The sequence below is a fragment of the Mesorhizobium sp. WSM4832 genome (assembly GCF_055811115.1).
Genome location: NZ_JBVVQH010000017.1, coordinates 1 through 57,671, shown reverse-complemented (window position 1 = coordinate 57,671; position 57,671 = coordinate 1). Strand labels below are relative to the sequence as shown.

Sequence of the window (57,671 nt, the reverse complement as noted above, 5' to 3'; positions counted from 1 at the left end):
TCGCCTAAGAGGGCGCGCTTTGTATCGTCGGTGCAACCGCCATGAACCTTTTGTGTGATCCAGCCGACACACCGGCGATACAGAATCTGCTTAGAAGCGCGAAATCGTCGAAACATTGAGACGCATTTTACCGTTTCAACGCATTGGTAACCGCCTCGTGCCCAGATGCAGAAAGCTTAACCAGAGATGACGTCCGTGAAAGCAGCTCTCCTGTCTTTTGTCATGCTGTCTGCCATCGTGCTCTGTGGCCTGGGCATTTATGCCGCCGACGCAGCGACCAACCACCGGGCCGTCGACGGCTATGGCGTCACCGCCTCGCTGAACTGAACTAAGCCTCGACCAAAATCGGAAACACGCCCTGTGCTGGGACAGCGTCTAGATCGCTTGTCCCTGGACGGTCAGGATGCGTTTGTCGCCGCCATTGACGGCAAGCGCGCTCAGCATTCCCGATTTCCAGGCAAGCGTGTCGACATTGACCCGGTTGGCCATCACCTCGGCTTCCGGGACGGGTGTATGCCCATGCACGATCACTTTTGAAAAAAGCCCTGGATGGTCGTGGAAGGCGTCACGGATCCAGATCAGGTCCTGCTGGCTTTGTTTGTCGAGCGGCACACCAGGGCGGATGCCTGCGTGGCAGAAGAAGAAATCGCCGAAGGTCACCGAAAAGACGAGCGAGCGCAGGAAGTCGACATGGCCGCGCGGCACGGCTTTCACCAGGGCCGCGTGTCCCCGCCGCACGGTTTCCGCCTTGCCGAACCAATGGGCATCGCGCGCAAGATCCACGCCATAGGACTGCGCCGTCTGTACGCCGCCGTAGTTCATGAACAGGCCGTCCGGCTCGGCATCGGCAAGAAATTCGAGCATGCCGATATCGTGGTTGCCGGCGAGCATGATGTTGCGAGCGTCGCGTTTTTGCGCCTCGATCAGGAAATCGATGACGCCTCTGGAGTCCGGCCCGCGGTCGACATAGTCGCCGAGATGGATGATGCGCCAGTCGGACGCGGGCGCATATTCCAACTCGCTCTCGATGTGCTGGTGCATGGCGGCGAGCAGGTCATGACGCCCATGCACATCGCCGATGGCGTAGAGTCGCATGCCGTCAGGCCCGCTTGCGTCGAGATAATGGATGCCGGTTTCGGTCACGGTGGGCGTCTTTTCGGTAAGGGTGCTGCCGCGAGGCTAATGCCGACCGATGAAGAACATCCTAGCGTCGCAATTGCTCCTTGCCCATGTCGGTGACGAGGCGCTTGCCGCACAGCGCCAGCGTGATGTCCATTTCCTTGCGGATGATTTCGAGCGCCTTGGTGACGCCGTCCTTACCCATCGCGCCGAGGCCGTAGAGAAAGGGCCTGCCGATATAGGTGCCCTTGGCGCCGAGGCAGAGCGCCTTGAGCACGTCCTGGCCGGAGCGGATGCCGCCGTCCATATGGACTTCGATCCTGTCACCGACCGCATCGGCGATTTCTTCCAGCACCGAGATCGAGGAGGCTGCGCCGTCGAGCTGACGCCCGCCATGGTTGGAGACCACGATCGCGTCGGCGCCGGTCTCGGCGGCCATCAGCGCGTCCTCCTTGTCGAGGATGCCTTTCAGGATGAGCTTGCCGCCCCAGCGCTCCTTGATCCAGGCGACGTCCTTCCACGACAGATGCGGATCGAATTGCTCTGTCGTCCAGGACGACAGCGAGGAGACGTCGCCGACCCCCTTGGCGTGGCCGACGATGTTGCGGAAGGTGCGGCGCTTTGTGCCGGCGATCCCCAGGCACCAGCGCGGCTTGAGGGCCAGATCGACGATGTTGGCAAGCGTCATCTTGGGCGGCGCCGAAAGTCCGTTGCGCACATCCTTGTGGCGCTGGCCGAGGATCTGCAGGTCGAGCGTCAGCACCAGCGCCGAGCATTTCGCAGCCTTGGCGCGATCGATGAGGTCGAGCACGAAATCCTTGTCGCGCAGCACATAGAGCTGGAACCAGAACGGTTTACTGGTAACCGAGGCGACATCCTCGATCGAGCAGATGCTCATGGTGGACAGCGTGAACGGCACCCCGAACTCTTCCGCCGCCTGAGCCGCCAGCATCTCGCCGTCGGCGTGCTGCATGCCGGTAAGCCCGGTCGGCGCGAGCGCCACCGGCATCGCCACCTTCTGGCCGATCATGGTCGATTCCAGCGAGCGGTTGCTCATGTCGACCAGCACGCGCTGGCGGAATTTTATCTTGCCGAAATCCTCTTCGTTGGCCCGGTAGGTGCTCTCCGTCCAGGCGCCGGAATCGGCATAGTCGAAGAACATCTTCGGCACCCTGCGGCGTGCCAGGTCCTTGAGGTCGGCGATGGTGAGGATTTCGCTCATGACAGGTTCCCCGCTGATGGCTAGGAGCGTTTGCGTGTGGGTTCGATATCGCCGGCATCGGAGCGCTGCCTGAGGCGCAACCTGGATACACGCTGCCAGTCGCCGCTACGCTCGGCTTCCGCCATCGAGCGCTCGACATAGGTGATGTGCTCCATCGCCGCTTTGCGCGCCGCGACGGGATCGCCGGCTTTGATCGCGGTGTGGATGGCGCTGTGCTGGTCAAGCAGCGCTTCGCGCGCGCCGGGAACGTTGAAGACCAGAAGCCTGTTTTGGAACACACCTTCCGACAGCAGCCGGTAGCAGGAACGCAGCGTGTGCAAGAGGATGATGTTGTGCGCGCATTCGCACACCGCATGATGGAACTCGACGTCGATTTCCGCCTCGTCATCGAAGTCGCCGGTCCGGTGCGCCTCGTCCATGCGCGCCATGATGCGGTCCAGCAAGGCCAGATCCTCCGGCGTTGCCCGGCGCGCCGCATATTCGGCCGCCACCGCTTCGATCTCGCGCCGGTACTCCAGATAGTCGGTCACCGCCTTGCGGTGCGTTGAAATGAGGTCCGTCACCGGCTTGGTGAAGAGCTGGCCGATGACGTCGGCGACATGCGTGCCGCCGCCTGGTCGCGTCGTCAGCAGGCCGCGGGATTCCAGCGCCTTCAGCGCATCGCGCAGGATCGGCCGCGACACGTCGAACTGGCGCGCCAGCTCGCGCTCGCCGGGCAGCCGGTCGCCGGTGCGCAGCACGCCTTCGAGGATCAGGCTCTCGATCTGCTGCACCACCTCGTCGGCGGTGCGCGAATGCTCGATCCTGGAGAAAATGTCGCTCAACGGAAGGCGCCTGGGAACGGGATGGATGTCGCGCAGGTTAAAGCCTCTGTCGCCAACTGGTCAAATTATTTATCCAATTCGTCCAACCCGGTCGAATCGCTCGCCGCGCGCCGGCGTCTCCGGCTGCTAATATTTGTTGTTTACGCGTCTTGCCGATTGCCGCAAGACGACCGGGTTGCACGAAGGGTCGAAAACAGGGGGACCAGCCGTGTCCGACGAGATGTCCAGTCTCGAATTCCAGCCGCGCGCCCAGGGCAGCGTGATGGGTTTTCCGGCGCATGAAGGGCGACCGGGCGCATTGGGCGAGGTCCATGCTCGTCCGCACCCGCTGATCGAAAAACCGCGCGTGCTCATCCAGCTTTCCTTCATGACCGAGGGCGGCACCGCGGTCGACCATGCCGTGCTTTCGGAACTGTCGCGGCGGCTGGGCATCGCCGCGCCCGAGCGCTACGCGCGCCATCACGCCATGAAGTGGGGCAAGGGGACGCTGCGCTGGGAGCGGCATACGGAATTCTCGACCTATCTCTGGGAAGGGCCGCTGGCCGAGAACGGCCGGGGCCAGGAGGATTCGCCCTTCGGCAACGGCTTCTCGCCCCCGGGCGCGGTGATTTCCGGCATCCGCCTCGAGATCCGCAAATGGACGCAGGCGAGCGAAAAGCTGATCGCCGGCTTCGACCCGACCAGCCTGTGTTATTCCCTGGTCGAGCGGGGCGCGGCCGCCATCATCACCGATTTCCGCCAGGACGGTGACGGCCTGACCCGGATGCTGGTGCTCGATCGCGGCCTGACGCCGGCCAGTACCGGTGCCTTGTCGCAGCGGCTGATCGACATCGAGAACTACCGGACGCTTGCCATGCTCGGCCTGCCGCTGGCGTTGACGCTGTCCGGCCGTGCCCGCCGCATCGAGGATCGCCTGGCGCAGACGACGCTGGAAATGAAAGGCGTCGAAACACGCGACAGCCAGACCTTGCTCGCCGGCCTGACCGAACTCGCCGCCGAGCTGGAGGCCGACGCCGCGTCCAGCCTCTACCGTTTCGGCGCCAGCCGCGCCTATGACGGCATCGTCACCGAAAGGCTTGAGGCGCTGGATGAAGAGCCGGTGCAGGGCTACGATACCTGGGCGGGTTTCCTACTGCGGCGCATGGCGCCGGCCATGCGCACCTGCCGTTCGGTCGAAGAGCGCCAGGCCAACCTGTCGCGAAAACTCACCCGCGCCACCACGCTGCTGCGCACCTGGGTCGACGTCGAGGTCGAAAAGCAGAACCGCGACCTGCTGGCTTCTATGAACAATCGCGCCCGGCTGCAACTGCGCCTGCAGCAGACCGTCGAAGGCCTCTCCGTCGCCGCCGTGTCCTATTATGTCGTCGGCCTCATCGGCTATGTCGCCAAGGGGGCCTCGATCTTCGGCCACGCTTTCGCGCCCGAAATCGTCACCGCGGCGTCTGTGCCGGTCGCCATCCTGCTCGTCTGGTGGGGCGTGCGCCGCGTGCGCAGGATGCACTCCGAACCGGCCAGACATCCGGGGGAGTAGCCTCCCCCTGGCAGGCCCTCAAGGGGGGAGAAAGCCAGCGGCAGATTGCCGCTGCGGAAGCTCACGGCTACGCTTGCCATCGGATGCAACCAAAGCAGCGTTTGCAACGAAACTGTCAGGCTGGTAAAAGATTTTGACCAGTCAAGCGAGATGAGGCCCGCCCGATGTCCGGCCTAGCCATGCCCAAGCCAGACGCCGAGACGATGCGCCGGCGCGCCGAGATCGTCGCCGACATGCGCATCATCGTGCCGGGCGAGGGGGTCGTCGACACGGCCAATGAAATGCGCGCCTTCGAGAGCGACGGCCTCACCGCCTACCGGCAGCTGCCGCTGGTCGTGGTGCTGCCGGAAACGGTGGCGCAGGTGTCGCGCGTGCTGAAATACTGTAACGACCGCAACATCCGCGTTGTGCCGCGCGGCTCCGGCACCTCGCTTTCCGGCGGTGCGCTGCCGTTGGAGGACGCGGTGCTGCTGGTGATGAGCCGCTTCAACCGCATCCTGGAGATCGACTATCCCAACCGCATCGTCGTCGCCCAGCCGGGCGTCACCAATCTCGGCATCACCACCGCCGTCGAGCAGGAGGGCTTTTATTATGCCCCCGATCCATCCTCCCAGATCGCCTGCTCGATCGGCGGCAATGTCGCCGAAAACTCCGGCGGCGTGCATTGCCTGAAATACGGGCTCACCGCCAACAATGTGCTGGGCATCGAGATGGTGCTGATGAACGGCGAGGTGGTGCGCCTTGGCGGCAGCCATCTCGACCAGGAAGGCTATGACCTGCTCGGCGTCATGACCGGTTCCGAAGGCCTGCTCGGCGTCGTTACCGAGGTGACGGTGCGCATCCTGAAGAAGCCGGAGACGGCGCGCGCGCTGCTGATCGGCTTTCCGACCAGCGAAGAGGGCGGCCAGTGCGTCGCCGACATCATCGGCGCCGGCATCATCCCCGGCGGCATGGAGATGATGGACCGCCCGGCGATCCACGCGGCGGAAGATTTCGTCCATGCCGGCTACCCGCTCGACGTCGAGGCGCTGCTGATCGTCGAGCTCGACGGTCCGAGTGTCGAGGTCGACCATTTGATCGGCCTCGTGGAGGCTATCGCCTACAAGAACGGCTCGACCACCTGCCGCATCTCGCAGTCCGAGCAGGAGCGGCTGAGCTTCTGGGCCGGACGCAAGGCGGCGTTCCCGGCGGTCGGCCGCATCTCGCCCGACTATTACTGCATGGACGGCACCATTCCGCGCAAGGAACTGCCGCGCGTGCTCGCCGGCATGCGCGACCTGTCGGAGAAATATGGCCTCGGCGTCGCCAACGTCTTCCACGCCGGCGACGGCAATCTGCATCCGCTGATCCTCTACGACGCCAATGTGCCGGGCGAGCTCGACAAGGCGGAAAGCTTCGGCGCCGACATATTGCGGCTTTGCGTCGAGGTCGGCGGCGTGCTGACCGGCGAGCACGGCGTCGGCGTCGAGAAGCGCGACCTGATGCCTGAAATGTTCAACCAGATCGACCTCGACCAGCAGATGCGCGTCAAATGCGCTTTCGATCCCAACCATCTGCTTAACCCCGGCAAGGTCTTCCCGCAGCTTCGCCGCTGCGCCGAGCTGGGCCGCATGCATGTGCATCGCGGGCAAGTGGCGTTTCCGGATATTCCGAGGTTTTGAGTGGATACGTCGGCGCTTGAACACCCCCCTCTGTCCTGCCGGACATCTCCCCCTCGAGGGGGGAGATTGGCAGCTTCGGCGCATCGCCTTCTCACCAACGTTGGCGATTGGCGAAACCTTTCGCGCCAGCCAATCTCCCCCCTTGAGGGGGAGATGTCCGGCAGGACAGAGCGGGGCGCGAAGGAACGCGACCTATCACCTCGCCCCCGCTTTGCGGGGGCGAGGAACTAGGTGCTTCCATGACCACCTTCACCCCTGCCACCTCCGCCGAAATCCTCTCCACCGTCCAATGGGCGGCGGCCGAGGAAACGCCGCTGGAAATCCTCGGTCATGGCTCCAGGCGTGGCATCGGTCGTCCGCAGCAGAGCGAACACACGCTCGATCTCTCGAAACTCACCGGCGTCACACTCTATGAGCCGGCCGAACTGGTGTTGTCGGCCAAGGCCGGCACGCCGCTCGCCGAAATCGAGCAATTGCTGACCGAGAACGGCCAGCAATTCGCCTTCGAGCCGATGGATTACGGCCCGTTGCTCGGCGGTGAGCCGGGCCAAGGGGGCAAGAACGGCTCGATCGGCGGCGTGCTGGCGTCGAACCTCTCCGGACCGCGCCGGCTGAAGGCGGGCGCAGCGCGCGACCACATCCTCGGCATCGCCGCCGTCTCGGGCCGTGGCGAGGCCTTCAAGTCGGGTGGCCGGGTCGTTAAGAACGTCACCGGCTACGATCTCTCCAAGCTGATGGCGAATAGCTGGGGCACGCTCGCGGTGCTGACCGGCGTCACCTTCAAGGTCCTGCCGGCCGCCGAAACCGAAGTGACCTTGGCCATCCGCGGCCTGCTCGACGATGCGGCGGTTGCCGCCATGGCGCTGGCGCTGGGCTCCAGCGCCGAAGTATCGAGCGCCGCGCATCTGCCGGAGCGCATCGCCGCGAAGGTTGCTGGTGGCAAGCTCGGAAGCGACGCAGCGACGCTGCTGCGCGTCGAGGGCTTTGGTCCGTCGGTCGTCTATCGCATAGAAGCGCTCAAGCAACTGCTCGGCAAGGCCGGTCCGCTGCAAGAGATTGGGGGCGAGGCATCGAAAGCCGTCTGGCGCGATATCCGCGATTGCATTCCCTTCGCTGATGGCGGCGCCAAGCCGGTCTGGCGAGTGTCGATGGCGCCGTCGCAGGCGCACCACATGGTGATGGCGCTGCGCATGCAGGCGGCGGTCGATGCCTTCTATGACTGGCAAGGCGGGCTGGTGTGGCTCTCGATGCGCGAGGACGACCCCGAGGCCGATCTGTTGCGCGGGCTGATCAGAAAATTCGGCGGCGGCCATGCGACGCTGGTGCGCGCGTCGGCCCCGCATCGCGCGGCCCTGCCGGTGTTCGAGCCGCAGCCGTCGCATCTGGCGGCGCTGTCGGCACGGCTCAAGGCCGAGTTCGATCCCAAGCAGATTCTCAACCCCGGCCGCATGGCCTAGAGCAATTTCAGGAAAAGTGTGAAACGGTTTTTCGTTCGGAATTGCGTCTAAACAGAGCATCGCAATGCAGACCAATTTCTCAGCCGCCCAGCTTGCCGATCCGCATGTCGCGGAATCGGAAAAGATCTTGCGCAAATGCGTGCATTGCGGCTTCTGCACCGCCACCTGCCCGACCTATGTGACCCTCGGCAACGAACTCGATTCACCGCGCGGCCGCATCTATCTCATCAAGGATATGCTGGAGAACGGCCGGCCGGCGGACAAGGAGATCGTCACCCATATCGACCGCTGCCTATCCTGCCTTGCCTGCATGACGACATGCCCCTCGGGCGTGAACTACATGCACCTGGTCGATCATGCCCGCGCCCATATCCAGGAGACCTACAAGCGCCCTCTGCTCGACCGGCTGACGCGCGCCATGCTGGGCTTCGTGCTGCCTTATCCAGGCCGCTTCCGCGCCGCGCTGAGACTGGCCGGGCTTGGCCGGCCGTTCATCGGCCTGTTCGAAAAACTGCCGGCGTTGAGGCCGCTCGCGGCCATGTTGAAGCTCGCGCCCTCGTCGATACCTCCGGCGTCGCCGTTTGCCTCGCCCGGCACGCATGCCGGGCAGGGCGCAAAGCGTGGCCGCGTCGCCATCCTCACCGGCTGCGCGCAGTCGGTGCTCGACCCGGCCATCAACGAAACCACCATCTCCCTGCTGACAAGGCTGGGCGTCGAGGTCGTCGTCCCGGAAGGCGAGGGCTGCTGCGGCGCGCTCGTCCATCACATGGGCCGCGAGGATCAGGCGCTTGCCTCGGCAAGGCGCAATGTCGACGCCTGGACCGGCGCCATCGAGAAGGGCGGGCTCGACGCCATCATCGTCACGGCATCCGGCTGCGGCACGACGATCAAGGATTACGGCTTTATGTTGCGCCTCGATCCAGCCTATGTCGAAAAGGCGGCGCGGGTTTCGGCGCTGGCCAAGGACGTCACCGAATATCTCGCTGCTCTCGACCTGCCTGAGCCGGCGCGCAAGCCGGGCACGATCGTCGCCTACCATTCCGCTTGCTCGATGCAGCACGGCCAGAAGATCACCCGCCAGCCGAAGGAGCTTTTGACCAAAGCAGGCTTCGTCGTGCGCGAGCCGCGCGAGGGGCATCTCTGCTGCGGCTCGGCCGGCACCTACAACATCCTGCAGCCGGAGATCTCGGCCAGGCTGCGCGACCGCAAGGTCCGCAATATCGAGGCAACGGGCGCCGAGATCGTCGCGACAGGCAATATCGGCTGCATCACGCAGATCGCATCCGCCGCGAAGCTGCCGGTGGTGCACACGATAAAATTGCTCGACTGGGCTTATGGCGGCCCGAAGCCGGAAGGCGTTTCTGACACCAAGCTTGTCGCCGCCGAATAGTGAGCTATTCCGCCGCGAGTTGGTCCGGTACGCCGTAGGTGGCGCGGTAAAGCGCCCGCTGGCGGTTGAGCGCTACCATGGTGTTGCGCAGCAGGATCGCCACGGTGAGCGGGCCGACGCCGCCGGGCACCGGCGTGATCCAGGACGCGACTTCCTTTACGCTGTCGGTGTCGACGTCGCCGACGATGCGGCTTTCGCCGTCAGGGCCGATCTCCGAATTGATGCCGATGTCGATGACACAAGCGCCCGGCTTCACCATGTCGGCCTTGATCAGCCGCGGCTTGCCGACGGCGACGAACAGCGCGTCTGCGCGGCGCGCGTGCGCTGCCACAGAGCGAGTCATGTGGTGGCAGACCGTCACCGTCGCGCCTTCGCTCATCAAAAGGAAGGCGATCGGCTTGCCGACGATCTCGGAATGGCCGACGACGACGACTTCGAGTCCCTTGAGATCGAGCCCGGTTTCCTTGAGCAATTCGACCGAGGCCGCCGCCGTGCAGGGCGCCAGATCGAGCTGGTTGTAGACGATGTTGCCGATCGAGGCCGGATGCATGCCTTCGACGTCCTTCAGCGGATGCACCGCCGCCTGCAGCGTCTTGATCGGGATATGCACCGGCACCGGCCGCTGGATGATGATGCCGGTGACGCGCGGATCGGCGTTGAGGCCATGGATCGCGGCTTCCAATTCACCGGCGGTGATGTCGGCGGCGAAGCGCCGCTCCTCGAAGGAGATGCCGGCGAGTGCCGCCTTGGCGCGCTGGTTGCGCACATAGACGTCGACCGCGGCGGTATCGCCGACGGTGATCGAAACCAGCTTCGGCGGAAAGCCTTCGGCTGTGGCGATCGCCGCGTCTTCGCGCACCGAAGCGATGATGCGCTGGGCGACCGGACCGCCTTTCAGGTAACGGCTGTCGTCGGTCCTGATCATGGCTGACACCTCTGCCTCTGGAGCAATTCGAGGAAAAGCGCCGAAGCGGCTTCCCGTCCGGAATTGCGCAACAATTGAGATTTGTGCACTGCAATAGCAGAGGATTGCCGGGAAATCAGCCCCGGAAACGAAACGCCCTGCTTTCGGGGCGACCTGTCGCACTATGCCTATCGCCCAAAAGTGCGAGCGGTTTTGGGAGAACGACAGGCATCAGACAAGAACTCAAAATCGAAAAGGCAGCGCGGTTGCCCGCGCTGCCTTTTCGTGACCGGCCGTATCCCCACACGACCCGTCCCCCGTTAACTCGTTGCCAGTCTAAGCATCTCTTCCAGAAGAGCGCTATGGCTTAAGGGCAACACCAGGCACCAAAAACGACCATTTGCCCCTGACCGGCTGATTCGTGATGACTATATCACCTCGACCGTGGTTCCGACATTGACGCGCTCGTAGAGGTCGACAACATCTTCGTTGCGCATGCGGATGCAGCCGGAAGACACCGCGCCGCCGATCGTCCAGGGTTGGTTGGTGCCATGGATGCGGTATTCGGTGGTGCCGATATAGAGGGCGCGCGCGCCCAGCGGGTTCTCGATGCCGCCGGCAAGGTAGGTCGGCAGGTAACGGCCCTTGGCCGCCTCGCGCTTGATCATCACCGCCGGCGGGCGCCAGTCGGGCCACACCTTCTTGTCGGTGATCTTGTGCGTGCCCGACCATTCGAAGCCGGGCTTGCCGGTGCCGACGCCATAGCGGCGCGCCTTGCCGTTCTTCTCGACTAGATAGAGGAAATTCTGGTGCGTATCGATGACGATGGTGCCCGGCTTCGCCGGCCCGTCATAGGCGACTTCCTGCGGCAGGTAGATCGGATTGATCTGCGGCCGCGTCACCATGCGCTTGGCCGGCTGCTGCACGGCCGCCGTGCGCTGCTGGTCGGGCTGCGCCTGGAACAGTCGGCGCAGCGGCTGCTGCGTTGCTTGCCGGGTCGGGCGCACGATGCCCGGCGCATGGCCAAGCTGCAGCACCCAGGGCGCCGAAAGGTCAGGGCTCACCGTCACCGGCGGCATGTCGGCATAGCGGTCATTGGCAAGGGAGGTTGTGGCGCCGGCGGCAAGAAACGCCGCGGCACCGAGCAGGGAACAAAACGCTGTCTTCATCGGAACGCACCTTGATCGTCGAACTGATCCGGGGCGGGGAGGCACCCTCGGTTTCGCGATCCTTGGCGCGGAGCGGCAAGCAAAACATGAATCGGGATGCGTAAAATGCCGCTTTGTCAGTAAACCTTTTGGTGTGGTTACCGGCCGGTTCAGGAATCTGGTAAAGCCGCGGTAAACTCGGCGCTGAAGCGCATTAACGAATGGACTTGCTAGCGATGGCAACTCAACATGCCGGCATTCTCGATGGCCCAGACGGCAAGGCGCGCTGCTTTTGGCACGGCAACCTGCCGGATTATCTCCACTACCATGACCATGAATGGGGCCGGCCGGTAACGGATGACCGCCGGCTCTTCGAAAAGATTTGCCTGGAAGGCTTCCAGTCGGGCCTGTCGTGGCTGACCATCCTGCGAAAGCGCGAGAACTTCCGCGAGGCCTTCGCCGGCTTCGACTTCGACAAGGTGGCGGCGTTCACCGATGAGGATATCGAGCGCCTGCTCGGAAATGCCGGCATCATCCGCCATCGCGGCAAGATCGTCTCGACCATCAACAACGCCAGGCGCGCCCGCGAGATGGTGGACGAATTCGGCTCTTTGGCCGCCTGGTTCTGGAAATTCGAACCTAGTGCGGAAGAACGGCCGTCAGTCGTCGACCTCACGCATCTGCGCGCCAATCCGACGACGGCCGTGTCAGTCAGGATCTCGAAGGAATTGAAAAAACGCGGCTGGAGCTTCGTCGGCCCGACGACCGTCTATGCCTTCATGCAGGCGATGGGCCTGGTCAACGACCATCTCGAAGGCTGCTACTGCAGGGCAGAGGTGGAGAACGAGCGCAGGAAGCTGAAGCGCCCGAAGTAGCGTCACCCTCCACCTCCCCCTTGTGCGGAGGTCGCGCCGAAGGCGCGGGTGGGGGTAGAAAGAGTCTGCCAGACCCCCACCCCGACGCTGCGCGTCGACCCTCCCCACAAGGGGGAGGGAAAGCGCTCACTTCTCGTACCGTCCCTTATGGCCGCTGCCGTTGATGTTCCAGACCAGGCTGGAGCCGGACACCGTCAGCACCAGCCCGCTGAAGCCGCTATCGTCGGGCGTGTGATGCGTGGAGGCGGAACTGCGGCCGGCCGGGATGACCTCGACGATCGAGCCCCTTCTCACCCAGCAGCCCCTGCCGTACTGGTCGTTGGCGCCGTAGGCGAGCGCGAATTCGAAGCCGCCGTCTTTCTTCAGCAACAGCTCCGAGCCGACCTCCATGACGCCGTTCAGGTAATAATGGCCGGCAAGACGGGCGTCGCCCAGCTGGCAGGCGTTGGCCGCGCCGGTTGCGCCAACGGCCAGCGCGCCGGCAAGCGCGCACGCAAATTGCAACTGCATTATGATCCCCCGATCGCTGAGTGAAGTCAGAGGCTGCCAGCGCCGGTCAGAAAAAGCCCAGCGATGATCGCCGCCATGGCGGCGAATGCCGGGTAGATCACCAGCAGGCCGGTCACCAGCGCATCGCCCACCGCAGGCTTACGCGCCTGCGCCGACACTTCGAACGGCCCGGCCGGCTGCTGCACCGGCGTGAGGGCGACGCTGCCGGCAGGCCGCAGCCTGACCGATTTGCCGCTCTCGATGATGTCTTTAGCCGTCGTCATGACCCCGAACCCCTTGTTTCGGTGTGCTTTATGGTCGTCGATTGTGTCGGCAGCATGCCGCGCCGATGGCGGAATTGTTTCGTTTTTGGTGTGGTTTTGTTTCGAAGGCACAGCCTTTATCTCCCGCACATGGGTCCACCCTTGCCGCACCAACCGGCATCGGGTAGGACACGCGCGCCTCGGAAATAGGAAATTTCCTATCCATGGCGCACCATGAAACGCCGAGTACATGCACATGGCCGACAAATCGGAAAAGACGAAAGCGCGGCTGCCGCGCGGTTTTGCCGACCGCAGCGCCGAAGACATCCGCGCCGTCGAAAAGATGATGGCGACCATCCGCTCGGTCTATGAGCTCTACGGCTTCGAGCCGGTCGACCAGCCGATGATCGAATACACCGATGCTTTGGGCAAATTCCTGCCCGACCAGGATCGGCCGAACGAAGGCGTGTTCTCATTCCAGGACGATGACGACCAGTGGCTGTCGCTGCGCTACGACCTGACCGCGCCGACCGCGCGCTTCGTCGCCGAGAATTTTGAAAGGCTGCCGAAACCCTACCGCAGCTATCGCTCGGGCTGGGTGTTCCGCAACGAGAAACCAGGCCCCGGCCGCTTCCGCCAGTTCATGCAGTTCGACGCCGACACGATCGGCACGCCGGGCGTCGCCGCCGACGCCGAGATGGCGATGATGATGGCCGATGTCATGGAAGCGCTCGGCATCAAGCGCGGCGACTACGTCATCCGCGTCAACAACCGCAAGGTGCTGGATGGCGTGCTGGAGGCGATCGGGCTGGGTGGTGAAGAGAATACGGGACGCCGGCTGACGGTACTGCGCGCCATCGACAAGCTGGACAAACTCGGCCCGGAAGGCGTGAAGCTCCTGCTTGGCCCTGGACGATGGGATGGCGGCAAGGAAGGCGAAGGCGATTTCGCCAAGGGCGCCGGGTTGAATGACGCACAGGCCGAAGCGGTTCTTTTAGCAACGGCCAGGAACGGACAGGTCGGCCAGGATTCCGGCGTCAGCGCCAACGCCATGTATCAGGAAGGCGTGGGCGAACTGGCAACGATCGAAGCTCTGGTCAGGGCGGCAGGATATGGCGAAAGCCGTATCGCCATGGACCGCTCCGTCGTGCGTGGCCTCGAATACTACACCGGCCCGGTCTTCGAGGCCGAGTTGTTGGCCGAGATCCCCAATGAGGACGGCCAGATCGTGCGCTTCGGTTCGGTCGGCGGTGGCGGTCGCTATGACGGGCTGGTCTCGCGCTTCCGCGGCGAGCCGGTGCCAGCGACCGGCTTCTCGATCGGCGTCTCGCGATTGATGACGGCGCTGAAGAACCTCGGCAAGCTCGATACCTCGGACGTCATTGCCCCGGCCGTCGTGCTGGTCATGGACAAGGACACGGAAAGCCTCGGCCGCTACCAGAAGATGGTCGCCGACCTGCGCGCCGCCGGTATCCGCTCCGAAATGTATCTCGGCGGCGCCGGCATGAAGGCGCAGCTGAAATACGCCGACCGCCGCGGCAGCCCGGTCGCCATCATCCAGGGCGGCGACGAGCGCGCCAAGGGCGAGCTGCAGATCAAGGATTTGATCGAAGGCGCTCGCATGTCGGCCGAAATCACCGACAACGCCGAATGGCGCGCGGCAAGGCCGGCGCAGGTGACTGTGGCGGAAGGCGAGTTGGTTGGCGAGGTGAAGAAGATTTTGGCGGCGCAGGCCGAGGAGCGGACACGTGGCGGATAAAGGTCGCGTTCCTTCGCGCCTCCCTCTGTCCTGCCGGACATCTCCCCCTCTAGGGGGGAGATTGGCAGCTTGGGCGTCGCGCCTCTTTCTGCAGCATTCAAAATTGGCGAAAGCCGGCGCGACATCTAATCTCCCCCCTAGAGGGGGAGATGTCCGGCAGGACAGAGGGGGGCGCCGTAGAGCGCCGACCTCGGCATTCCTTCCGGCACCCCTCATCCGTCTCGGCGCTGCGCGCCGATCCACCTTCTCCCACAAGGGGAGAAGGGAAGGGCGTGTCGCATGACCACCCGCCCCGCCATCGCCGCCGACATCACGAAGCTCTTCGCCGAGCGCGACACCCACGCCGTCGAAGTCGCCGTGCTACAACCCGCCGATCCGTTCCTCGACATGGCGGGCGAAGACCTGCGCCGGCGCATCTTCCTGACCGAGAGCGAGACCGGCAAGACGCTGTGTCTGCGGCCCGAATTCACCATTCCGGTCTGTCTCGACCACATCGCCAGCCAGGCCGGAACCCCGCGCCGCTATTCCTATCTCGGCGAGGTGTTCCGCCAGCGCCGCGAGGGCGGCAACGAGTTCTTCCAGGCCGGCATCGAGGATCTCGGCGACCGCGACACGGCCGCGGCCGATGCCCGTTCGCTGGCCGACGCGCATGCGCTGCTGTCGCTGGTGTTGCCTGGACGGCCGCTCGCCATCACGCTCGGCGACCAGACCCTGTTCGAGGCGGTACTGGCGGCCCTCGGCCTGCCGCGCGGCTGGCGCATGCGGCTTGCGCGCGCCTTCGGCTCGGCGCCGATGCTGGAAGCGGCCCTTGCCGACCTCGCCAACCCGCCGCGCAACAGCCAGCTCTCCGGCCCGGTCGCCCTGCTGGTGCTCGACGGCGATGCGGAAGGTCTCTCAGCGCATATCTCCGCCGGCATGGAGGAGGCCGGGCTGTCGGCGTCGTCCGGCCGTGCCCCGGCCGACATCGCGCGCAGGCTGATCGAGAAAGCGCAACTGCGCAGCGTGCGGCTGTCCGACGAGGCCTTCTCGGCGCTGAAGGGTTTTCTCGAGATCGACGTCGCGCTCGACGGCGCGACCGCGGCGCTCGAAAAATTCGCCGCCGATGCCGGCCTGTCGCTGGGACCGGCGCTGGAGAATTTCGCGGCTCGCGCCAAGGCGATAGAGGCGCATGGCCTATCCTCGGCGCAAATCCGCTACGACGCCGCCTTCGGCCGCCCGCTCGACTATTATACCGGTCTCGTTTTCGAGATTGCCGCGGGTGACGGCGATCGCCCGCTGGTCGGCGGCGGCCGCTATGACCGGCTGCTGACCCTGCTCGGCGCGAAGAAGCCGATCCCCGGTGTCGGCTTCTCGGTCTGGCTCGACCGCATCGAAGCCTTGCGGGAGGGCGCACGATGATCACGCTGGCGATCCCGTCAAAGGGCCGTCTCAAGGAACAGTCTCTTGAAGTGCTGGCCAGGGCCGGCTTGACTGTCGCCCTGCCCAAGGACGACCGCAAATACCGCGCCCGCATCGACGGCCTCGACGATGTCGAGGTGGCCTTCCTTTCCGCTTCCGAAATCGCCGGAGAGATCGGCCAGGGCGCGGTCGATCTCGGCATCACCGGCGAGGATCTTTTGCGCGAGAACCTAGCCGACTGGGAAGCGCATGCCGAGATCGTCGCTCGGCTCGGCTTCGGCCATGCCGATGTCGTGGTCGCGGTGCCCGACATCTGGCTCGATGTCGACAATATGGCCGATCTCGACGATGTCGCCGCCGATTTCCGCCAGCGCCACGGCAGGCGCTTGCGCATCGCCACCAAATACTGGCGGCTGACGCAGCAGTTCTTTTCGCTCAAGCATGGCATCCAGGTCTACCGCATCGTCGAAAGCCTCGGCGCCACCGAAGGCGCCCCGGCCGCGGGCCTGGCCGACGTCATCGTCGACATCACCACCACCGGGTCGACACTGCGCGCCAACCACCTCAGAGTGCTGGGCGATGGAGTGATACTGAGGTCGCAGGCCTGTCTCGTCGCTTCTAAGAAGAGCCGCGATGCAGCGGACGAGGCGCGGTTGCGGGAAATCGCCGCGAAAATGTCGATTGTAGGCAATTAATCGTCCGGCGGCGCCCCCTCATCCGGCCGCTTCGCGGCCACCTTCTCCCCGTGGGGGAGAAGAGATGGCGCCAACGCTGGCAATCTCCTCTCCCCTCGGGGAGAGGTCAGCCGAGCGGAGCGGAGGCTGGGTGAGGGGGAGCGCCCTATGCGATAGCCCTCCCCTCAAGGAGGAGGGGGACCTTTGGCGGATTTCCACCGCCGCCATCGGCTGATAGGCTCGATTATCCCGGGAGGAGACGGCGATGGCGATCAAACTCGACGAGCTCATGAACGCCACCAATCTGCGCGGGCGTCGCGCCAGTGGCGCCTTCGTCGCTCCGGTGGGCGGCAAGGCGCATGTCTCGGGCGACCGCTCGGTGCCCCTGCTCGACAAGACCATCCCGGAACTGTTTTCCGATACAGTCAGCAAATACGCCACGCTCGACGCTGCCGTCTTCGTCGGCCAGGACAAGCGCTTCACCTGGAGCGAGCTGTCGGACACGGTCGACGCGCTGGCGGCCGGCTTCCTGGCGCTCGGCCTGGAAAAGGGCGACCGCGTCGGCATCTGGTCGCCGAACCGCTGGGAATGGCTGGTGACGCAGTTCGCCACGGTCCGCATCGGCCTCATCCTGGTCAACATCAACCCGGCTTATCGACTGACCGAACTCGAATATGCGCTCAACAAGGTGGGCTGCACGGCGCTGGTCACGGCAGCCCAGTTCAAGACTTCCGATTATCTCGGCATGGTCGAGACGCTGGCGCCGGAGATCGCCACGGCGGAGCCCGGCAGGCTCAAGGCAAAGAAGCTGCCGGGGCTGAAGATCGTCATCCGCATGGGCGAAGACAACTCGCCCGGCATGTTCAATTTCGGCGATGTGCTCGCCATGGCCGGCCGCGACGAGCATGACAGCCTCGACCGCATCTCGGAGAGCCTGAAGCCGGGCGAGGCCATCAACATCCAGTTCACCAGCGGGACGACGGGTGCGCCGAAGGGTGCGACGCTGACGCATTCCAACATCGTCAACAACGGCAATCTCGTCACCTCGGCGATCAGGCTCACCGTCGATGACCGTCTCTGCATCCCGGTGCCGCTCTATCACTGCTTCGGCATGTCGATGGGCACGATGGGCTGCGTCACCAAGGGCGCCACCATGGTGTTCCCCGGCGAAGGCTTCGATGCCGGCGCGACGCTGAAAGCGGTGGCGCAGGAGCGCTGCACCGGCCTCTATGGCGTGCCGACCATGTTCGTCGCCATGCTCGACCATGCGGATTTTGCGAGCTTCGATCTCTCCAGCCTGCGCACCGGCATCATGGCTGGCTCGCCGTGCCCGATCGAGGTGATGAAGAAGGTGGTGTCGCTGATGCATATGAGCCAGGTGACCATCGCCTACGGCATGACCGAAACCAGCCCGGTCTCCTTCCAGAGCAGCGTCGACGACCCGCTGGAAAAGCGCGTCTCCACCGTCGGCCGGATCCACCCGCACGTCGAGGTGAAGGCGATCGGCGCCGACGGCGCCACCGTCATGGTCGGCGAGCCTGGCGAACTCTGCACGCGCGGCTACTCGGTGATGAAGGGCTATTGGGACGACGTCGAGAAGACCCGCGAGGCGATCGACGCCGACGGTTGGATGCACACCGGCGACCTCGCCACCATCGATGCCGAGGGCTATTGCAACATCGTCGGCCGGGTGAAGGACATGGTCATCCGCGGCGGTGAGAACGTCTATCCGCGCGAGGTCGAGGAATTCCTCTATCGCCATCCGAAAATCAAGGAAGTGCAGGTCTTCGGCATTCCTGACGACAAATATGGCGAGGAACTCTGCGCCTGGATCGTCTTGAAGCCCGGCCAGATAGCGACCGCTGAGGAGATCAAGGCCTTCTGCGCCGGCCAGATCGCGCACTACAAGGTGCCGCGCTACATCCGCTTCCGCACCGAACTGCCGATGACGGTGACCGGCAAGCCGCAGAAATTCCTGATGCGCGAGGCGATGGTGGAAGAACTGGGGCTGGTGGCGCAGAAGACGGCGTGAAACGGCATTTATGGACAACGAGTTTCCAAATTTCGCGGCGCTGAGAGCCGCCAAAATCGAAAACATAGATTATCGCATCGTCGTCCGGCATGGCGCGCGGACCGGCAGTGCGGTCGTCATGGCCCCGCATGGCGGCAAGATCGAGCCCCGCACCTCCCTGATCACCGAGACGATCGCAGGGGGCGATCTCGATATGTATTGCTTTGAAGGGCTCATGCCCGAAAGCAACCGGGAGCTGCACATAACGTCCAGGAATTTTGACGAGGAGTCCGCGCTGGAACTGTTGCGGACGAAGTCCACTGTCGTCGCTATACACGGTCGTCAGGATCGGGACGATCCCTCGACGGTCTACCTGGGCGGCAAGGACGCCGCACTGGTTTCAGAGATAGCCTGGCGTCTGCAGGAGGCCGGCTTCCAGACGAGAAAGGATGACCATCCGTTTCCAGGTATCCAGGATTCAAACATCGTCAACCGCGGACTGACGGGGAAAGGAGCACAGTTGGAAGTGCCCCTCTCGCTGCGCCGCCGACTGGGGAGCGAGCCGGAACTCCTGGAAAAATTCTGTGGGGCGGTTCGCAAGGCCATCGAGATATTCGACACCAAAAATGGTGCCCGGCCCTCAATCGTGTTTTGAATGATGCGCTTGGCGGGCAAAGATGCCCGTGAGAGGTGCTCCCCACGCGCTTTTCCGCTAAGTTCGCGCAAACGCACGGCGTTCGGGGGACTTGGATGACTGGTTTCGGACGGTCGGTGACTTCCTACACGATGCCGTTGGCCGCGTTGGCGATGGCTGCCGCGGTCAGGGCCAGCGGCCTTTCGGTTGACCAAGGGTCGCCGAATGTCAGGATACTCGTTGGAGCGCTGTCGAGCGCCATCATGTTCACCACCATTTTCGTGGTGCTCGACCATGCCGAGGCGGTCGCCCGGCGCGTGGGGGAGCCCTACGGAACATTGGTGCTGACTTTTGCGGTGACGGCAATTGAAGTGTCGATCATCGTCTCCATGATGCTGCATGGAGAAAACAACCCGACGCTGGCGCGCGAGTCCGTTTTCTCGACGGTGATGATCACCTCCACCGGCGTTGTCGGCCTATGTCTCACGCTTGGCGGCTGGCGCCATCGCAAGCAGGCGATCGTTCGGCAAGGGACAAGCGCTTACCTGTCGGTTCTGATCGCGCTGACCGTGATGACGCTTATTCTCCCGACCTACACCCAAGCTACGGGCCCCGGCACGTTTTCGGCAGCTCAACTTGGTTTTGTAAGCGTCCTTTCGGTGCTGCTTTATGCGAGCTTCGTGTTCGCCCAGACCGTCCGTCACCGGGAGGACTTCGTCCAGGGAGAGGCACACGACGTTCCGATGCGAACTGTCTCCCATGAAAGCATTGCCATCAGCGCCCTGCTGCTGTTGTGCGGTCTGATCGGAATTGTCATGCTCGCCGAGCAGGTCGCAGCAAGCGTCGAGGATGCGCTAGCCGCCTACCAGGTGACCCAGGCCGACAGCATTGTGGGGGCATTGATCGCGGGACTGGTTCTGATGCCGGAGGCCATCTCGGCGATCCGCGCCTCATTCAAGAATGAGCTGCAGCGCAGCTTGAACATCGCGATGGGCTCGGCCTGCGCCACGATCGGTTTGACGATACCGGCGGTCGCGGCGGCCAGCCTGCTGACGGGCAGGGGGCTGACCTTGGGGCTTCCGGCGTCCGATGCCGTGCTTTTGGTGCTGGCGCTTTTCATATGCAGCGTAAGCTTCAGCACCGAGAGAACGACGTTCCTGACCGGTATGATCCATGTCGTGGTGTTTTTTACCTATGTGTTTTTGATCTTTGTGCCGTGAAACTTGTCGTGGGCCGAGTATCGGGCGCAGGAGATGGGCATGGACGGGCGCTTCACGCCGCCAGCACCGCCTGATCCAACGCCCGTATGATCCTCGCCAGTTCCACGCATTCGTCCTGTCGCGCCCTGTTGCGGCGCCAGGCCATGCAGATCAGGCGCTGCGGCATCGGTTCCTGGAACGGCACGATCCGCAGGTCCGGCATGACGCCGGCGGCACGTGCCGCCATTTCCGGCACCAGCGTGACGCCCAGTCCATGCGCCACCATCTGCAAAAGCGTCGTCAGGCTGGTCGCGCCATAGCTTGCCATCGCCACCGGCCGCACATTGCCGCAGACAGCCAGGGCCTGCTCGCGCAGGCAGTGGCCTTCCTCCAGAAGCATCAGCCGCTCCAGCGCCGGGCTTTCGGGCGGCACGGGCGGCGAGGCGAAGGCCGGATCGCCGGCGGGAACCGCAAGGAAGAAGCGATCGGGAAAGAGCTCTTCGGTGACGAGGCCCGCATGATCAAGCGGCAGCGCGGCGATAAAAGCGTCGAGCCGGCCGGTGGCCGTGTCCTCGACCAATGATGCGGTCACGGACTCGCGCAGTTCGATCTGCAGGGCAGGGTATTGCTTCTTCAGCTCCGGCAGCACATGCGGCAGCAGATACGGCGCCACCGTCGGGATGATACCCAGCCGGAAGCGGCCCTCCATGGCGGGACGACCGCGTCGAGCCGTCGTTTCGACGTCACGGATATCGGCGAGGATGCGCTCGATGCGCGGCTGCAAGGCATGCGCCTCGTCGGTCATCCGCACCGTCTTGCCGCCGCGTTCGAACAGACGACAGTTCAGTCGTTCTTCCAGCTCGGCGATCTGCGAGGACAGTGCCGGCTGGCTGACACCGGCAAGCTTGGCGGCGCGGCCGAAATGCAGCGTCTGCGCCAGCGCGTCGAAATAAAGCATCTGGCGAACGGTGAGACCAATCATAAGCAAAGGTTATCAAAACAAACAGGAAAGGCAATTTGTCTTTATCGGCTGGCCGGCCTACTCTGGAATCGTTCCAGGTTGGCGCGGCCAATGGCTGCCCCCGCACATCTCGGGAAAATCGACCTCGGCGAAATTCAACCTCGGCAGAATCGGAGAGACTAAGATGGACGCGAAAACCGACGACAACAGCGCTGGCAAATGCCCCGTGGCGCATGGATCCGCCGGCCGGACCAACCGTGACTGGTGGCCGAACCAGCTCGACCTTGCCGTTCTCCACCAGCAGTCGAACCTGTCGGACCCGATGGGCGAAGACTTCGACTACGCCAAGGAATTCGCGAGTCTCGACCTCGATGCGGTGATCAAGGACCTGCACAAGGTCATGACGGATTCGCAGGATTGGTGGCCGGCCGACTTCGGCCATTACGGCCCGCTCTTCATCCGTATGGCCTGGCACAGCGCCGGCACCTATCGCATCGGCGATGGCCGCGGCGGCGCCGGCGCCGGTCAGCAGCGTTTCGCGCCACTGAACAGCTGGCCGGACAATGCCAATCTCGACAAGGCGCGCCGGCTGCTGTGGCCGGTCAAGCAGAAGTACGGCCGCAAGATTTCCTGGGCCGACCTGTTGATCCTCACTGGCAACGTCGCGCTGGAATCGATGGGCTTCAAGACCTTCGGCTTCGCCGGCGGCCGTGCAGACGTGTGGGAGCCGGAGCAGGACGTGGATTGGGGCTCCGAAACCAAGTGGCTGGATGACCAGCGCTATTCCGGCGATCGCGAGCTTCAAGGCCATCTCGGCGCCGTGCAGATGGGCCTGATCTACGTCAACCCGGAAGGTCCGAACGGCAAGCCGGACCCGATCGCCGCCGCGCGCGACATTCGCGAGACCTTCGGCCGCATGGCGATGAACGATGAGGAGACCGTCGCGCTCATCGCCGGCGGCCACACTTTCGGCAAGACGCATGGCGCCGGCGATGCCTCGCTGGTGGGTCCCGAACCCGAGGGCGCCGGCATCGAGGCGCAGGGGCTCGGCTGGTCGAGCAAATACGCCTCCGGCATCGCTGGCGACGCCATCACTTCGGGCCTCGAGGTGACCTGGACGACGACGCCGACCAAATGGAGCAACAACTTCTTCGACAACCTCTTCAACTATGAGTGGGAGCTGACGAAGAGCCCGGCGGGCGCCCATCAGTGGACGCCGAAGGGCGGTGCCGGCGCCGACACGGTTCCGGACGCGCACAATCCCTCCAAGCGTCGCGCGCCGGCCATGCTGACCACCGACCTCGCGCTGCGTTTCGATCCGGCTTACGAAAAGATCTCGCGCCGCTTCCACCAGAACCCGGATCAGTTTGCCGACGCCTTCGCCCGCGCCTGGTTCAAGCTCACCCATCGCGATATGGGTCCGGTGGTGCGCTACCTCGGCCCGCTCGTGCCGAAGGAAGAGCTGATCTGGCAGGATCCGATCCCGACCATCGACCATGAGCTAGTGAGCGAGCAGGACATCGCTTCGCTCAAGGCGAAGATCCTGGCCTCCGGTCTCTCGGTTTCCGAGCTGGTCTCCACCGCGTGGGCTTCAGCCTCGACCTTCCGTGGTTCGGACAAGCGCGGCGGCGCCAATGGCGGCCGCATCCGGCTTGCGCCACAGAAGGACTGGGAGGTCAACCAGCCGGCCCAGCTCTCCAAGGTGCTCGCCAAGCTCGAAGCCATCCAGCAGGAGTTCAAAGCGGCGCAGACCGGCGGCAAGAAGGTCTCTCTGGCCGACCTCATCGTGCTTGGCGGCGTCGCTGCCGTCGAGAAGGCGGCCAAGGACGGCGGCAACGAGGTGGCGGTTCCCTTCACGCCGGGCCGCATGGACGCCTCGCAGGAGCAGACGGATGTTCACTCGTTCGCGCCGCTAGAGCCGACCGTCGATGGCTTCCGCAACTACAGCAGGGGCAAGCTGCCGATGTCGGTCGAAGCGATGCTGGTCGACCGCGCCCAGCTCCTGACGCTGACAGCGCCGGAACTAACCGTGCTGGTCGGCGGCCTGCGCGTGCTCGGCGCCAACGCCGGCGGCTCGAAGCACGGCGTCTTCACCGACAGGCCGGGCACGCTGACCAACGACTTCTTCGTCAACCTGCTCTCGATGGCGACCGTCTGGGATCCGGCGGCCGGCACCGAGCCGGGCTCGGACGAGGTGTACGAGGCGCGCGACCGCAAGACCAAGGCGGTCAAGTGGACCGGCACCCGCGCCGACCTGATCTTCGGCTCGCACGCGCAGCTGCGCGCGCTGTCCGAGGTCTACGGCTCTGCCGACGCCAAGGCCAAGTTCGTCAAGGACTTCGTCAAGGCATGGGCGAAGGTGATGAACCTCGACCGCTTCGAGATCGCCGCGAAGTAAGTTTTCGACCTCCCAAGTAAAAAGGCGCGGGTCATGCCCGCGCCTTTTTTCATAAGGCCAATAAATCTCAGTCTTTTTCGAAGATGCCCACCTTGGCGACGACGCCGGCGATCGCTCCACCGATCAATGGTGCGACGATGAACAGCCAGAGCTGGCTGAGCGCCGCGCCGCCTGAAAACAGCGCCGGGCCGATCGAGCGCGCCGGATTGACCGAGGTGCCGGTCACCGGGATCATCGCGAAGTGAATGGCTGCCAGCGTCAGGCCGATGACCAGGCCGGCGAAGGCGGTGGTGTGCTTGGCGTTTGTGACGCCGAGGATCACGGTGACGAAGGTGAAGGTGCCGATAAGCTCCCACAGGAAGGCTGAGCTCGTACCCCATTTCGCTTCGTCCCAGCCATTGGCGCCGAAGCCGCCGGTGTGGCCGCCGGCCTGGCCGGAAACGATGATCCACAGCGCCAGCGAAGCGATGATGGCGCCGATGATCTGCGCGATCCAGTAAGGCACGACATCCTTGGCCGGCATCCGCCCCGCCAGGAACACGCCCAGCGTCACCGCCGGATTGAGATGCGCGCCCGAGATCGGGCCGATCGCATAGGCGGCGGCGATCAGGCCGATGCCGAACGCCAGGCCGATGCCTTCCTGTCCGAGCGGCAGCGCGCCGCCGAAACCGCCCGTGACAACGGATGCCGTGCCGATGAACACCAACAAAAACGTGCCGAGAACTTCTGCCAGATAAGTCTTCATTGCCCTCTCCTCATAGGATCCGCCAACCCGCGTTTCCCGCGCCGCGAATCACTGCCGGGAGAGTATTCCTGCGGGCAACACTTGGAAAGCTGAGAGGTTAAGCCAAGGGGCTTGCTTGTGCACATCAGTCAAAAACATTAGAGACCTTTCATATTCTCGCCGATCGTCTTGTTTTTCCGATGGTGTCGCCTGCTTTGAAAAACCGTTCGGCGAAATCGCCCCGGATTTGAAAACGTGTTTCACCGGGAAACCGAATAGAACTGTTTCAATCCTGGCCTGAAAGGCTTTAAGAGCGGGCTGGACCAGATTTGTAAGAGCTACGGAAAACCGAATGCGACTGGGCGGAAGGCTGGCGGCGGCCATAGAGGTTCTGGAAGACATCGGCCGGCGTCACCGGCCGGTGGCCGACGCCTTGCGCGATTGGGGCCTGTCGCACCGCTTCGCCGGCGGCGGCGACCGCGCCGCGATCGGCAACATCGTCTATGACGCGCTGCGCCGCAGACGCTCGGCCGGCTGGCTGTTTGGCGAGGACACGCCGCGCGCCATCGGCTTCGGCGCGCTTCTGTTGGAATGGGGGCAGACGGCGCAGTCGCTGAATGAGGCGCTCGACGGCGACAAGTTTGCGCCGCCGCTGCTCAGCGCCGGCGAGCTGAAGGCAACCGCCGGCCGCGGGCTGGTCGACGCGCCCGATGTGGTGCGCGCCGATGTCCCGGACTGGTGCGCGCCGCTGCTTGAACAAGCCTATGGCGACGCCTGGGTCGAGGAAGGCGCTGCCTTGGCGCAGCGCCCGCCGCTGGATCTCAGGGTCAACACGCTCCAGGCCGATCGCGCCAAGGTGCTGGCTGAATTGCAGGGCACCGGTGCGGCGCCGGCGGCGATGGCGCCGCATGGCATCCGCATCCCACCGATCGACGGCGACGGCAGGCATCCGAACGTCCAGGCCGAGCCGGCTTTCCAGAAAGGCTGGTTCGAAGTGCAGGATGAGGGCTCGCAGCTTGCCGCAGCACTTGCCGGTGCGGAGCCTGGCATGCAGGTGCTCGACTATTGCGCCGGCGCCGGCGGCAAGACGCTGGCGCTATCGGCCGAGATGGACAATCGGGGCCAGCTCTTTGCCCATGACTCGGAAAAGGTGCGGCTGGCGCCGATCTTCGAGCGCATCCGCCGCTCGCACAACCGCAACGTCCAGGTCGTCAGCAAGCCGGCCGAGCTTGCGCCGCTCACCAAGCACATGGACGTCGTGCTGATTGACGCGCCCTGCACGGGCAGCGGCACCTGGCGGCGGCGGCCCGACGCCAAATGGCGGCTGACAGAGAGGCAGCTCGATGCCCGCAAGGCCGAGCAGCAGGCGATTCTCGACACCGCGCAAGCCTTCGTCAAACCTGGCGGCCTGCTTGTCTACATCACCTGTTCGGTGTTCGACGCCGAAAACGGCGAGCAGGTCGCTGCGTTCCGTGAACGCCATGACGGCTTTGCGCCGGTCGACCATCGCCTGCTCTGGGACAGCCGTTTCCCCGGCCATGAGCAGGCGGCGCGCATTGCCGGCACCGGCGGCATCTCGCTGTCGCCGGCGCTCAGCGGCACCGACGGGTTCTATTTCCACGCCTTGCGCCGGGCCGCGTGAGATCGGCCGCATTTTGCTGCGCTGCAACATAAGAGATTGCCTGTCTCGCCTGGCTCTGCAATAAGCTTCGCCAGCAAAACGAGAAGGCGAAGGCCATGGCAGCCAAGATCGTACCCGCTCCCGACTTCGAGGAACGCGTCAGGGTCTCTTTTGCCCGGCAGGAAGCTATGGCGACCATCGGCGCCGAGCTGACGCTGGTGACGCCGGGCATCATCGAGATCGAGATGCCTTATTCGGCCGCACTCACCCAGCAGCATGGTTTCCTGCATGCCGGCGTCATCTCCACCGCTTTGGACTCCGCCTGCGGCTACGCGGCCTTTTCGCTGATGCCGGAGAATTCCAGCGTGCTGACCATCGAGTTCAAGGTCAACCTCCTGGCGCCGGGCAGGGGCGAGCGCTTCCTGTTCCGCGGCTCGGTGACAAAGCCCGGCCGCACCATTATCGTCGCCGACGGCCAGGCTTACGCGTTCGCCGCCGATGGCGAGGCCAAGCTGATCGCCACCATGACCGGCACGATGATGACGGTGGTCGGCCGCGACGGCATAGAAGGGTGACGCATGGCAATTGCTGCAGCCATCGCCGGCAAGTCCGTTCTTTTCGTCATGGCGGCGGAGGCCGAGTATGGCCCGCATCTGAAGAACCTGTTCACGCCATTGATGACCGGCGTTGGTCCGGTCGAAGCCGGCGTCAGGCTAGGCGCCGAGCTCGCGGCGTTGAAGGCCGAGGGAGCGCTTCCGGACCTGGTCGTTTCGCTGGGCTCGGCCGGCAGCCGCAAGCTCGAACAGACCGAAATCTACCAGGCCGTGTCGGTGAGCTATCGCGACATGGACGCTTCGCCGCTCGGCTTCGAGAAGGGCGCGACGCCTTTCCTCGATTTGCCGGTGACGGTGCCGCTGCCCTTCATTATCCCGGGCATCAAGACCGCCGCGCTCTCGACCGGCGGCGCGATCGTCACCGGTGCCGCTTATGACGCGATCGATGCCGACATGGTCGATATGGAGACCTTCGCCTGCCTGCGCGCCTGCCAGCTCTTCGGCGTGCCGCTGATCGGCCTGCGCGGCATTTCCGACGGCGCGGCCGATCTCAGGCACGTCAACGACTGGAACCAATATCTCCACGTCATCGACGAGAAGCTGGCCCAGGCGGTCCAACTGCTGGAACAGTCGATCGCTTCCGGCGCAATCGATCTTCAGACCGGCTGACGCGGCAGGTTTTTAGCGTTGCCGAACAGCACCCCGATCATTTTGAAGCGAACGGCATTGTCGCGGTTGACGTAGGTGACGGATCCCGGCTCATGGTCCAGGGTCCAGCGCCCGGTTACACCCGTGTCCCAGTCCGTGACATAACCATCATCGAGCATCCGCCAGCGCCCGCTGCGCGCTTCGCCATCATCGAGCAGCATGTGCGCGGCACCGTCGTTTTCGAAATAGACGTAAGCCTCCTTGCCGTTTCGCTCCAACACATGGGTCGTGCCCGGGATGAGGATCGCGAGATTTTCCTTTTGCAGTGCCGTCATGTTTTTCTCCTGAGTGAAGTCGGCGATTGCCTGGACCGGTGTCGCGGCGTAAGGTGGGCAAGTAGTCAAGACACTTGACTACTTAGAGGGTGTGTTGAATTTGGTCAAGTGGCTTGACGAAAACACCGAGGCGTTGCCCGATCACGTCGGCTGGCGGCTATGGCAGGCGAGCCGTGCCTGGCAGGCGGAGTTCGCTGCCGCCATGCGTGCCGCCGGCCACTCCTGGTTCAGCGAAGCGCGCGCCGGGCTGCTCGGGCACATCCCCCGCGGCGGCACGCGCCAGGCGGCATTGATCGAGCGCGCGGCCACCTCCAAGCAAGCGGTTCAGCAATTGCTCGACGGACTGGAAGCGGAAGGCGTGCTGGAGCGGCTCCCCGACCCCCGTGACGGCCGCGGCAAGCTTGTGCGCTATACGCGCAAGGGCCTGGACGCTTTGCGCGACGGCGACCGCATCAAGCTTGAGATCGAACGCGGCTATATTGATCGCATCGGCGAGCAGCGCTTCGCGGCGCTTATGGATGCCTTGCGCGCGCTCGACGCAGCCCGGGGCGACGCGCCGGAAACGGCCGCCGCTGCTCGAGACGAAACATCGGAATCGAAGTAAGCGGCGCGACCGCGCGACCCATTGCGCAGACTCGTTTCTTTCTCTAAAGGCTCGCCATGACGACAGCCAATCATCCCGATACCGTTCTGCCCGACACTGTCCTGATCATCGATTTCGGCAGCCAGTTCACGCAGCTCATTGCCCGCCGCATCCGCGAGTCGGGTGTCTTTTCCGAGATCGTGCCGTTCCAATCGGCCGAAGCGGCCTTCAAACGCATCAATCCGAAAGCGGTGATCCTGTCTGGCGGCCCGGCCTCGACCACCGACATCGGCAGCCCGCGCGCGCCGCAGATCGTCTTCGACGCCGGCGTGCCGGTGCTTGGCATCTGCTACGGCCAGATGGCGCTCTGCGTTCAGATGGGCGGCGTCGCCGAAAGCTCCAACCATCGCGAATTCGGCCGCGCCTTCGTCGAGATCGAGAAGGAGAGCCCGCTGTTCGAAGGCCTGTGGGCGCCGGGCCAGCGCCACCAGGTGTGGATGAGCCATGGCGACCGCGTCATCGAATTGCCGCCGGGCTTCAAGGTGCTCGGCAAGTCGGAGAGCTCGCCCTTCGCCATCTTCGGCGATATCGAACGCAAGATGTACGGCATCATGTTCCACCCGGAAGTGGTGCACACGCCGGATGGCGCGAGGCTGCTCAGGAACTTCGTCCACAACATCGCTGGTATCGAGGGCGACTGGACGATGCGCGCCTATCGCGAGCACGCCGTGGAATTGATCCGCAAGCAGGTCGGCAAGGGCAAGGTCATCTGCGCGCTTTCGGGCGGCGTGGATTCCTCGGTCGCGGCGCTGCTGATCCACGAAGCGATCGGCGACCAGTTGACCTGCATCCTCGTCGACCACGGTCTGATGCGCAAGGATGAGGCGGCAGGCGTGGTGGAGATGTTCCGCCAGCACTACAATCTGCCGCTGATCCTGGTCGACGCGTCCGACCGCTTCATCTCGGCGCTGGAAGGCGAGGCCGATCCCGAAAAGAAGCGCAAGACCATCGGCCGCCTGTTCATCGAAGTGTTCGAGGAGGAGGCGAAAAAACTCGGCGGCGCCGATTTCCTGGCGCAAGGCACGCTTTATCCCGACGTCATCGAAAGCGTCTCCTTCTCCGGCGGCCCGTCAGTGACGATCAAGTCGCACCACAATGTCGGCGGTCTGCCCGCGCGCATGAACATGAAGCTGGTCGAGCCGCTGCGTGAACTGTTCAAGGACGAGGTGAGGGCGCTCGGCAAGGAACTCGGCCTGCCCGAGAGCTTCATTGGCCGCCATCCCTTCCCGGGCCCCGGCCTGGCCATTCGCTGCCCGGGCGGCATCACGCGCGAAAAGCTGGAAATCCTGCGCGAGGCCGACGCGATCTATCTCGACGAGATCCGCAAGGCCGGCCTCTACGACGCCATCTGGCAGGCCTTCGCGGTTCTGCTTCCGGTGCAGACGGTCGGCGTCATGGGCGACGGCCGCACCTACGAATTCGTCTGCGCGCTGCGCGCCGTCACCTCCGTCGACGGCATGACGGCCGACTTCTACCACTACGATATGAACTTCCTGGGTGCGGCTGCCACCCGCATCATCAATGAGGTGAAGGGCATCAATCGGGTCGTCTACGACGTAACATCGAAGCCGCCTGGGACGATCGAGTGGGAATAAAAATCGGTCGTTCGCCAGCATTCGGCGACTATCGAGAAACCTTCGTTAAACGTCTGAATTTTATCTGCTTTCGGCTATACGTCTATCGCTGACTATCGCCTTTAAGCGGAATCATTTGACGGTAAATCTGACGGCATTCCTTTTCGCGTCATCTTCGCTGCAGACTGATGCCGTCACTGCGCCGGACTCAAGCCAGTTGGCATTTTTCGAGGTAAGGCATTGAATCCAATGTGCTCTCCCAGAGCCTTGACGGTAAAATGAATGACGGTAAAAATAGGCATTTCAAATTCTAGACGCGTCCATCGTCTCCTCCTATGCTCACAGACATCGCACTTAAGAAGCTGAAATCAAAAGATAAAATATACAAAGTCACTGATCGTGACGGTATGTACGCGACCGTGGCTCCCACAGGGCAGATATCGTTCCGATACGACTACCGAGTGAATGGTCGGCGAGAGACAGTGACACTGGGCCGCTATGGTGAGGGAGGCATCTCGCTAGCAGAGGCGCGTGACCGCTGTCTTGCCGCACGAAAAATGGTGGCAGCCGGAAAATCACCAGCCCAGGAAAAGCAGCGTGACAAGAGGCGCCTGTCTGAGACGGGCACGTTCGGCGATGCCGGCAGAAGATGGTTTAAAGAGGCGAAGATGGCGGACAGCACGCGCTCCATGCGCAAAGCCGTCTTCGATCGAGACATCTGGCCGATTTGGGACAAAAGGCTCCTGACAGAAATAACATCGGACGATTTGCGGGTGCTGTGCGCAAAGGTGCGGGACCGTGGCGCACCAGCAACCGCCATTCATGTCCGGGATATTGTTAAGCAGATCTATGGTTCTGCCATTCTGCACGGCGAGAAGATCGCCAATCCGGCGGACGAGGTAGAGCCATCTTCGATAGCTACCTTCGAGGCGAAAGACCGGGCGTTGTCACCCGTAGAAATTCGAATCATGCTGAAAGAGTTGGAGAATGTGCCGACTTTGCCGACCCTTCGGCTGGGCCTAAAGCTGATCCTGCTCACGATGGTTCGGAAGAGTGAGCTTCTGGACGCGACGTGGGATGAGGTCGACTTCGAGGACGCGGTATGGAGCATTCCCAAGGAGCGAATGAAGCGGAAGAAGCCACATAACGTCTACCTGTCCCGCCAGTCCCTCGACATCATGATTGCGCTCAAGACTTGCGCTGCGAACTCTCGATACGTGCTTCCATCTCGCTATGACGCCGACGAACCCATGTCGCGCGCGACCTTCAATCGGATTACGATGGCGATTGTGGACCGCGCAAAACAACAAAATCTGCCGCTTGCTCCCTTTACGGTGCATGATCTACGGCGGACCGGCTCCACGCTCCTAAACGAGATCGGATTCAATCGCGACTGGATCGAAAAATGCCTTGCACACGAAGACAGTCGCTCCTCCCGCGGCGTCTATAACAAGGCTGAATACGAACCGCAGCGGCGCCACATGCTGCAGGAATGGGCCGACATGATTGAAGCGTGGGCGGCTGGCAATAAACACGCACCCACACTGCAGCCGATTTCCGGGGCAGCCGTCATCCTCGATCCGATTTGACGGGCCTCGTCTTCCGCGACCGCACGTCTGGTCCCGGGGCCAGTTCGATCGAACCAGCAAAGGACGCGTTCCGCCGTTCCTGAATCCAGGCTTCGACTTCTCCTAGGTCCCAAACGACGCAGCGGGGGGTCAGATTGAACCGTCGGGGGAACTCGCCTCGCTGTTCCATTTCATAAATGGTCGTGTCCGATAGCGGGACGATTGCTCGCAATTGCGATCGGCGAACAGTTCGCACGATCTGTCGCGCCTCAATGTGCGGTGGAACCGGAAGGGGGCGATCCGCTGGCGCGGCCTCTATGTCCTGGCAGCTTTCGCGTTGAGTTTGCTTCTGCCGTTTGACCGTTTGCATACCGAAGGGCTCCTTCGGGCCAATGATCGCGCATCTGCTCCAATCTGAGTATAGCTCTCAATTACGAGCACATCGTCTCCTTCGACCAACCGGCGAGCTTTGCAATGGTCGGCAAGCCTAGGTCTTGCTCACGAGCACACCGACTTCGCGACTGTGTCTCGAAGGCGTTCTGTGTCTTGTTTGGACCGGTCATCTTCGCTCACGGTCAACCCTTTGCATAGCTCCACGTCGGGTGGATTCGTGTACTCCCGGAATCTAGGTCCTCATCGCTCCGATTCTCGGCTTGCGGAATGAACCTGCTGGTCGCGGCGCGTGACAGTCCCGATGATCGCGTCGCCATTGCTCATCTCATACTGCCTCGCTGTTCGAGGATGGGATGGAGCACCACGCCATCCATTGCGGGTTCGATCACGCGTTCAAACGTGCTCTGCTCGACGACGGCACCCGTGAGCGTATGACTGCTTTGCGCCCCCATAATGGACATTCAGCAATCGCAAATTTTCGAACACAACCGGGCAGATGTGCCGGCCAGATCGCGTCGGCAACGTCCATAAATAAGCGATCTTGAGCTTGCTTCTGAGCGAGGCGGGCAATTTTGAATGAGCTCTATGGGCTTGGGCCTTGGGCATGAGAGCTTGACACAACGTCAGATGTTCTCTATTTGTTCCGACCGATTGCACTGAAAAGAGTAGCTTTCTGGTTTTGCTACGGCGGCTTGAGCCGTCGATCCCATTTGCTGCCCATCGGCACTAGTTCGGCCCGACTTTCAAAGTTGGGGAGATTACGGAGGCGTGAGCCAACGTCATTTGGCCATTGCGAAACTTGCGGATAGGATACACACGCAGGCACGCACCGTGTCGAGGCGTTGTGGATTCAAAGGAAAGTGACGTTGGGCGGTTCGCATAACAAGGCTGATCAACCTGACGTAGCGGTCTTCAGAAAAGATCAAACATTGGACCGGCTAGCGGAAACGTTCAACGTCGCGCAGTTCGTAAGCTTCGCGCCGGCAGTCGGCGCACCTGCGCAGCAGTTCTGCCGCATCGCCGGTTTCGAGGCAAACCACCAGTTCGGATCCGTTGCCGATGCCATACAGACTCTTTTCGAGCGCAGTTCCGAAGGCACGGTCAACGTTCGCAGCTTTAGCGCTGATCAATCCCAAAGTCGCGAGTTTATCTACGGCGTGGACACTGCCGCTGCTGCGGTCACCGCGGTCGAGCGCATGGCCGACGAGGGCGCCTTCACGATTGTCAACGAGACGATCGATGTTTCGGACGGTGGTATCTCGGGCGTCGTGATGGGCGATGTGGTCGAGTTCCGCCCCGACATGACGCCTCGCGGAGTAGAAAATCCCGGGTTCGCGCGCCTTCCCACGGACAAGGCTGTCCAGCTCTTCAAGACAGTCTACGGAGTGGAAGTCGATTTCGCCGGCGGCCGAAACGGCCGCCTTGAATTCAGTCTGCATCCCAGACCTCGGGGCTGGAAGAAGGGCAACGTGATCTTCTGGGAGCATTCCGAGGATTTCTTCTCGGCCGGGTTGGTCAAGGCCGAATGGCCCAACGATTTCAGCCGCATGATCGGCGACAAGGCTTATGGGCTTCTGATCGCGGATATAAGCGGGTTTCCCGTTCCGAGAACCACGGTCATAGGCCGGCGGGTCGCACCCTTTTCGTTTGGCCGGGCTACGGGTCTTGAAGAGGTATGGATACGAACTAGCCCACGGGAGCAGGTGCCCGGCAAGTTCACCACCGCACGAGGATGGCAAGATCCGTTCGCCTTGCTGCAAGCTGAGGATCCTGACGGCACCGCCATCTCTTCGGTGCTTTCGCAGAAGGGCGTCGCGGCCCAGTGGTCAGGTGCGGCGATCGAGACATCGACTGGTGTTCTCGTGGTCGAGGGGATCAAGGGAACCGGAGACCGCTTCATGGTCGGACTGGCAGATCCCGAACCGGTTCCCGATGGCGTTCTTGCACGGGTACGTGACGTCCATGCCAGGCTAGTCGGTGCTCTTGGCGCTACAAGATTCGAATGGGTCTTCGACGGCGCGGAGCTTTGGATCGTCCAGTTGCATAGCGGAGCCAGCGTCTCGGACGGTGACGTCATCGTGCCCGGCGATGCCGGCGAGTGGGTGGACTTCGACGTCTCTCAAGGATTGGAGGCACTTCGGTCGCTCTCCTCCAGCCTGAAGCCAGACACGGGGATTACCCTCGACCGTAGAATCGGCCTGACCAGTCACTTGGCGGATGTTTTGCGGAAAGCACGGGTTCCGGCGCGCGTAGGCGCCCGGTAGTCTTTTCTGAAGACGGGTATTCAGAACTGGACTTAAACCAATAAGGCGCATGCTCGTTATACCTCGTTCGCAGCGCTCACAGGAGGAAGAATATGGCATACACGGCAGTAATCGAAGCCCGAAAGGCTGCAGAAGCTAAGCAGGAGAGTGTTCGTGAAGCCGTACGGCTCGGGCTGCAGCTCAAGCGCGAGGTGGAAGCGAAGAAGGCTGCGCAGGAGTTGGTGCGCGCGCAGGCCCAGGTGCGCCGATAGTGCGGGTGAAGATGTACAGCGATGAGGACCGGCAGCGCCAGAATGGGGAGGCCGGGGACTCGGACCCCTGGAGACCACCCTTCGTCAGGGATTTTGGCAGGATTATCCACAGCGCCAGTTTCAGACGGCTGCAAGGGAAGACGCAGGTCTTTCCCGGACACGAGTCCGACTTCTTCCGAAACCGGCTGACGCACTCGCTCGAAGTCTCGCAAATTGCGGAAGGTATCGCAGACCGCCTGAATCATCTATACGACGAAGCTCTAGATGATCGGAAGATCGACAGCAGGCTGTGCGCGGCCGCCGGTCTTGTTCACGACATCGGACACCCTCCTTTCGGCCACAACGGCGAGCGAGCGCTAGATGGGAAGATGAGGATGTATGGCGGGTTCGAGGGGAACGCCCAGACGCTACGCATCTTGAGCCGCCTTGAGAAGAAGGCGAAGTACGAAAAGCCTGTAGATGGCGACGTACGTGCCGGCATGAACCTGTGTTTTCGTACACTGGCTGCCGTCTTGAAGTACGACGTCGAGATAGAGACAGAACGCCCGGAGGCTATCAAGCCGAAAAAGGGGTATTATGCGTCCGAGGCAAAGATCGTCGCGGACATTAAACAGAAGGTCCTGGGTGGAACGCAGGTTCCGGCTAACACGAAGTTCAAGACTGTCGAATGCGCGATCATGGATATCGCGGACGACATCGCCTACTCGGTTTACGATCTGGAAGACAGCCTCAAAGCGGGTTTCCTGACACCGGCGTCGATCTTGGGGACTGATGACGAGTTGCTCGGGAGGGTCGCCAAGGACGTGACGAAAGAGCTGAAGGACGAGATCGGCGAGACCATCTCTATGCAGCAGGTCCAGGCGACGTTCGTGGCCATGTTCAGTGACATTTTCGCGACAGGCGAAACCGAGACGTCGGATGTTGAGGATGAACGGCAGCAGGCTGATATCGCCAACTTCATCAATGCGATAAGGGCTTCCCGTGATCTGAACATGGACGCAGGGAAGAGAATGAAGCTTTCGTCGGAACTGGTCCACGAATTCATCAATGACGTGGAGCTAACGATTAACGAAGAGTTTCCGGCGCTTTCGACAGTGAAGCTGGTCAAGAGTACGCGCATCAAAGTCGAAATCCTCAAGCAGTACACGTATCTGTCGACGATCTACTCGAACCGGGTCAAGCTCGGCGAATACCGCGGCACCCAGTTGGTGGAAGATATTTTCGACGCGCTTGAGAAGGAGAACGGGCATCTGCTCATGCCGGACGACGTGCGCAAGCAGGTTCAGGATGCCGATAAAGACAAGGCATTGAAAGCCCGCCACATATGCGACTTCGTCGCCGGGATGACGGACAGGTATGCTGTGGAATTCTGGGCACGGCTTCGGTCCGATGCAGCGGAAAGCATCTTTAAGCCGATCTAGTCGAATGACCTGCGTAATCGAGGAGGAGCGGCGCTCGCTCTCTACCGCCGCATGGCGATGAGGCGCGCTAAGTGTTTAGTCCCGGCATTTGATGGAGAGGATCGAGCCTGAATCGTTTTGGCTCTTTTGTCCAGATTTTGCAGATGAATTCGTAGGGTGTGAGCCCCTTCAGGGTCTTTAGCCTGCGTGCGAAGTTGTAGGCGCTGACGAAGTCGGCGAGATGGGCTTCGAGCTGCTGGTGACTGTCGTAGTGGAAGCGTCTGACGGTGGCTTCCTTGATGGTGCGGTTCATCCTTTCGACCTGTCCGTTGGTCCAGGGATGCTTCACCTTGGTCGTGCGGTGCTCGATTCCGTTCTCCCGACAGGTGCGCCCGAAGATATGCTCCATGGCCGTGCGATCCTGCTGGCGATTTTTGAACTGAATGCCGTTGTCGGTGAGGATCGTGTGGATTTTGTAGGGAAGCGCCAAGGTGAGGTGGCGCAGGAACTCGGCCGCGATCATCTTGGTGGCCCGCTTGTGCAGTTCGACATAGGCGAACTTGCTGGTCCGGTCGATGGCCACGAACAGGTACAGCTTGCCTTCAGCCGTCTGCACCTCGGCGATGTCGACGTGGAAATAGCCGATCGGATAGGTCTTGAACTTCATCTTGGCCGGCTTGTCGCCTTCGACTTCCGGCAAGCGGCTGATCCCATGACGCTGCAGGCAGCGATGCAGGGATGAACGTGTCAGGGTCGGAATCGTCGGCTGCAGCGCGTAAAGGCAATCGTCGAGTGGCAGCAAGGTGTGCCGCCGGAAGGCGACAATCACCGCCTCCTCCTCGATCGTAAGCACCGTCGAGGAGGGGTTCCTCGGCCCGGTCGGCACGTCGGCGACCGACGTCCGCCCCTTCCATTTGATGACCGTCTTCTGGTTGATCCCGTAGCGCTTCGCCAGCACTCTCAGGCTCTCTTGACTATTTTGTATTGCTCGACGGACTGCCTCTGTCGTCGTGGCGCTGCCGTGTAGAACCTGGCCCATAGTGCCTCCTTCGATTCGGAAGAAAAGAGTGCACCATCAAAACCCGGGATCAAACACTTTAATGCGTCAAGGATTTCCAGTCAAAAGCAAACACTAGCTGGCGGTTCGATACAGACGCCTCCCGTCTCCATACCCACGCGTCGAATTCCCGGCGGGAGACGGACAGCAGATCAGCGGCGTAGCAGAAGACCGATCTAAGGAAATCGTAGTCCTGCTCGACGACGCCGACGCGTTTGGCAAAGGTCCGTAGATGTCGGTCGACCGCGATCGAGTCGATGCCGACCAGGCATTGCATGTAATCCACCGTTTTTGGGCCGACTCCTCTGACTTCCCGCAAGGCCAAGACGAAGGAAGCATCCTGCAAACGATTGCTTAAAATAGCTGCGCTCTCAACAGAATGCTCGCTCAGGAAACCGACAAGCGCCTCGAAGCGGCCTACTTTTTCGGGATGGCGCCAGTTGAGGAAGCGCGAGGTTTCTCCGCGTGCGACTAGTCCTACCAGCTCCGAAGTGCGGTCAAGATCGGGAAAGCGCTCGAGAATGGTCGAGACCCGCGGAAGGACGACGGACCTGTAATTCAGGCCCGCCTGCAGGACGCAGTCCGCGACGATCGCGCCCATGTGATCGTAAGAGTCGCGGGCGGTCTCCCGCCTGATATCGACTCCCACATCGAGGGCATAATCCGCCACACGACGAGCAGCGACCAGCATCTGTATCGGCGAAGACTGCATTTCAACCGACCTTGCCTTGGGGCGTTACGAGGGCGGCGTCCTGTAGCGCATAAAGGCGTTCGACGCAATTCGGGCAGGCACCGCACGGGAAATTGCTTGCGGCCTGGCAAGAGAACGTTCGGCCGATCGGAACACCACGACGCAGGGCTTCCTGGACCACATCCGTTTTTGACGAGAAACGGAACGGGGAGGTGAACCGGACGGAACCTATCTTGTCGATCAAGCTATCGATACCGTTCATGAACTCTGCGGTGCAGTCGATTTCCTTCGCGTGGTTGCTGTTGATGAAACCTGTATAAACATCGACGATTCCCAGGGTCTGCGCGCGAGCCGCCGCGGCCGCGAAGAACAGCATCGTCCGATATGGGACGTACAACTCGTCATCAGCGACGTTGTCCTCCCAAAGGTCTGCTTCCTTAATGAGTCTCGACGACGATCCGTTGAAGATGTCGGAGATATCGCAACGCTCGGGACGTCGCATGCCGCGGGGCAGGACCTCGTTTACCCGATCCCACTCCATCTCGACGCAGTGCTGGCCATAATCTAAGAAAAAGGGAAACACATCCACGCCATCTGCGGCGAGCCGATAAGCGACGGTGGTGGAGTCAAGGCCGCCCGAGGCCAACAAAACCGCGCTTTTCATGACTTCGCCATCCAGAGTTTCGAAACGGCGTCGAAGATGCCGTTCAAGCATTGATCTAGGTTATCAGAATAGCGGGCGCTTCCGCCCGCGACCATCGTGTTGTTGTTCTCTCGACGGGGATCGAACGTGATGACCGGCTGTTCGCGCGCCATGGCGAAGCCCATCTCGACCAAGGTTCCCGGATCGCGATCCAAGGGAACGGCGAAAACGACCTCGCATTCGCCCAGAATCCCCAAATCCTTGGCAAACGTCTGTCTTAATACGGCATCCGGACTACCGAGCGGAAGCTCGCCGTTCTCCTCAATTGGCCGCCGGACGTTGAAGTTGTGGTATTTGAGGGCGTCTACGGCTCGATCGACTTCTGGTTTGTCGGTGTACGAAAAATCCGGGGCCGCCAGATAAATGGGAAAAAGCGGCCTTGCATGCCACGGCAAGATAGTGCCACCAAGGTTGCGCAGCTCATCTACGGAAAGCTTGAGTGATCGTTCGACATCCCGCTTGAAATCGTCGGGGTAGGTGGTTTGCGAATAGGCGGTCGCCGCACTCGCTCCGCGCCATGCCGCATCTCCCCATCCGCCCCTTGAAAGGCCGACCATCACGGCAGTGTAGACGTCGCCGACCCCCACGGAATTGACAGTGACTGATAGTTGAGCGGGTATCGCATCGACCGATCCTTTTGACAGGTTGAAGAGGCGACTTCCCCCCCTGTTTTCTTTAAGAAGAAAAACTTCGGCACCCAGATCCGCTATCAAGGGTAACATCGCGTCAACGGTCTCCGATCCGACACGCGTGAAAAGCGGAGACGATGTGGAAATCGCGATCCCCTTTACATTACCAGAGAAGACCTTCAGCACAGAAGGATCCGCCGTGTCGTAGGCGATATCGAAACTGAAACGCGCATCATCGGACAAGGCGCTCCGAACCTGCGCGAGATCGAAGCTGCCCGGGAAAATGAGGACCTCATGATACGCTGCGAGTGAATTTCCGACGTCGAGGATCGTGACTTCTTTTTCGCCACGCAGCAGGTCCTCGTATCCTTGGTCAGCCACCTCGGTCGGGTCTCCGATCACCATGACGCCAGGAGACCCCGTGACTTCCCCCAGCCAGACAAATTCCAGGCAACCGTGGGCGCTGAGATACCGCTTTGCCTGATCGAAAACATAACGCGGGCAAACCGCCGCTACGGCGTAATCAATGCCGCTCGCCCATAATCCGCGGGCTGCGTGAACGATACCACCCAGTCGCAACTTGCATTCGATGCCGGGGCGCGCAGTCGTAAAGTCGACAATGATTTCGCCGACGAGCAATAGGGGAGCCATGCCGGTCCTCACCGCGCCGTGAAGTCTGCCGATACCGTGGGTACTGGCAACATTCCCGAAGCCGTCACGACCCCGACATAGGCTATGCCGTCCTTCATGCAAGCTGCCAGGTAGTTGAAGCTGGTAGGCAGCGCTCCGACCTTCACGCCCTGCGGAGTTGCCGCGAACAGGCGTTTCTGGTGTAAGATGACTAGCTCAGTGCCAACGGGAGGCACGGTGGAGTGCGTTACGAAGTAATCGCACAGCTCGATCTCTTCCAGAGAGCACGAGAATGCCTGCCGGCAGCGATCGATGCCGCTGGTCCCACCGGCCCCGTCGTTGCTGCGCGTGCCGGAATAATCCGTGAAATTGCTAGATCTCGTACTTCCCACTCGATAACCTCCCCGACCTACAACGCCAAGTTTCCAACCTGAAATGAATCTTGACGGAGCGCAACCCGCGTCCAGCTGTAGCCTGTGCAAGAAACGCCATTCCTGTCACAGGTGCGTCACTGCAACTAGCTTCTGTTGTTCCATTGGCCAACATCGCCTTGAGGGATGCTTAACTCACTTCCGAGTTACCGAGCGACTGCATTTCCGGCGGACTTTCTCGCATCAAAGGCCGCGATGCGTGGACTGGATTGCGCGGCTGATCAGAGGTAGGAACGTTTTGGACAGAGCCTGCGTTTCCCGGAAGGTTTCGTTCCCTGGCCTACCCTCAGTCCACGAGTAGGCGGATTTCGCTGAAGCGATGCTAATGATCGTAAGCGTCAAGCAAGAGCCCTGCGTCTTGGTTTGCGACTCAAGTCCAGAGATGTACCGTTCGCACCGGTTCCGAACCGCGTGGCTGATAAAACTCGGGAAATTTGCAATGAGTTGGGGGTCTGTGAGGGAGGGTTCCTCCGGACCCCACCTGGTGGGTGGAGTAGCCTGACGGCTGACTGTCTCCCACCTGCTTTTGCGGCATACAAATCGATACGGACATTCCGCTCCCGGCCCCAAATGCGGTTATTCTGGAGCATGGCTCTGAACGTTGTGTCGCGGGAGTATACGGGACGATACGGGAAGATTTCTTATTTTGGCCCACGAAAAACTCAGTAAATTCAGCGATTTTGATACATCTTCCAGGCCCACCAAAGCATCTGCTTAAGTGCCTGATGTTTATGAGTTTTTCAGATTGGACCCGCGACGCGGACTCGAACCCCCTCGTTCTAACCAAGTACTGATTGGGGTCGCACGTCCGCTACACTCCGCCGAAGTCGGGTATTTCCGGGATCAGAATTGGCCAATCCAACCAAGCGGTTGGACCTGGCTGCTGAGAATGTGAATCAGGCGATCCTCTCAAGCGCGCCCAACCACCAGCCAGGTGTAGGTACGGATGTTCGGCTTCCGCATTGCTGGCTCCGTCACGAGCGGCGGATGACTTCGTTCACTTCAGGATCTGAGTTGGGGACTCAACCACTTTTGAGCGTGTCACGCAGCACTCCACGCCAGTGGGAAATCGCTAGCGCCAAGTCACAGTTATCAAAAGACAAAATTACCGAGCTGTCCGGTTAAGTCTTCGAAATCGCCGTGAACTTACTTACGGGATGATCAGACGTTCCAAGTCTGCAGAGTTTGCCGACACCCGGTCATAGACCCTCGCGGCCTCGCGTGGATAGAGGTCGAGATGGCAGTGGAAGTTGACACCGACGACTTGAGCACCGCCGGGACGCCCCAAAACGGCGAACCAGACCGGCGAGACAGGGATTGGTGTGAAGCAGGCATCGTTGCCCAAATGCGGGTGCACTTCAATGAAGCCGACGTTTGTATCTCTTCCATAGGCTGAAAAACAGTGTTGCGAATTTATACTTCAGGGGATGAACAGTCTGAGAGTGATGCGTTACTTGCGCTTGATCCAGGGATTACGACGGGGTTCTTGTTCCGTGCGTTTAAACACACTTACGTGGGGGACATCAGATGCGGACCGCGGGCCTGTCTTGGAGCCTTCATTGTGTCAAGCTGCGTCACCCAGATTCCCGATATGAATCATGCTCCGGCCGACAAGCCGTTTCTTCCCGAAGTCGATTTGATCAGGCATTTGAAATGCGAGCTAAACCTGGGCGCGCGCGATGCGCTGAAGCAATATTCAAACGAAAACAGCGGTGGAAACGGCGTCGACTGGATTCGAAAATGGCAAGCGAAGGTGGCGCTCAAGCTCGTGGTGGATGACACTACAACACTGAATCCAGGCATCACGTGCGTGTTTCAGAAATTCGCGGACACCCATTCCGCTAATTCGCGGACAGCGATTTCAGTAATTACGGGACAGTGATTCCGCTAATTCGCGGACAGCGATTTCAGTAATTACGGGACAGTGATTCCGCTAATTCCCGGACAGTTTTCGGGGCGGATATAACGGTCGGTTCTCGGGAGCGCCGTTCTGGCATTTTGCCCTCTCATCATCGGGTTGAGAGGGGCCATGCCAAGACGGAAGCAAGCGAGACGAACGACAGTGAAAGACCTACGATCAATCCTGCGGCTGACGCATGAGCAGGGCCTCTCGGTGCGTGCGGTGTCGGAACGGTTGAAGATCAGCAAGACTTCGGTTTCGACCTATCTGTTGCGGGCGCGTGAGGCTGGCATCTCGGACTGGCCGCTGCCGCCGGGCTGTGACAATGACGCATCGCTTGAGCGGCTTCTGTTTCGCCGGGTTGGCCGTCCGCCGCAGGATCTGGACGAGCCCGATTGGGCGATGATCTCGCGCGAGCTGAAGCGCAAGGGCGTGACGCTGACGCTGTTGTGGCAGGAATACCGCGCGGCGCACCCCGATGGTTATGGCTACACGTGGTTTTGCGACCGGTTCGGCGCTTTCCAGCGCCGGTCGAGCGCGACGTTCCGCAATCGCCACGAGGCGGGCGCGGTAATGCAGACCGATTATGCGGGCCACACCGTGCCCGTCGTCGATCCCGATACTGGCGTCATCTGCCAGGCTCAGATCTTCGTTGCGGTGCTGGGCGCGTCGTCCTTCACCTTTGCCCATGCCAGCTTCAGCCAGAAGCTGCCGGACTGGATCGAGGGCCAGTGCCGGGCACTCACCTTCTTCGGCGGAGTAACGAAAGCGATCGTCTGCGACAATCTGAAGGCCGGCGTCGCCAAGGCGCTGTGGTTCGAGCCGACGCTCAACCAGACCTTCGCCGCCATGGCAGAATATTACGACACGACGATCCTGCCGACCCGCAGCCGCAAGCCGCGCGACAAGGGCAAGGTCGAGGGCGCGGTGCTGATCGTCGAGCGCTGGGTCCTGGCCCGGCTGCGCAACCGGCGCTTCTTCAGTCTCGGCGATCTCAATGCCGCCATTGCGGTTCTGCTGGAGGATCTCAACAACCGCCCTATGCGCCATGTCGGCAAAAGCCGCCGGGAGATGTTCGAGGAGATCGAGCGGGCGGCGTTGTCGCCATTGCCCCCGGTGCCGTTCGAATATGCGGAGTGGAAATCGGCGAAGGTCCATCCCGACTACCATGTCGAGGTCGACCGGACGTTCTACTCGGTGCCGCACGCTCTGATCGGGCGGCGCGTGGATGTGCGGCTCACCCACCGGGTGGTCGAGGTCTTCCATGACCACAAGCGGATCGCCAGCCATGTCCGCCGCTCGCAGCGCTGCGGTCATGTCACCGTCAACGAGCACATGCCCAAGGCGCACCAGCGCTATGCCAACACGACGCCGGCGAACCTGATCCGGCAGGCAGCCGGGATCGGCGCCAACACCGCCATCCTGGTCGAGCGGATGATGCGCGACCGTCCCCATCCCGAGCAGGGATACCGCTCCGCGTTTGGCATCCTCTCGCTGGCCCGTCGCTACGAGTGGGATCGGCTCGAGGCAGCCTGCGCGCGGGCACTGACCATCAATGCGATCACCTACTCCTCCGTCAACGCCATCCTCAAATCCGGCCTCGACCGCGTGCCGCCCGCGGCCGAGCCGGTCAAGCCCACGCCATCGCACACCAACATCCGCGGCGGCTCCTATTATCAATGAAGGAAGGAAACCAACCATGCTGACACATCCAACCCTCGACCAGATGCAGGCTCTCGGCCTTGGCGGAATGGCCGCCGCCTATCGGGACCTGGCCGACCAGAGCAACGCCGACGATCTCAGTCGCGACGAGTGGCTTGGCCTGATGCTCGATCGTGAAGCCGCCATGCGTGCCGACAAGCGTCTGACCAACCGTCTCGCCGTTGCCAGGCTGCGCTTTGTCGACGCCTGCATCGAGAACATCGACTTCGCCGCGCATCGCGGGCTCGACCGGCGCAATACGCTGTCGCTGGCCCAGGGCGCCTGGCTGAAGGCGCATGAAAACCTCATCATCACCGGGCAGACCGGCACCGGAAAGACCTGGTTGGCCTGCGCCTTCGGACGTCAGGCCGCCCGGCTCGACCATTCCGTGCTCTACCTGCGCATGCCGCGTCTGTTCGAAGATCTCGCCCTGGCGCGTCTCGACGGCCGCTTTCCCCGTCTCATCGACAAACTGGCTCGGGTGCAACTGCTCATCCTCGACGACTGGGGCACCCACAGCCCAGCGTCTCGATCTGCTGGAAATCTTCGAGGAACGCTATCGCCGGAAATCGACGCTGATCACCGCGCAACTGCCGATCGCCCAGTGGCACGCCATGATCGGCGAGCCGACAATCGCCGACGCCATTCTCGACCGGATCATCCACAACGCCCATCGCGTCACCCTCGAAGGCGACAGCATGAGAAAGCAAAAAGCACCGCCGCTCTTGACCGGCGCCGAAAACGGCGAAATCAATCGCAAATGAGTTCAACCAGGCAACCGAGGGCCGACCCCATCCTGCTGTCCGCGACTTAGTGAAACTGCTGTCCGCGATTTAGCGGAACGACTGTCCCGTTTTTGCGAAATACGCAATCACGCTCAAGCGGCCGATGGAGAATGCAATATCGCACGTCATCTCGGGCAATGTTACGTCTGCACAATCTTTTTCACTTGGATTGGGCGCCCAGGTATCGTCCCAGGCGACCCGAAGCGAGATTGCCACATTCACTGTTCACTTCGACGACCTCCTGAAAAACCAGAGGCTGGCCGACGATGTGACCGATTGCAAGGGTCATGGGCCAGATACCGATACTGGGAGACCTCAAGATCAAAAGATTCATGGTGGCAAACCTCGGTACGGCAACCGTTCCTGACGTTCTGCCAAACAACGGCAAGGATTCACCCTTTGACGCGCTCAGCTACGAGACGACGTTTATCGTTACCCTCGCGGGCAGCGCGAACCCGTCTTTGGAACCTTGTCCAGTTCACCGGAAACAACGCCGGCAACAATCCTTTGTTCAACGCGATGCGCAAACGGACCCAGGACGTGCTGATCACGATGGGCCCGATAGACAGCAAGGACGCTGCGGCACTTTATGAGGCATCTTTGATTGGTGCATACATACGCTCTGCTGCGAGCAACCCGTGAGGACCAGATGCGATTTCCCAACATCTACCTGCGACATACAACGATGCATTGGCTTTTGGGTGCCACTCAAGCTACCAAGGCTGAGATAGAAGACTTTATCGCCTCGTCTCCCGGGATACGACAGCACCGCTCTCCTGTAGTCGACTGCCGCAAACGCGCAAACGCGGGCAAGCCATGCCTCTGGACGACGGAGAACGGCCAGCGCCGGGCGATCAGTATTGCGTGAATGGAGAATGCAGCGGCGCGTTTTTCGCCAGCTCAAAAGACGAATAACCAGTCCTCCAAATGACGGTCCTTTCCGAGCGCGCCGTACACTATGGGCGCCTAATCGAACAAAACTCTATTAGGATTTGCGTCGTCGCGCCGCTTTGTGAGGAGGTGTCTTGTTTGACTTCCGGCCGAGACCCGCCGATTTTGCTAGGGCGGAACGTTGAGCAGCATAGCTTGGCGCCACCATCGGGTAGTCGCTGGCAAGCCTCCACCTTACTCGATATTCCTCGGGCGTGAGCCCGAAATGCACGTTTAGATGTCGCTTGAGGGATTTGAACTTTCTGCCGTCCTCTAGGCAAATGATGTAATCGGGAAACACAGAGCGCTTTGGATTGACCGCCGGCACGGGGTCAGGCTCCGGCGGGGCAATAGATTGTCCGATCCCCTTAAGCGCCGAGTTTACACTGGCAATCAGATCGGGAAGGCCCGCAGCGGGCGTCGGATTATTCTGGACGTAGGCCGCAACTATATCTGCTATCAAAGCCAGCAAGTCGGCGTTTGTCTGCCCGGCCGAAGTTTCCGGCATCATAATCTCCAATTGCTGGCTCCTACGGGCTCACGCCAGAAAGGCATACCCGTCAAGGCTGGAGTAGAAACGATCGGGGTCGGCTTCGATATCCAATTCGATGACTGTCAGGACGCGGGCGCTCTGGGTGCGGTCCTTGACCTTCATGCGGAACCGGGCGATCTCGTACTCGCCCGCCTGCCATACCGCACCCGCTGATACGTTCTCGATCAATATCTCCAGCACGCCAGCGGCATCGTTGGAGAGCGGCGCCTTGGGGACATTTTCACCTTTTGCCGCAGATATGAAGTCGAAGGCGGCCTCCTCGAAGCTGATCTTGGCCCGGACCTTGTTGATTCGTGCTGCAGCGCGGAGCCTCGCGGAGAGACCAAACTCAATTTCGTCGGCCGCGTCCGGCCGACCACCCCTCAATCTTATCGCATTTCCCATAATGTCGCTGATCTGCGCCAAAAAGCCATCAATCTTCGCGACGATCGACTGCCGAAAGTCCGAGGCGACTGCCTGCACCGCCGCAGGCTGCATCTTGAGATCCTGCAGACTGCCAAGATAGGCCTCCACCTGGATTTTGAGCGCCATGATCTTCTTCTCATCGTCCGGCGGAAGTGTTTCGTTTTGATAGGTTCGCACCTCGAAAGGACGACCGTCGTTGCAGCGCCAGTAAAGGACCGGGTTCGCCCACCCAGGAGATCCTATCGACGTCGTTGCGGCGATCTGGGATCGGGCTTCGGTGACCGCCTCGTCGATAGTGGTACCGGGATTAAGCAGCGCCCCGTAAAATCTGCCGCTGAACGACACTGCCGCCGCCGATTCCAAATCGAACTGCATGGCGACGACGGCCGACACGTTCGAGAGACTTCCCGGGCTGACTAACCGCTGCGCTATTCCGTTGAATGCAGTGGTTGCATACGGGGCTCCCGCGATCTGAGGGGGAAGCGCTGCTGTCGAGCATCCGGTGATGACGACGAGATTTACAGAAGGGCAATTCTTTAACATCGAGTCAAACGTGAATGCGTCGAGGGGATCCAGGCCGCCATCCTCCGCCTGAAGGCAAAGAAACGCGCGGGGCGTAGGATCCCCGCCAATCTGCCCGATGCCTCCGTGCCCTACGAAGTGCAGGACGTGGTAGCCGCCACTCAACAGCCGCTTGTTCAATTCGCCACGCGTCGGTGGGGTACACTGATCGATCGATACAAGACGGTTCGCGTCCAGTTCCTTCAACGCCTCCCTGACGGTAGCCGTTTCTTTCGCGATGTCGGCCGGCGGCCACCCTTGTGGGCTTGCCGCAACCAGCAAGATACGCAGTGGTGGTGAGAGCGGAACGGTCTGCCGGTCCGGCTTCGCGACGAGGGTCCTGCTCACCGGCGTCCGCATGGCTGAGGCATAGAAGCCGCTTGCAGGTGTGTAGATTGTCTCGAAAGGAATTTCGGACAGGCGAACGCCTTGCTGCGGTCCGTCTAGCGAAAGAGTGGAGAATACGATGCGCAGGGTCCGATTGTTGCCTGAAGATATCTGAAGTGCTGCGTCGAGAGCTGCATGCACGGCAGGATTGGTGACGGATTTGTAGACCGCTTCACCGATACGCTGCATTTCCCCCAAGTTGCCCCCATTGCCAAAGTTTGCGTTGTTGCGGATCGCTGCTAGGTCCGCTGCCTCGAATACGGCCTCCGGCTGCCCCTTCGGTCCGGCGGTCGCGGCTATAGGTGTTTCGAGTATCTGAAGCGCCAACTGTCCGTCGATGCTTGGTGTTATCTGCAGCCTGAACTCGTCATACGGCATCTGTAGTCACTCCGATTCGAAGCGGGCGGCAGTGGAGGAGAAGGTTGAGAAGCGCGACCGCTCTTCGTCATAGCTTTCTCCCAAGGCCTTCCCCATCTCGGTATCCTCGAATGTTTTCAATTTTTCCTGCAAATCAGTAGCCAGCCTGGCAGCCAGTTGGGCTTGAACCTCGGCCGCGTGCTGCATCGGGTCGATCGTATTTCCGACTCTCAGGGGCCTGTAGCCGTCCTCTCGGATCACCAGCGAGAAACTCTCGGCCGGGGTCAATGTCCCAGCCCCCGCAAGCTGGGCAACGGCGGCGTTGTATGCGCCGAGAACGTTTCCCCGTTCGGCTATCAACGCGGAGTAGAATTTGTCCCAGAACGCAGCGACACCGGCCTCGTCGACGTCCGACCGGTTGACGATGCTGGTGGGAAGGCGAACGGACTGCGGTGCATGGGCAAAGCTAACCAGTCCGGATATGTCATAGTTGCGCTGCGAAAAACCGGTGCTGATGCACAGCAGCCTGGTCGATACAGGCAGACCACGGGACACCTGCGAGGCGCGGATCCAGTTCGTCAACCCGGTTGTCTCGTCGCGCAGAACGACGGAGCCTTCGCCGCCCACGACGCCCCCGTGACCCATGAAGTGAATGATATGTGGATCGAATTCTTGAACGACCTCCATCACGCCCGTTCCGGTCGCATCCCTGACTTCCCTCACAAGGTAGAACTGCGGATCCGCAGAATCCCGCAGGATCGACCTGTCGAGCTCATTGAAGGCGAGATCGTCGTGCGCGTTAGACGAAACAAGCAGCATGCGGAGCGGCGGTACGACCGTGAGGGGCGGCGGTCTCAACGACGACGGCACGAGACGGGCGACCGCGAATCCCACCGGGTTGAGGTTCAAACGCAGAAGCGATTCCCAAGGCAGGAGGTCGACCCCCACGTTTCCGCTTTGGATCATGAGTTGGACCGGTTCATTTGCCTTCAAGACCTTTTGTTGGGCCTCCGGCGGCACCAATCCCCACAGCCAGTCTGCAGCCGGCCCCGACGACGACCGCTCGCTCGACCACGGCGGCAGGCTGACGTGCGTTCCTTCAAATGCCGGCAGGGCGGACATCTCCTCCTCTGAGGCGGCCCATGCGACAAAATAGGCTTCGTCTGAGCCAAAAACCTGCTCGGGAGATATGGAAGAGCCCCTCGCATTTGGCAGGCTGCTTTCGCGAGTGAAGCGGACGATCAGATCCATCTTGGTCATCCTTCCTGTTGTTGCGGCGACCTATTCAACTCTTGCGATACGAAACGATCAATCCTGGACTTGCGGGCTGCGGGGGGAGAAGTGAGCGGATCATTTATGCTGCGTTTGCCCTTGGGAGCATTTTGGTCGAGAAGCTGGATAGCGTTGGTTGAGAGGGTATCTATCTCTGCGTCGAGCGAGTTGTTCGCGATGGCGTTGTTGATCGCGATTCTCACCGCCGAAACAGCGTGGCGGGGAGCGATGCCGAATTTGGAGTTGAGTTGCCTTAGCGAGGTGGCGCCCTTCGTGATCGCGTCCTCGTGCTCCTTCGAGTACTCCACTAGGGAACGCAACGTCGCACCCCCCATAGCAGGTATCGCCGAATCCATCACTCCAGCGATGACCAGCGGAATGTCGGACAGGTAGTCGCTCAGAGCCGCAGAATCTTCGTACATCGGCTTCCAACCGGCTTCCAGCGCGTCTGCATGCTGTTCGAGCGCATTGCGGAAGGTCGCGTCCGGCGAGGCCGCGCCCATACTCCTAATGTATTCTGCGCACAGTATTACTCGGACATAGTGATTTGGGTGTGCATCACCTGGGATAATCTGAGTCACCTGGTTCGGAGGCAGGATCAGTATGTTGCGCAGCATGTACGCGAAGGCAGGACCCGAAAAATGCAGTGCGAGCAAATCCGGAAATATCTCTGAGGCCCATCCCAACCAACGCCTCTGACGAGGCTGCGGCAACGCGGCGGCTTCCAATGCCTTGGAAAGATTCGCCTTGATAGCCGGGAGCAACTTCAGATCGGCATCGATCTCGTGGCCGACTTCGTGACAGATAGAAAGGAATTCCCACACGTTCGCCGTCTGATCGTAGGGCACTTCCACCACGGGAATCGGAAGTGTGTTGCCTGCGAGTTCCTCGCTTTGCCCGTCATTCGGACGGGTACCGCGGGCCCAGGTCATCGCAGAGAGCTCCGGACTGAGGTAGGTGAGGGGCGGCTCTCGCACGTCTTCCGCGGCGATCCATCCCTTCGCTTTTGCGGCACCGATCGCGGCGTCATAGCAGTCGATCGCTATGATGTCGGCCGCCCGCAGGCGCTTGCTGAAGCGATTGGACTTGCGCTGGTCAAACTTCCTACGGAAGAAATCCCAGGCGCGTTGCGCGGCCGCGATCGCCAGCAAAATGTCGTACAGGGCGGATTCATACGAGGACTGGTCGTTTTCAGATGGCAGGTTGGCGAGCAATGCCTCATACCGACTGCGAAAGGTCGCGATCAAATCCGCGATCGCTTCCATCTGGCTCCAGTGTAAATTCGAGTCGAGATCTTTCTCGGCGAGAGTCTTCCACTCCTCGACTTCCGCCGGCAGTTCCTTCGTTCGCCGCTCGAGCTCCCGTCTTCTGAGGAGCAGAAGATTCATTTTCAGACGATCTCCCCGCCGGTCACTTCGAGCAGCTTCTTCTTGACGTCGTCTGCAGCGATGCCTTCGTCCCAATCCTCGTCGAAGACCTGGGCGTAGTAGCCGGCTAGATGCCTTGAGGTCAGCAATACGCCCGCCTCGCGCGCCTTCGTAATCGAATTGGCGCTCCAGTTTGTCGAGGAGACCGCCACATGTGTGCGGTCGACTATGACGCCCTTGTTGTGGAGGTGGGTGAAGAATTTGAGGTTCAGCGCCTTCAGGCAATCCTTGAGCCCGACCGCGTCCAAGGTCTCTACGGTAAGGTTCCAGTTCTTCGGGAACGTGGCGCTCGCCATGATCCGCACGTCGACGCCCTTCTCGCGGCGCTCGGCGACGATTTGGAGTAGATCGTCGACCTTGTCGCCCGCCAGGATGTACTGTTGCTGAAGAATGATGCTCTCCTCGGCTTTCTCCAGGCGATCCGAGATGACGTCGAAGTAGTTATCGGGCGAAAATATCGGCATCACATCTGTGGAGCCGTCGAACTTGTCGATGTCGAACATTTTCTTCGGCGATGAAACAAGCTCCGCAGGCACCATCAGCGCCTCGACAATGTCGTCTTCGTCGACCGATACTAGTGCGCCGGGTCCACCGAGATCGGGGATGTTCCAGTCGGCATCGAACACGGAGGTGAAGAACTTAGAAACTTCCGCGTCATCCATGCGGAGCATCCATTCGCGATTTCCCTTCTTGAAAGGGTCTCCCTGCTCAATAAGCGGTATCGAGGTATTGGCCCAGTTTGCGCTCTCGACGACGACGGTCCTGCCGTCGATCACGACGAACTTTTGGTGGCAGACGGTAAAAACGCCACGCCCGCCGCTTGACGGCGCCGGCCTGACCTCGAAACCGTCATCATCGAGCGCATCAAGCACATCGCGCTCTTCGGAATGGGTGCCCCCACGGTCGTACATGAGACGGATTTTGGCACCCTTTTCATGCGCCTTCTTGACAAGTTCGACCATGTAGTCGGCATGGATCTCATAGACGTAGACAAGCAGCGTATGCTGGGTCTCCTCTAGGGCCGCAGAGATCAATCGGTACGTACAATCGGGGCTTACGCCCGCCTCGAACGACGAGACCCTCAGGGGTGTGGTTGGAAAATTGATCTTCGGGATGCGAGTCGGTTGGAATTTCCCAAGCAACTGGCCTTGCTGAAGTGCGTCGACCTGATCGGCGACCTTCTTCAAGCGCGCGAAATCGATCTGAACCATGACCCCCCCCCCTTGAATTTGGCCGTTCAGCATCGCTGCCCTATGCAACACCCGCATGACGGACCGCATTATTGTGGCAAAACACTGTTCCAGCGCATACTGAAAGTATGAAAACAATCAAATGAATTTTAGAAATAGAAATACATTCTATGCTTGTTCTCGCAAAGATCAATCCCTTTCTTTCTTTTTGGTGACGCCGGCCGCCAACCCCCACTCGGCGAAGTCCGCCTCGACGACCGACGCGGCAACCTTCGTGGCACCGCTTAGCCAATCGGCGTCTCTGTGTTCGAGATCGCCTAAGATCGCTTCGACGAGATGTGGCGTCGAAGCATGGATCGAACCGATCTCCGAACCCATGGCTCTTAAAAGCATCCCGTCGAGCCTGCGGTCGAAGTCTGAGCCGCGCTCGATCTTGCGTGTGTCGGCGGCGATGCGCCTGACTATGAACCCATGCGCCGCGTGCAGAAACGGATCCGGCGCTCGCGTAGGAGCGTTCGCGATGTCAACGAATCTGTTCGTTCGGCCGGCCTTCCCCACTGCGAAATCCCATCCGGATGGGAGGAGCGCCTTGGCTTCACGAGCGATGCGGCCGCCGCGCCATTTTGCAATTGCGACGAAGCGTGGCCGGCCGAGGCTACCCCCTCCCTTAGTGAGCCGTGCGAAGCGCTCGATCGAAGCACGCGCGGGAAGGCTCCCTAGCAGGGCCGACCTCGCATCCTCCGAGGGCTCCGCGTCAGGACGCGCGTCAATATCGTCCCAGAACGACTTTCGGTCCGCGTCGCTGACGGCGACATAGTTCCGCATCCACATCTCTTTCTCGTCGAGCAGCGTCGGACCAGGATCGAGCAGCCCCTCGCGATAGCCGTCGACAATCGCGGCGCTAGCGCGGCGGTGCTCAATACCTAGACCAGCGAGGCGGACGCTCACCGCGAGTCTAAGGATGTCAGATGCATAGGGGATTTCCGCTGCTTCGTCGTTATCGTTGATGCCCCAGACCAGTCGCGCTTCGGCGTCTCGCCAAGTCCCGAAGTTCTCGATATGGACGTCGCCGACAGCGAGGGGAGCAGGCAAGTCCATGATCTCTGGCGCCGCCGAACGGACTGTGTGCGCCCATCTGAAGAACGTGGCCCTGAGGAACAGGAAGGCGTTCCTTCCCATGCGTTCGTGCTTGGACGCAAGGTCCGTCTCAACGAGGCTACAAACCGTCCGCATCCAGTTTTCGTATAAAGTATTCTGCTTGACGAAAGACATCGATTTGTCCGCTAAGCGACGTTCGGGAGCCGGTTGAAATTCGGAGCAATAGGATTGGGTATCGGAACCCTGCTGGCCGCGAGCGCTGCTGCGGTATGCGCGTAGCCAGCACGGACCAGCAGTTGCCTTGTCTCCCTCGGAAACTTCGTCAATCGCGTCGGCACCCGCGCCGCGTCAGCGCTCATCTGCGGCGTGAACCCGAGCGGATTGCCATTGCCATAGCTGTCTACGATCTTGTCGATCCCCCAATAGGCCACGGTCCTGGCCTGCGATGTTTCAAGGCCATGCAAGATGCGAATCCGGGTGTTAATACCTTGTTGCAGAGAGACATCGAGCACCCTGCGAAATTGAGAGTACCAGTTCGTGAATGGTCGGGCGATCGGTTGCGTAACCGCTCCGCCGTCGCTGACGAAAAGCATCCTATAGCGCTTCCAAATCGGTTCGAGACCCAGATTGTCGTAGACGCCGCCGTCGGTCAGGAAAAGTCGCTTGGTGAACCCCGACGCCGTCAACGTTGTCGGTTCGCCCCACGAATTGATGCTGGACTTGGGCGGCTTGATCCTGGTGGGCGAAAGTAAGGGAGGAAAACCAGCCGAGGCAGCCACGGCAAGAGTCAGCTTCAGATTGGGGTCAGTCCACTTCCCCACTCGCCAATCCGCCGCGTATTCCTTGGCGAAACGCCACAGCACGCCGGTCCGCAGGCTCGTGGAGGTGAAGACAAAGTGGGGGCGATCGGGAAGATCCCTCAGCGTCTTTGAATGAAACACTGTTCGGTCATAAGCCCACGCCGCTAGGTTGGCGGCGTGCACGAACGGAATGAGGCCTAGCAGGATCGCCGGCACGTCGACCTGCTTTCTGGCGAGCCGAAGCACGGGGTCCGAAACCTTCGCATTGAAATTAGTGGCGACGCCGTTCGCAAAACTCAGTTCCGACCAACCCGCGGCTAGGATGCCCGCGGCGAGCGATCCGCCCGAAACACTCGATATCCGGTCGATGGCCGGCAACAAGCCGACTTCGTTCAAGCGGATCAGGCTTCCCAAGTGAAACAGCATTGCGCGAAAACCGCCGCCCGACAGGCAAAGTCCAATGCCGTCTTCAAGCTTCGGACCTCCCAAGACGTCGGTGACCTCGAAGGGCGCCTGTTCAGGATCGTGCTGCATCTCGTCGGACATCGAGGATCCTCTAATCGCAAGGGGGGCTACCGAATAGGAATGTTTCCAGCGGAGTGAGCAAGACCCTATGGTGTACCCAGAATTCCACGTCTGCTAGGAAAATGCGATGGCGAAGCCAGTGATGATCACGTGAATATTCAGTTGGGAGTAACTTCGGGTAATAGTATTGATATGCATTTGCCTGCGAGCAGGCAAGGATTGCCACGCCGCAATCGATAGCCGACCGGCTGATACAAAGCCAAAGTTAAGGGGGCGTTGGTTGGTGTGCCTAGCATGTCCGTGCTCGATTGGGGAAGACCGATGAGCCGTGTTGCTTGTTTATCGCGCGACTCTGTCGCGTTAAAAAATCGGCGCAGCGGCTGAGGCGTCAGGACTTGGGAGAAGTGCAATTGGATGTTGGGAAGCGGGAACAATGAGCATTCTTCCGATTGCCAAGAGAATGGCGTCCGGAATGCAGGTATTTGTTTGCGGCGCTTTCGCTTGGGCGTGGCGCCTGAAGGCTGCAATTCTGAGTATAACCCTCGGGGTTATGATCATGGGCATTTTTCCAGAAGCGCGGGACCTCCTGCTTGATCGGTTTTCGCTCTGGAAAATGGCTTTCCTTGCTGCTCTCATTGTTTTGCTTTGGGCGCTTCCTCTTCAGGCATCTGTCAGGCGGACGCTCGGGAGACACGGTGTTGTGTTCGGGTTCATTCCTCGAGTTATAGCAGCGGGCGCGGGCCTTGGGTCATTCTTGGTTCTTTTCCTGGGCATCCTGATGACGAACGCGGCCATCACCAAATGCGAGGACATTCGCACCACGCCCGTAATGGAGGACTGCCTAAAGAATCCTCACGTCCAAGATCTGTATACCCTTGACAGTATCCAAGCAGGCCGGCTGCAACCGAAAGCCATGCAACGCTCGGTGGAGGCGACGGAGGCCGTCAATGGGCTGGCGGCATTGGCTGGCGCGTTGGTCGTCGGTGCCTTGATCTTTGTTGGTATAGCGGTGGTCGGCCGAAACCACACTTCGGCGAGGATCGAAGGCCGCGCATCTCAATTTGCGGACCAACTGCGCATCAAACCAGCGCCGACGGAGATCGCGCTGGGGGTATTGGCGATTATTGTTGTCCTTAGCGCCTTTGTCGCTCCGTTTTCCTTCGCCGAGGTATTCAGCCGGCTCGCGCTGCTGCCCCTTATCGCAGGAAGTTGGCTCGCCCTGCTAAATGGGATCGCTTCCTTCCGAAGGTCCGTGCGCTGGGGAATTGCGTTGGGGTTCTTCGCGTTGCTGCTGTCCTCGACGTTTCTGTCGCGGTTCAACGACGTACGGACTTACGTGTCTTCGCGATGGGATGCGGCGCAGAAGGATGGGGCAGACGCAACGGCCTTTCGACAGATGTTTCTCGAGGACGCGGTCGAGAAATGGATGGTCGCGAACCGTTGTGAGAAGGATATCGTCCAATGTCCACGGCCGGTCCTGGTGGCAGCCGAAGGAGGTGCCAGCCGGTCGGCATTCTTTGTCGCGACGATGCTCGGCGCCTTGTTGGACTATACCCGCGCCAAACCCGAGACCTACCATGATCTCAGTACATCATTGTTCGCCCTGTCCGGTGTCTCCGGGGGAGCGTTAGGCGTCGCGAGCTTAAGAACGGCCCTGGCTGATGCGGGCGACGACCATGCCCCTCCATGCAAGGTCTCCGATAACACCTGGTTTGCCGATCGGCCGGGAGAGGCACCGTCTTCGCACCGGGATTTTACCAAAAGCTGGCGCGCATGCCTGCAACTTCTGACAACTGGCGATTTTCTCACCCCCACTGTGGTCGGCCTTGTGCTGCGAGACAATTTCGGTTTGCTGGCTTCGATGGATCGGTCCGCGCTGCTCGCGCAAGCAATCGAGAGGCACTACAATCGTGTGGTCGGTTCGGGCTCAACTGGGTGCGGGGAGGGGAAGGACGAACGAGGATTTTGTCGGCCGTTCGGATATCTTGCGAGCGAGAAGCGATGGTTGCCTCTGCTTGTGCTGAATGCGACTGATATCGACACCGGGCGCCCCGTGCTAATTTCGGATTTCCAGACCCAAGTTGCGAAATGTGATCAGAACAGCTGCCCTCCGTTGTTTCGAGCGGCACACAACGCCTTCGAGCTTACCGCCAGAGATCCGAGAACGAAGCCCGAGCCGCCGTCGGATGTGCTGACGGCCTTTGTGGCTGGAGGACTGGGGAAGGCCAAAGACATACGTCTTTCCACCGCCGTGGTTTTGAGCGCACGGTTTCCGTTCGTCACTTCGGCAGGTCAGTTGCGCTTTGAGAACGAGCACCGAAGCATCATCACGGGGCGGGTCGTGGACGGAGGCTACTTCGACAACAGCGGCCTTGAGACGATTAACCATCTGCTCCCCTACCTTCATGCCAAGCAACTCAAGCCCCTGGTGATTTATCTGAGGTCATCGCCATGGTACTCGCAACGCTATGATCTGGCGGGCAGTCCCATACTCGGATCGTCGCAGGACCAGCTGTGGGAAACTAAGCTCAGCGCCTGGCAGGGAAGCTCTTGGGACTATATGGCGCGGCTCCTTGCCGAACCTCTCGAGACCCTCAACATGGCGCGGACTGGGCACGTGGAGGCTGCCCGCGAGCAATTGCAGCGACTGAAAGAAGATTACGGAGACATAGAGATTGCAGAGTTGAAGGTAATGGATCCGTTGCGGCCGCTTCACGGGGGCAAGGGACGGATCAGCCTTTGCATCGATCTTCCGGCAAAGAACCCATTCGGAAGAGCAAGTCTCTACACCCCGGTGATGAGTTGGTGGCTGTCTCCCCTTGCGCAAAGTGCCTTGGACGCCCAGCTGTGCGACTTCGACAACACCTGGATGGTTGTGCGAATCCTGAAAGCCCTGGCGCTCAATCACTCCCGCTGAAGCTTTCATTGCGGATTGGGGGAAATCTCGATGACAGTGGGGAAAGGGCCAGTGGCCAACGCGCGCTCTTCACCTTCCTGAAAGACCCGGACACGGCGTTTGCGGAGCCCTTCCAGCGGTGTCGACAGCACGGTCTCGACGCCAACGGTTTGATGTGCGCGCAATGAGGCTCGCAGCCAGACCATTATTCTTTTCACGGCCTCGAGATTGGCCTGCTCCAGCGGCAATCCTTCGCTACCGACAATACGCTCAGTCAAAAGATCCGGATTGATGATCCAGACCGAACGACCGAAATCCTCGATAAGCGTCGAATCGTAGAAGGTGCTCTTGCCAGAGCCATTCGGGCCCGCCACCATCCACAGTCGGGGCGGATTAGCCCTTGTCGTCGTCGGCATTCCCATGCCCGGCCATCAGCTTATTCTCACGACGCGCGCGGGCAACAGACCTCGCGAATGACTCAAGGAGATCTTCGCTGAATGACGCGCTTTCCGGGTTACGAGCCGGCCTTGACCCGCTTGCCCTGAGCGCTCACCACTTGTCTTGAATCGAGTTTTCGCCGGGTCTTGCTCACGCGGCTTATCGGCTTTTCTACGATCTTGACCATCTCAACCTCAAAAGCACTTCGGATGGTTTTGTGCGAACTTAGTCGTCGTGTCCACCTTGCGGTGGTAGCAGGCCTCGTTTGGCGGACCTCTCCAGGATCGAGGCAATCTCATCATCACTGAGATCGTCCACCTCGGATACGCCAGCTATCTGCGGATTCCGACGTGAAGCCGGCCGCCATTCCGATCAAACACCGGCCACCATTCCGGTATGAAGCCGGCCACCAT

General features: G+C 61.3%; 49 protein-coding genes and 1 pseudogene. 26 read left to right on the top strand and 24 right to left on the bottom strand.

What is annotated here, in order from left to right:
- Nucleotides 1-195: 195 nt before the first annotated feature.
- Nucleotides 196-327: a hypothetical protein gene (locus tag AC0L2L_RS22895; protein WP_263481599.1), complete on the top strand. Its 132-nt coding sequence runs from the start codon at nt 196-198 to the stop codon at nt 325-327.
- 48 nt (nt 328-375) lie between these two features.
- On the opposite strand, the gene AC0L2L_RS22890 is transcribed toward AC0L2L_RS22895, so the two are convergent.
- From AC0L2L_RS22890 to AC0L2L_RS22880, 3 genes are all read right to left on the bottom strand, one after another.
- The gene (locus tag AC0L2L_RS22890; protein WP_473581374.1) at nt 376-1,143 is read right to left on the bottom strand and encodes a metallophosphoesterase; all 768 of its coding nucleotides are present in this window, start codon (nt 1,141-1,143) and stop codon (nt 376-378) included.
- 61 nt (nt 1,144-1,204) lie between these two features.
- Nucleotides 1,205-2,341, bottom strand: a complete 1,137-nt coding sequence (locus tag AC0L2L_RS22885) for an alpha-hydroxy acid oxidase (protein WP_473581372.1) — start codon at nt 2,339-2,341, stop codon at nt 1,205-1,207.
- Nucleotides 2,342-2,361: 20 nt separating this feature from the next.
- Nucleotides 2,362-3,165, bottom strand: coding sequence for an FCD domain-containing protein (locus tag AC0L2L_RS22880; protein ID WP_473581370.1), 804 nt, complete (start codon nt 3,163-3,165; stop codon nt 2,362-2,364).
- A 208-nt stretch (nt 3,166-3,373) separates the two neighbouring features.
- On the opposite strand from AC0L2L_RS22880, the gene AC0L2L_RS22875 reads away from it, so the two are divergent.
- The 4 genes from AC0L2L_RS22875 to glcF all read left to right on the top strand — a co-directional run bounded on the left by AC0L2L_RS22875 (nt 3,374) and on the right by glcF (nt 9,204).
- Complete coding sequence (locus tag AC0L2L_RS22875) at nt 3,374-4,696, top strand: DUF3422 family protein (RefSeq protein ID WP_473581368.1); 1,323 nt, start codon at nt 3,374-3,376, stop codon at nt 4,694-4,696.
- A gap of 164 nt (nt 4,697-4,860) precedes the next feature.
- Nucleotides 4,861-6,357 (top strand): FAD-linked oxidase C-terminal domain-containing protein, encoded by a 1,497-nt coding sequence (locus tag AC0L2L_RS22870; RefSeq protein WP_473581366.1) that lies wholly within the window; start codon nt 4,861-4,863, stop codon nt 6,355-6,357.
- Between the two features lie 239 nt (nt 6,358-6,596).
- Nucleotides 6,597-7,814 (top strand): FAD-binding protein, encoded by a 1,218-nt coding sequence (locus AC0L2L_RS22865; protein WP_473581364.1) that lies wholly within the window; start codon nt 6,597-6,599, stop codon nt 7,812-7,814.
- A gap of 64 nt (nt 7,815-7,878) precedes the next feature.
- The gene (glcF, locus tag AC0L2L_RS22860; RefSeq protein WP_473581362.1) at nt 7,879-9,204 is read left to right on the top strand and encodes a glycolate oxidase subunit GlcF; all 1,326 of its coding nucleotides are present in this window, start codon (nt 7,879-7,881) and stop codon (nt 9,202-9,204) included.
- Nucleotides 9,205-9,208: 4 nt separating this feature from the next.
- Here the strand turns inward: glcF and AC0L2L_RS22855 are convergent, their stop codons facing one another.
- Entirely contained in the window at nt 9,209-10,129 is a 921-nt protein-coding gene (locus AC0L2L_RS22855; RefSeq protein ID WP_473581361.1) for a bifunctional 5,10-methylenetetrahydrofolate dehydrogenase/5,10-methenyltetrahydrofolate cyclohydrolase, read from the bottom strand.
- Nucleotides 10,130-10,536: 407 nt separating this feature from the next.
- Entirely contained in the window at nt 10,537-11,277 is a 741-nt protein-coding gene (locus AC0L2L_RS22850) for a L,D-transpeptidase (RefSeq protein WP_473581359.1), read from the bottom strand.
- Between the two features lie 215 nt (nt 11,278-11,492).
- Here AC0L2L_RS22850 and AC0L2L_RS22845 point away from each other — a divergent pair, with 215 nt between their 5' ends.
- Nucleotides 11,493-12,131 carry a DNA-3-methyladenine glycosylase I gene (locus AC0L2L_RS22845; protein ID WP_473581358.1) on the top strand — a complete coding sequence of 213 codons (639 nt, stop codon included), beginning with the start codon at nt 11,493-11,495 and terminating at the stop codon, nt 12,129-12,131.
- A 126-nt stretch (nt 12,132-12,257) separates the two neighbouring features.
- Here AC0L2L_RS22845 and AC0L2L_RS22840 read toward each other — a convergent pair whose 3' ends face one another.
- Nucleotides 12,258-12,641: a hypothetical protein gene (locus tag AC0L2L_RS22840; protein ID WP_473581356.1), complete on the bottom strand. Its 384-nt coding sequence runs from the start codon at nt 12,639-12,641 to the stop codon at nt 12,258-12,260.
- A 26-nt stretch (nt 12,642-12,667) separates the two neighbouring features.
- Nucleotides 12,668-12,904, bottom strand: a complete 237-nt coding sequence (locus AC0L2L_RS22835) for a hypothetical protein (RefSeq protein ID WP_473581354.1) — start codon at nt 12,902-12,904, stop codon at nt 12,668-12,670.
- Between the two features lie 235 nt (nt 12,905-13,139).
- Between AC0L2L_RS22835 and hisS the strand changes: the two genes are divergently transcribed.
- From hisS to AC0L2L_RS22805, 6 genes are all read left to right on the top strand, one after another.
- Nucleotides 13,140-14,642 carry a histidine--tRNA ligase gene (gene hisS / locus AC0L2L_RS22830; protein ID WP_473581352.1) on the top strand — a complete coding sequence of 501 codons (1,503 nt, stop codon included), beginning with the start codon at nt 13,140-13,142 and terminating at the stop codon, nt 14,640-14,642.
- 279 nt (nt 14,643-14,921) lie between these two features.
- Nucleotides 14,922-16,040 carry an ATP phosphoribosyltransferase regulatory subunit gene (locus tag AC0L2L_RS22825; protein WP_473581351.1) on the top strand — a complete coding sequence of 373 codons (1,119 nt, stop codon included), beginning with the start codon at nt 14,922-14,924 and terminating at the stop codon, nt 16,038-16,040.
- The gene (gene hisG / locus AC0L2L_RS22820; protein ID WP_473581349.1) at nt 16,037-16,735 is read left to right on the top strand and encodes an ATP phosphoribosyltransferase; all 699 of its coding nucleotides are present in this window, start codon (nt 16,037-16,039) and stop codon (nt 16,733-16,735) included. The genes AC0L2L_RS22825 and hisG overlap by 4 nt, the downstream gene beginning before the upstream one ends.
- A 244-nt stretch (nt 16,736-16,979) precedes the next feature.
- Nucleotides 16,980-18,746, top strand: a complete 1,767-nt coding sequence (locus AC0L2L_RS22815; protein ID WP_473581347.1) for an AMP-binding protein — start codon at nt 16,980-16,982, stop codon at nt 18,744-18,746.
- A 10-nt stretch (nt 18,747-18,756) separates the two neighbouring features.
- Nucleotides 18,757-19,380, top strand: coding sequence for a poly-gamma-glutamate hydrolase family protein (locus AC0L2L_RS22810; protein WP_473581345.1), 624 nt, complete (start codon nt 18,757-18,759; stop codon nt 19,378-19,380).
- 95 nt (nt 19,381-19,475) lie between these two features.
- Nucleotides 19,476-20,579 carry a calcium:cation antiporter gene (locus AC0L2L_RS22805; protein ID WP_473581343.1) on the top strand — a complete coding sequence of 368 codons (1,104 nt, stop codon included), beginning with the start codon at nt 19,476-19,478 and terminating at the stop codon, nt 20,577-20,579.
- A 52-nt stretch (nt 20,580-20,631) separates the two neighbouring features.
- Here AC0L2L_RS22805 and AC0L2L_RS22800 read toward each other — a convergent pair whose 3' ends face one another.
- A complete protein-coding gene (locus AC0L2L_RS22800; protein WP_473581341.1) occupies nt 20,632-21,540 on the bottom strand; it encodes a hydrogen peroxide-inducible genes activator in 909 nt (302 codons plus the stop codon).
- Between the two features lie 163 nt (nt 21,541-21,703).
- On the opposite strand from AC0L2L_RS22800, the gene katG reads away from it, so the two are divergent.
- Nucleotides 21,704-23,917: a catalase/peroxidase HPI gene (katG, locus tag AC0L2L_RS22795; protein ID WP_473581339.1), complete on the top strand. Its 2,214-nt coding sequence runs from the start codon at nt 21,704-21,706 to the stop codon at nt 23,915-23,917.
- Nucleotides 23,918-23,984: 67 nt separating this feature from the next.
- Here katG and AC0L2L_RS22790 read toward each other — a convergent pair whose 3' ends face one another.
- A complete protein-coding gene (locus tag AC0L2L_RS22790) occupies nt 23,985-24,662 on the bottom strand; it encodes an MIP family channel protein (protein ID WP_473581337.1) in 678 nt (225 codons plus the stop codon).
- Between the two features lie 331 nt (nt 24,663-24,993).
- Between AC0L2L_RS22790 and AC0L2L_RS22785 the strand changes: the two genes are divergently transcribed.
- The 3 genes from AC0L2L_RS22785 (at nt 24,994) to AC0L2L_RS22775 (ending at nt 27,485) form a co-directional block, all read left to right on the top strand.
- Nucleotides 24,994-26,283, top strand: coding sequence for an RsmB/NOP family class I SAM-dependent RNA methyltransferase (locus AC0L2L_RS22785; protein WP_473581335.1), 1,290 nt, complete (start codon nt 24,994-24,996; stop codon nt 26,281-26,283).
- 95 nt (nt 26,284-26,378) lie between these two features.
- Complete coding sequence (locus AC0L2L_RS22780; RefSeq protein ID WP_027164334.1) at nt 26,379-26,837, top strand: PaaI family thioesterase; 459 nt, start codon at nt 26,379-26,381, stop codon at nt 26,835-26,837.
- Nucleotides 26,838-26,840: 3 nt separating this feature from the next.
- Entirely contained in the window at nt 26,841-27,485 is a 645-nt protein-coding gene (locus AC0L2L_RS22775) for a 5'-methylthioadenosine/S-adenosylhomocysteine nucleosidase (protein ID WP_473581333.1), read from the top strand.
- Here AC0L2L_RS22775 and AC0L2L_RS22770 read toward each other — a convergent pair.
- A complete protein-coding gene (locus AC0L2L_RS22770) occupies nt 27,473-27,799 on the bottom strand; it encodes a hypothetical protein (RefSeq protein ID WP_473581331.1) in 327 nt (108 codons plus the stop codon). The genes AC0L2L_RS22775 and AC0L2L_RS22770 overlap by 13 nt on opposite strands.
- Nucleotides 27,800-27,893: 94 nt before the next feature.
- Here AC0L2L_RS22770 and AC0L2L_RS22765 point away from each other — a divergent pair, with 94 nt between their 5' ends.
- The 3 genes from AC0L2L_RS22765 (at nt 27,894) to AC0L2L_RS22755 (ending at nt 31,605) form a co-directional block, all read left to right on the top strand.
- On the top strand, nt 27,894-28,403 hold the full coding sequence (locus tag AC0L2L_RS22765) for a MarR family winged helix-turn-helix transcriptional regulator (protein ID WP_473581330.1): 510 nt from the start codon (nt 27,894-27,896) through the stop codon (nt 28,401-28,403).
- A gap of 56 nt (nt 28,404-28,459) precedes the next feature.
- Nucleotides 28,460-30,037, top strand: coding sequence for a glutamine-hydrolyzing GMP synthase (guaA, locus tag AC0L2L_RS22760; protein ID WP_473581329.1), 1,578 nt, complete (start codon nt 28,460-28,462; stop codon nt 30,035-30,037).
- 314 nt (nt 30,038-30,351) lie between these two features.
- A complete protein-coding gene (locus tag AC0L2L_RS22755; protein ID WP_473581327.1) occupies nt 30,352-31,605 on the top strand; it encodes a tyrosine-type recombinase/integrase in 1,254 nt (417 codons plus the stop codon).
- Here AC0L2L_RS22755 and AC0L2L_RS22750 read toward each other — a convergent pair.
- Nucleotides 31,586-31,954, bottom strand: a complete 369-nt coding sequence (locus tag AC0L2L_RS22750; protein WP_473581325.1) for a helix-turn-helix transcriptional regulator — start codon at nt 31,952-31,954, stop codon at nt 31,586-31,588. The two genes, AC0L2L_RS22755 and AC0L2L_RS22750, sit on opposite strands and share 20 nt — an antisense overlap.
- 883 nt (nt 31,955-32,837) lie before the next feature.
- Between AC0L2L_RS22750 and AC0L2L_RS22745 the strand changes: the two genes are divergently transcribed.
- From AC0L2L_RS22745 to AC0L2L_RS22735, 3 genes are all read left to right on the top strand, one after another.
- A complete protein-coding gene (locus AC0L2L_RS22745; RefSeq protein ID WP_473581323.1) occupies nt 32,838-34,241 on the top strand; it encodes a hypothetical protein in 1,404 nt (467 codons plus the stop codon).
- A gap of 92 nt (nt 34,242-34,333) precedes the next feature.
- The gene (locus AC0L2L_RS22740; RefSeq protein WP_164757361.1) at nt 34,334-34,492 is read left to right on the top strand and encodes a hypothetical protein; all 159 of its coding nucleotides are present in this window, start codon (nt 34,334-34,336) and stop codon (nt 34,490-34,492) included.
- Nucleotides 34,493-34,503: 11 nt separating this feature from the next.
- Nucleotides 34,504-35,913, top strand: a complete 1,410-nt coding sequence (locus tag AC0L2L_RS22735) for an anti-phage deoxyguanosine triphosphatase (protein ID WP_473581528.1) — start codon at nt 34,504-34,506, stop codon at nt 35,911-35,913.
- A gap of 67 nt (nt 35,914-35,980) precedes the next feature.
- On the opposite strand, the gene AC0L2L_RS22730 is transcribed toward AC0L2L_RS22735, so the two are convergent.
- The 5 genes from AC0L2L_RS22730 to AC0L2L_RS22710 are packed head-to-tail and all read right to left on the bottom strand — an operon-like array spanning nt 35,981 to nt 39,994.
- Nucleotides 35,981-36,931, bottom strand: a complete 951-nt coding sequence (locus tag AC0L2L_RS22730; protein WP_473581321.1) for an IS481 family transposase — start codon at nt 36,929-36,931, stop codon at nt 35,981-35,983.
- A gap of 58 nt (nt 36,932-36,989) precedes the next feature.
- A complete protein-coding gene (locus AC0L2L_RS22725) occupies nt 36,990-37,661 on the bottom strand; it encodes a hypothetical protein (RefSeq protein WP_473581320.1) in 672 nt (223 codons plus the stop codon).
- 1 nt (nt 37,662) lies between these two features.
- On the bottom strand, nt 37,663-38,304 hold the full coding sequence (locus AC0L2L_RS22720) for a 7-cyano-7-deazaguanine synthase (RefSeq protein WP_473581318.1): 642 nt from the start codon (nt 38,302-38,304) through the stop codon (nt 37,663-37,665).
- Nucleotides 38,301-39,623: a nucleoside 2-deoxyribosyltransferase gene (locus tag AC0L2L_RS22715; RefSeq protein ID WP_473581316.1), complete on the bottom strand. Its 1,323-nt coding sequence runs from the start codon at nt 39,621-39,623 to the stop codon at nt 38,301-38,303. The genes AC0L2L_RS22720 and AC0L2L_RS22715 overlap by 4 nt, the downstream gene beginning before the upstream one ends.
- A gap of 8 nt (nt 39,624-39,631) precedes the next feature.
- A complete protein-coding gene (locus tag AC0L2L_RS22710) occupies nt 39,632-39,994 on the bottom strand; it encodes a hypothetical protein (RefSeq protein WP_473581313.1) in 363 nt (120 codons plus the stop codon).
- 1,600 nt (nt 39,995-41,594) lie between these two features.
- Here AC0L2L_RS22710 and AC0L2L_RS22705 point away from each other — a divergent pair.
- The 3 genes and pseudogenes from AC0L2L_RS22705 (at nt 41,595) to istB (ending at nt 44,398) form a co-directional block, all read left to right on the top strand.
- A complete protein-coding gene (locus AC0L2L_RS22705; protein WP_473581311.1) occupies nt 41,595-41,915 on the top strand; it encodes a hypothetical protein in 321 nt (106 codons plus the stop codon).
- A 147-nt stretch (nt 41,916-42,062) separates the two neighbouring features.
- Nucleotides 42,063-43,616 (top strand): IS21 family transposase, encoded by a 1,554-nt coding sequence (gene istA / locus AC0L2L_RS22700; RefSeq protein ID WP_473581309.1) that lies wholly within the window; start codon nt 42,063-42,065, stop codon nt 43,614-43,616.
- Between the two features lie 16 nt (nt 43,617-43,632).
- A pseudogene (gene istB / locus AC0L2L_RS22695) lies at nt 43,633-44,398 on the top strand (IS21-like element helper ATPase IstB).
- Nucleotides 44,399-45,404: 1,006 nt separating this feature from the next.
- On the opposite strand, the gene AC0L2L_RS22690 reads toward istB, so the two are convergent.
- The 7 genes from AC0L2L_RS22690 to AC0L2L_RS22660 form a co-directional block, all read right to left on the bottom strand.
- The gene (locus AC0L2L_RS22690; RefSeq protein WP_473581526.1) at nt 45,405-45,860 is read right to left on the bottom strand and encodes a Ros/MucR family transcriptional regulator; all 456 of its coding nucleotides are present in this window, start codon (nt 45,858-45,860) and stop codon (nt 45,405-45,407) included.
- Nucleotides 45,861-45,887: 27 nt separating this feature from the next.
- Nucleotides 45,888-47,633: a CHAT domain-containing protein gene (locus AC0L2L_RS22685; RefSeq protein ID WP_473581307.1), complete on the bottom strand. Its 1,746-nt coding sequence runs from the start codon at nt 47,631-47,633 to the stop codon at nt 45,888-45,890.
- A gap of 6 nt (nt 47,634-47,639) precedes the next feature.
- Nucleotides 47,640-48,863 (bottom strand): hypothetical protein, encoded by a 1,224-nt coding sequence (locus tag AC0L2L_RS22680; RefSeq protein ID WP_473581304.1) that lies wholly within the window; start codon nt 48,861-48,863, stop codon nt 47,640-47,642.
- A 5-nt stretch (nt 48,864-48,868) separates the two neighbouring features.
- Nucleotides 48,869-50,272 carry a hypothetical protein gene (locus AC0L2L_RS22675; protein WP_473581302.1) on the bottom strand — a complete coding sequence of 468 codons (1,404 nt, stop codon included), beginning with the start codon at nt 50,270-50,272 and terminating at the stop codon, nt 48,869-48,871.
- A 2-nt stretch (nt 50,273-50,274) separates the two neighbouring features.
- The gene (locus AC0L2L_RS22670; RefSeq protein ID WP_473581300.1) at nt 50,275-51,522 is read right to left on the bottom strand and encodes a phospholipase D-like domain-containing protein; all 1,248 of its coding nucleotides are present in this window, start codon (nt 51,520-51,522) and stop codon (nt 50,275-50,277) included.
- Between the two features lie 168 nt (nt 51,523-51,690).
- Nucleotides 51,691-52,773, bottom strand: coding sequence for a DUF2252 family protein (locus AC0L2L_RS22665; RefSeq protein WP_473581298.1), 1,083 nt, complete (start codon nt 52,771-52,773; stop codon nt 51,691-51,693).
- 11 nt (nt 52,774-52,784) lie between these two features.
- Entirely contained in the window at nt 52,785-53,945 is a 1,161-nt protein-coding gene (locus AC0L2L_RS22660) for a patatin-like phospholipase family protein (RefSeq protein WP_473581296.1), read from the bottom strand.
- A 412-nt stretch (nt 53,946-54,357) separates the two neighbouring features.
- On the opposite strand from AC0L2L_RS22660, the gene AC0L2L_RS22655 reads away from it, so the two are divergent.
- On the top strand, nt 54,358-56,841 hold the full coding sequence (locus AC0L2L_RS22655) for a hypothetical protein (RefSeq protein WP_473581294.1): 2,484 nt from the start codon (nt 54,358-54,360) through the stop codon (nt 56,839-56,841).
- A 5-nt stretch (nt 56,842-56,846) separates the two neighbouring features.
- Here AC0L2L_RS22655 and AC0L2L_RS22650 read toward each other — a convergent pair whose 3' ends face one another.
- On the bottom strand, nt 56,847-57,236 hold the full coding sequence (locus AC0L2L_RS22650; RefSeq protein WP_473581292.1) for a hypothetical protein: 390 nt from the start codon (nt 57,234-57,236) through the stop codon (nt 56,847-56,849).
- Nucleotides 57,237-57,671: the final 435 nt, after the last annotated feature.

Bases quoted from the DNA above. Each gene is read 5' to 3' on its own strand.
- AC0L2L_RS22885 (WP_473581372.1), bottom strand. From the start codon at position 2,341: ATGAGCGAAATCCTCACCATCGCCGACCTCAAGGACCTGGCACGCCGC.
- AC0L2L_RS22870 (WP_473581366.1), top strand. From the start codon at position 4,861: ATGTCCGGCCTAGCCATGCCCAAGCCAGACGCCGAGACGATGCGCCGG.
- AC0L2L_RS22865 (WP_473581364.1), top strand. From the start codon at position 6,597: ATGACCACCTTCACCCCTGCCACCTCCGCCGAAATCCTCTCCACCGTC.
- glcF (WP_473581362.1), top strand. From the start codon at position 7,879: ATGCAGACCAATTTCTCAGCCGCCCAGCTTGCCGATCCGCATGTCGCG.
- AC0L2L_RS22855 (WP_473581361.1), bottom strand. From the start codon at position 10,129: ATGATCAGGACCGACGACAGCCGTTACCTGAAAGGCGGTCCGGTCGCC.
- AC0L2L_RS22850 (WP_473581359.1), bottom strand. From the start codon at position 11,277: ATGAAGACAGCGTTTTGTTCCCTGCTCGGTGCCGCGGCGTTTCTTGCC.
- AC0L2L_RS22845 (WP_473581358.1), top strand. From the start codon at position 11,493: ATGGCAACTCAACATGCCGGCATTCTCGATGGCCCAGACGGCAAGGCG.
- AC0L2L_RS22840 (WP_473581356.1), bottom strand. From the start codon at position 12,641: ATGCAGTTGCAATTTGCGTGCGCGCTTGCCGGCGCGCTGGCCGTTGGC.
- AC0L2L_RS22835 (WP_473581354.1), bottom strand. From the start codon at position 12,904: ATGACGACGGCTAAAGACATCATCGAGAGCGGCAAATCGGTCAGGCTG.
- hisS (WP_473581352.1), top strand. From the start codon at position 13,140: ATGGCCGACAAATCGGAAAAGACGAAAGCGCGGCTGCCGCGCGGTTTT.
- AC0L2L_RS22825 (WP_473581351.1), top strand. From the start codon at position 14,922: ATGACCACCCGCCCCGCCATCGCCGCCGACATCACGAAGCTCTTCGCC.
- hisG (WP_473581349.1), top strand. From the start codon at position 16,037: ATGATCACGCTGGCGATCCCGTCAAAGGGCCGTCTCAAGGAACAGTCT.
- AC0L2L_RS22815 (WP_473581347.1), top strand. From the start codon at position 16,980: ATGGCGATCAAACTCGACGAGCTCATGAACGCCACCAATCTGCGCGGG.
- AC0L2L_RS22810 (WP_473581345.1), top strand. From the start codon at position 18,757: ATGGACAACGAGTTTCCAAATTTCGCGGCGCTGAGAGCCGCCAAAATC.
- AC0L2L_RS22805 (WP_473581343.1), top strand. From the start codon at position 19,476: ATGACTGGTTTCGGACGGTCGGTGACTTCCTACACGATGCCGTTGGCC.
- AC0L2L_RS22800 (WP_473581341.1), bottom strand. From the start codon at position 21,540: ATGATTGGTCTCACCGTTCGCCAGATGCTTTATTTCGACGCGCTGGCG.
- katG (WP_473581339.1), top strand. From the start codon at position 21,704: ATGGACGCGAAAACCGACGACAACAGCGCTGGCAAATGCCCCGTGGCG.
- AC0L2L_RS22790 (WP_473581337.1), bottom strand. From the start codon at position 24,662: ATGAAGACTTATCTGGCAGAAGTTCTCGGCACGTTTTTGTTGGTGTTC.
- AC0L2L_RS22785 (WP_473581335.1), top strand. From the start codon at position 24,994: ATGCGACTGGGCGGAAGGCTGGCGGCGGCCATAGAGGTTCTGGAAGAC.
- AC0L2L_RS22780 (WP_027164334.1), top strand. From the start codon at position 26,379: ATGGCAGCCAAGATCGTACCCGCTCCCGACTTCGAGGAACGCGTCAGG.
- AC0L2L_RS22775 (WP_473581333.1), top strand. From the start codon at position 26,841: ATGGCAATTGCTGCAGCCATCGCCGGCAAGTCCGTTCTTTTCGTCATG.
- AC0L2L_RS22770 (WP_473581331.1), bottom strand. From the start codon at position 27,799: ATGACGGCACTGCAAAAGGAAAATCTCGCGATCCTCATCCCGGGCACG.
- guaA (WP_473581329.1), top strand. From the start codon at position 28,460: ATGACGACAGCCAATCATCCCGATACCGTTCTGCCCGACACTGTCCTG.
- AC0L2L_RS22755 (WP_473581327.1), top strand. From the start codon at position 30,352: ATGCTCACAGACATCGCACTTAAGAAGCTGAAATCAAAAGATAAAATA.
- AC0L2L_RS22750 (WP_473581325.1), bottom strand. From the start codon at position 31,954: ATGCAAACGGTCAAACGGCAGAAGCAAACTCAACGCGAAAGCTGCCAG.
- AC0L2L_RS22740 (WP_164757361.1), top strand. From the start codon at position 34,334: ATGGCATACACGGCAGTAATCGAAGCCCGAAAGGCTGCAGAAGCTAAG.
- AC0L2L_RS22735 (WP_473581528.1), top strand. From the start codon at position 34,504: ATGTACAGCGATGAGGACCGGCAGCGCCAGAATGGGGAGGCCGGGGAC.
- AC0L2L_RS22730 (WP_473581321.1), bottom strand. From the start codon at position 36,931: ATGGGCCAGGTTCTACACGGCAGCGCCACGACGACAGAGGCAGTCCGT.
- AC0L2L_RS22725 (WP_473581320.1), bottom strand. From the start codon at position 37,661: ATGCAGTCTTCGCCGATACAGATGCTGGTCGCTGCTCGTCGTGTGGCG.
- AC0L2L_RS22720 (WP_473581318.1), bottom strand. From the start codon at position 38,304: ATGAAAAGCGCGGTTTTGTTGGCCTCGGGCGGCCTTGACTCCACCACC.
- AC0L2L_RS22715 (WP_473581316.1), bottom strand. From the start codon at position 39,623: ATGGCTCCCCTATTGCTCGTCGGCGAAATCATTGTCGACTTTACGACT.
- istA (WP_473581309.1), top strand. From the start codon at position 42,063: ATGCCAAGACGGAAGCAAGCGAGACGAACGACAGTGAAAGACCTACGA.
- AC0L2L_RS22690 (WP_473581526.1), bottom strand. From the start codon at position 45,860: ATGATGCCGGAAACTTCGGCCGGGCAGACAAACGCCGACTTGCTGGCT.
- AC0L2L_RS22685 (WP_473581307.1), bottom strand. From the start codon at position 47,633: ATGCCGTATGACGAGTTCAGGCTGCAGATAACACCAAGCATCGACGGA.
- AC0L2L_RS22680 (WP_473581304.1), bottom strand. From the start codon at position 48,863: ATGGATCTGATCGTCCGCTTCACTCGCGAAAGCAGCCTGCCAAATGCG.
- AC0L2L_RS22675 (WP_473581302.1), bottom strand. From the start codon at position 50,272: ATGAATCTTCTGCTCCTCAGAAGACGGGAGCTCGAGCGGCGAACGAAG.
- AC0L2L_RS22670 (WP_473581300.1), bottom strand. From the start codon at position 51,522: ATGGTTCAGATCGATTTCGCGCGCTTGAAGAAGGTCGCCGATCAGGTC.
- AC0L2L_RS22665 (WP_473581298.1), bottom strand. From the start codon at position 52,773: ATGTCTTTCGTCAAGCAGAATACTTTATACGAAAACTGGATGCGGACG.
- AC0L2L_RS22660 (WP_473581296.1), bottom strand. From the start codon at position 53,945: ATGTCCGACGAGATGCAGCACGATCCTGAACAGGCGCCCTTCGAGGTC.
- AC0L2L_RS22655 (WP_473581294.1), top strand. From the start codon at position 54,358: ATGAGCATTCTTCCGATTGCCAAGAGAATGGCGTCCGGAATGCAGGTA.
- AC0L2L_RS22650 (WP_473581292.1), bottom strand. From the start codon at position 57,236: ATGCCGACGACGACAAGGGCTAATCCGCCCCGACTGTGGATGGTGGCG.